The organism is Pseudomonas sp. MPB23 (assembly GCF_046605395.1).
In the GTDB taxonomy this organism is placed as follows: domain Bacteria; phylum Pseudomonadota; class Gammaproteobacteria; order Pseudomonadales; family Pseudomonadaceae; genus Aquipseudomonas.
This window is the reverse complement of record NZ_CP176771.1, coordinates 685,928-743,598: the sequence shown is the minus strand read 5'-3', so window position 1 is coordinate 743,598 and position 57,671 is coordinate 685,928. Positions and strand designations below refer to the sequence as shown.

Annotated in this window: 46 protein-coding genes, 2 tRNA genes and 4 rRNA genes (2 of these 52 running past the window's edge); 22 read left to right on the top strand and 30 right to left on the bottom strand. The window is 59.0% G+C overall.

The annotated features are described in order from the left end of the window. On the top strand, nt 1-1,621 hold the 3' portion of the coding sequence (polA, locus tag ACLH0J_RS03315; protein ID WP_411390859.1) for a DNA polymerase I. The gene continues 1,175 nt to the left of window position 1, outside the view; 1,621 of the gene's 2,796 nt are visible here — the last part of the coding sequence; the start codon falls outside the window, past its left edge; the stop codon is at nt 1,619-1,621. A 269-nt stretch (nt 1,622-1,890) separates the two neighbouring features. Here the strand turns inward: polA and yihA are convergent, their stop codons facing one another. Further along, nucleotides 1,891-2,532, bottom strand: coding sequence for a ribosome biogenesis GTP-binding protein YihA/YsxC (yihA, locus tag ACLH0J_RS03310; RefSeq protein WP_411390858.1), 642 nt, complete (start codon nt 2,530-2,532; stop codon nt 1,891-1,893). Nucleotides 2,533-2,724: 192 nt separating this feature from the next. Between yihA and ACLH0J_RS03305 the strand changes: the two genes are divergently transcribed. The 6 genes from ACLH0J_RS03305 to ACLH0J_RS03280 all read left to right on the top strand — a co-directional run bounded on the left by ACLH0J_RS03305 (nt 2,725) and on the right by ACLH0J_RS03280 (nt 8,297). Continuing rightward, nucleotides 2,725-3,024: a c-type cytochrome gene (locus tag ACLH0J_RS03305; protein ID WP_411390857.1), complete on the top strand. Its 300-nt coding sequence runs from the start codon at nt 2,725-2,727 to the stop codon at nt 3,022-3,024. A 36-nt stretch (nt 3,025-3,060) separates the two neighbouring features. After that, complete coding sequence (locus ACLH0J_RS03300) at nt 3,061-3,687, top strand: c-type cytochrome (RefSeq protein ID WP_411390856.1); 627 nt, start codon at nt 3,061-3,063, stop codon at nt 3,685-3,687. A gap of 169 nt (nt 3,688-3,856) precedes the next feature. Beyond that, entirely contained in the window at nt 3,857-4,492 is a 636-nt protein-coding gene (locus ACLH0J_RS03295; protein WP_411390855.1) for a thiol:disulfide interchange protein DsbA/DsbL, read from the top strand. A gap of 10 nt (nt 4,493-4,502) precedes the next feature. Further along, nucleotides 4,503-5,381: an endonuclease/exonuclease/phosphatase family protein gene (locus tag ACLH0J_RS03290; RefSeq protein WP_411390854.1), complete on the top strand. Its 879-nt coding sequence runs from the start codon at nt 4,503-4,505 to the stop codon at nt 5,379-5,381. Continuing rightward, on the top strand, nt 5,378-7,432 hold the full coding sequence (locus tag ACLH0J_RS03285) for a GGDEF domain-containing protein (protein ID WP_411390853.1): 2,055 nt from the start codon (nt 5,378-5,380) through the stop codon (nt 7,430-7,432). Before ACLH0J_RS03290 ends, ACLH0J_RS03285 begins: the two co-directional genes overlap by 4 nt. 88 nt (nt 7,433-7,520) lie before the next feature. After that, nucleotides 7,521-8,297: an N-acetylmuramoyl-L-alanine amidase gene (locus ACLH0J_RS03280; RefSeq protein ID WP_411390852.1), complete on the top strand. Its 777-nt coding sequence runs from the start codon at nt 7,521-7,523 to the stop codon at nt 8,295-8,297. A 37-nt stretch (nt 8,298-8,334) separates the two neighbouring features. Here the strand turns inward: ACLH0J_RS03280 and ACLH0J_RS03275 are convergent, their stop codons facing one another. Both ACLH0J_RS03275 and algB read right to left on the bottom strand, forming a co-directional pair. Further along, on the bottom strand, nt 8,335-10,122 hold the full coding sequence (locus tag ACLH0J_RS03275) for an ATP-binding protein (RefSeq protein WP_411390851.1): 1,788 nt from the start codon (nt 10,120-10,122) through the stop codon (nt 8,335-8,337). 10 nt (nt 10,123-10,132) lie between these two features. Beyond that, complete coding sequence (gene algB, locus ACLH0J_RS03270) at nt 10,133-11,479, bottom strand: sigma-54-dependent response regulator transcription factor AlgB (RefSeq protein ID WP_411390850.1); 1,347 nt, start codon at nt 11,477-11,479, stop codon at nt 10,133-10,135. A 378-nt stretch (nt 11,480-11,857) separates the two neighbouring features. Between algB and ACLH0J_RS03265 the strand changes: the two genes are divergently transcribed. The 5 genes from ACLH0J_RS03265 to ACLH0J_RS03245 all read left to right on the top strand — a co-directional run bounded on the left by ACLH0J_RS03265 (nt 11,858) and on the right by ACLH0J_RS03245 (nt 16,255). Next, nucleotides 11,858-12,157, top strand: a complete 300-nt coding sequence (locus ACLH0J_RS03265) for a hypothetical protein (protein WP_411390849.1) — start codon at nt 11,858-11,860, stop codon at nt 12,155-12,157. A gap of 81 nt (nt 12,158-12,238) precedes the next feature. Continuing rightward, a complete protein-coding gene (locus ACLH0J_RS03260; protein WP_003170804.1) occupies nt 12,239-12,403 on the top strand; it encodes a DUF1328 domain-containing protein in 165 nt (54 codons plus the stop codon). Nucleotides 12,404-12,405: 2 nt separating this feature from the next. Continuing rightward, entirely contained in the window at nt 12,406-12,870 is a 465-nt protein-coding gene (locus ACLH0J_RS03255) for an inhibitor of vertebrate lysozyme family protein (protein ID WP_411390848.1), read from the top strand. Nucleotides 12,871-13,598: 728 nt separating this feature from the next. Continuing rightward, nucleotides 13,599-14,930 carry a glutamate/aspartate:proton symporter GltP gene (gltP, locus tag ACLH0J_RS03250; RefSeq protein WP_411390847.1) on the top strand — a complete coding sequence of 444 codons (1,332 nt, stop codon included), beginning with the start codon at nt 13,599-13,601 and terminating at the stop codon, nt 14,928-14,930. Between the two features lie 95 nt (nt 14,931-15,025). Then, the gene (locus tag ACLH0J_RS03245) at nt 15,026-16,255 is read left to right on the top strand and encodes a nucleoside recognition domain-containing protein (protein ID WP_411390846.1); all 1,230 of its coding nucleotides are present in this window, start codon (nt 15,026-15,028) and stop codon (nt 16,253-16,255) included. 93 nt (nt 16,256-16,348) lie between these two features. Here ACLH0J_RS03245 and ACLH0J_RS03240 read toward each other — a convergent pair whose 3' ends face one another. The 19 genes from ACLH0J_RS03240 to ACLH0J_RS03150 form a co-directional block, all read right to left on the bottom strand. Next, nucleotides 16,349-16,960, bottom strand: coding sequence for an ABC-type transport auxiliary lipoprotein family protein (locus ACLH0J_RS03240; RefSeq protein WP_411390845.1), 612 nt, complete (start codon nt 16,958-16,960; stop codon nt 16,349-16,351). Beyond that, complete coding sequence (locus tag ACLH0J_RS03235; RefSeq protein ID WP_411390844.1) at nt 16,957-17,895, bottom strand: MlaD family protein; 939 nt, start codon at nt 17,893-17,895, stop codon at nt 16,957-16,959. Before ACLH0J_RS03235 ends, ACLH0J_RS03240 begins: the two co-directional genes overlap by 4 nt. Before the next feature lies 1 nt (nt 17,896). Continuing rightward, nucleotides 17,897-18,700, bottom strand: coding sequence for an ABC transporter ATP-binding protein (locus tag ACLH0J_RS03230; RefSeq protein ID WP_262051874.1), 804 nt, complete (start codon nt 18,698-18,700; stop codon nt 17,897-17,899). Continuing rightward, nucleotides 18,697-19,845: an MlaE family lipid ABC transporter permease subunit gene (locus ACLH0J_RS03225; protein WP_411390843.1), complete on the bottom strand. Its 1,149-nt coding sequence runs from the start codon at nt 19,843-19,845 to the stop codon at nt 18,697-18,699. Before ACLH0J_RS03225 ends, ACLH0J_RS03230 begins: the two co-directional genes overlap by 4 nt. Before the next feature lie 54 nt (nt 19,846-19,899). Then, a complete protein-coding gene (locus ACLH0J_RS03220) occupies nt 19,900-20,931 on the bottom strand; it encodes a DUF5924 family protein (RefSeq protein ID WP_411390842.1) in 1,032 nt (343 codons plus the stop codon). A 72-nt stretch (nt 20,932-21,003) separates the two neighbouring features. Continuing rightward, nucleotides 21,004-22,386, bottom strand: coding sequence for a M16 family metallopeptidase (locus ACLH0J_RS03215; protein ID WP_411390841.1), 1,383 nt, complete (start codon nt 22,384-22,386; stop codon nt 21,004-21,006). 57 nt (nt 22,387-22,443) lie between these two features. Beyond that, nucleotides 22,444-24,102, bottom strand: a complete 1,659-nt coding sequence (locus ACLH0J_RS03210) for a Na/Pi cotransporter family protein (RefSeq protein WP_411390840.1) — start codon at nt 24,100-24,102, stop codon at nt 22,444-22,446. 274 nt (nt 24,103-24,376) lie between these two features. Then, nucleotides 24,377-25,144, bottom strand: coding sequence for a TerC family protein (locus tag ACLH0J_RS03205; protein WP_411390839.1), 768 nt, complete (start codon nt 25,142-25,144; stop codon nt 24,377-24,379). Nucleotides 25,145-25,212: 68 nt separating this feature from the next. Continuing rightward, complete coding sequence (locus ACLH0J_RS03200) at nt 25,213-26,520, bottom strand: CitMHS family transporter (RefSeq protein ID WP_010566738.1); 1,308 nt, start codon at nt 26,518-26,520, stop codon at nt 25,213-25,215. A 241-nt stretch (nt 26,521-26,761) separates the two neighbouring features. Further along, nucleotides 26,762-28,723, bottom strand: coding sequence for a DUF4105 domain-containing protein (locus ACLH0J_RS03195; protein ID WP_411390838.1), 1,962 nt, complete (start codon nt 28,721-28,723; stop codon nt 26,762-26,764). Beyond that, on the bottom strand, nt 28,720-29,040 hold the full coding sequence (locus ACLH0J_RS03190) for a DUF2388 domain-containing protein (protein ID WP_411390837.1): 321 nt from the start codon (nt 29,038-29,040) through the stop codon (nt 28,720-28,722). The genes ACLH0J_RS03195 and ACLH0J_RS03190 overlap by 4 nt, the downstream gene beginning before the upstream one ends. A gap of 26 nt (nt 29,041-29,066) precedes the next feature. Continuing rightward, nucleotides 29,067-29,375 (bottom strand): DUF2388 domain-containing protein, encoded by a 309-nt coding sequence (locus ACLH0J_RS03185; protein ID WP_411390836.1) that lies wholly within the window; start codon nt 29,373-29,375, stop codon nt 29,067-29,069. A 103-nt stretch (nt 29,376-29,478) separates the two neighbouring features. Next, nucleotides 29,479-29,799 carry a DUF2388 domain-containing protein gene (locus tag ACLH0J_RS03180; protein ID WP_411390835.1) on the bottom strand — a complete coding sequence of 107 codons (321 nt, stop codon included), beginning with the start codon at nt 29,797-29,799 and terminating at the stop codon, nt 29,479-29,481. Nucleotides 29,800-30,157: 358 nt separating this feature from the next. Further along, nucleotides 30,158-30,370: a DUF1127 domain-containing protein gene (locus ACLH0J_RS03175; RefSeq protein WP_411390834.1), complete on the bottom strand. Its 213-nt coding sequence runs from the start codon at nt 30,368-30,370 to the stop codon at nt 30,158-30,160. A 318-nt stretch (nt 30,371-30,688) separates the two neighbouring features. Beyond that, complete coding sequence (locus tag ACLH0J_RS03170) at nt 30,689-32,182, bottom strand: acetyl-CoA hydrolase/transferase family protein (RefSeq protein ID WP_411390833.1); 1,494 nt, start codon at nt 32,180-32,182, stop codon at nt 30,689-30,691. Nucleotides 32,183-32,361: 179 nt separating this feature from the next. After that, on the bottom strand, nt 32,362-33,798 hold the full coding sequence (locus ACLH0J_RS03165; RefSeq protein WP_411390832.1) for an NAD(P)(+) transhydrogenase (Re/Si-specific) subunit beta: 1,437 nt from the start codon (nt 33,796-33,798) through the stop codon (nt 32,362-32,364). Then, nucleotides 33,798-34,118 carry an NAD(P) transhydrogenase subunit alpha gene (locus tag ACLH0J_RS03160; RefSeq protein WP_003187417.1) on the bottom strand — a complete coding sequence of 107 codons (321 nt, stop codon included), beginning with the start codon at nt 34,116-34,118 and terminating at the stop codon, nt 33,798-33,800. Before ACLH0J_RS03160 ends, ACLH0J_RS03165 begins: the two co-directional genes overlap by 1 nt. A gap of 15 nt (nt 34,119-34,133) precedes the next feature. Next, the gene (locus ACLH0J_RS03155) at nt 34,134-35,255 is read right to left on the bottom strand and encodes a Re/Si-specific NAD(P)(+) transhydrogenase subunit alpha (protein WP_411390831.1); all 1,122 of its coding nucleotides are present in this window, start codon (nt 35,253-35,255) and stop codon (nt 34,134-34,136) included. Between the two features lie 452 nt (nt 35,256-35,707). Next, nucleotides 35,708-36,607, bottom strand: coding sequence for a LysR family transcriptional regulator (locus ACLH0J_RS03150; RefSeq protein ID WP_411390830.1), 900 nt, complete (start codon nt 36,605-36,607; stop codon nt 35,708-35,710). Between the two features lie 157 nt (nt 36,608-36,764). Between ACLH0J_RS03150 and ACLH0J_RS03145 the strand changes: the two genes are divergently transcribed. The 8 genes from ACLH0J_RS03145 to rrf (ACLH0J_RS03110) all read left to right on the top strand — a co-directional run bounded on the left by ACLH0J_RS03145 (nt 36,765) and on the right by rrf (ACLH0J_RS03110) (nt 45,243). Further along, a complete protein-coding gene (locus ACLH0J_RS03145) occupies nt 36,765-37,946 on the top strand; it encodes an acyl-CoA dehydrogenase (protein ID WP_411390829.1) in 1,182 nt (393 codons plus the stop codon). A gap of 13 nt (nt 37,947-37,959) precedes the next feature. After that, nucleotides 37,960-39,180 carry a CaiB/BaiF CoA transferase family protein gene (locus ACLH0J_RS03140; protein ID WP_411390828.1) on the top strand — a complete coding sequence of 407 codons (1,221 nt, stop codon included), beginning with the start codon at nt 37,960-37,962 and terminating at the stop codon, nt 39,178-39,180. Nucleotides 39,181-39,809: 629 nt separating this feature from the next. Then, nucleotides 39,810-41,346: ribosomal RNA gene (locus tag ACLH0J_RS03135) — 16S ribosomal RNA — on the top strand. Between the two features lie 82 nt (nt 41,347-41,428). Further along, nucleotides 41,429-41,505 (top strand) — tRNA-Ile (locus ACLH0J_RS03130). Between the two features lie 30 nt (nt 41,506-41,535). Next, nucleotides 41,536-41,611, top strand: a tRNA-Ala gene (locus ACLH0J_RS03125). A 247-nt stretch (nt 41,612-41,858) separates the two neighbouring features. Next, nucleotides 41,859-44,750 (top strand): 23S ribosomal RNA (locus tag ACLH0J_RS03120). A 151-nt stretch (nt 44,751-44,901) separates the two neighbouring features. After that, nucleotides 44,902-45,017, top strand: a 5S ribosomal RNA gene (gene rrf, locus ACLH0J_RS03115). 110 nt (nt 45,018-45,127) lie between these two features. Continuing rightward, nucleotides 45,128-45,243: ribosomal RNA gene (rrf, locus tag ACLH0J_RS03110) — 5S ribosomal RNA — on the top strand. Together the 16S, 23S and 5S rRNA genes with 2 tRNA genes alongside form the textbook arrangement of a ribosomal RNA operon. Nucleotides 45,244-45,357: 114 nt before the next feature. Here rrf (ACLH0J_RS03110) and ACLH0J_RS03105 read toward each other — a convergent pair. The 3 genes from ACLH0J_RS03105 to tnpB are packed head-to-tail and all read right to left on the bottom strand — an operon-like array spanning nt 45,358 to nt 47,827. Next, on the bottom strand, nt 45,358-45,936 hold the full coding sequence (locus tag ACLH0J_RS03105; RefSeq protein WP_411390403.1) for a plasmid pRiA4b ORF-3 family protein: 579 nt from the start codon (nt 45,934-45,936) through the stop codon (nt 45,358-45,360). Nucleotides 45,937-45,939: 3 nt separating this feature from the next. Beyond that, on the bottom strand, nt 45,940-47,445 hold the full coding sequence (gene tnpC, locus ACLH0J_RS03100) for an IS66 family transposase (RefSeq protein WP_411390402.1): 1,506 nt from the start codon (nt 47,443-47,445) through the stop codon (nt 45,940-45,942). Nucleotides 47,446-47,482: 37 nt separating this feature from the next. Next, on the bottom strand, nt 47,483-47,827 hold the full coding sequence (tnpB, locus tag ACLH0J_RS03095; protein WP_411390401.1) for an IS66 family insertion sequence element accessory protein TnpB: 345 nt from the start codon (nt 47,825-47,827) through the stop codon (nt 47,483-47,485). Between the two features lie 808 nt (nt 47,828-48,635). On the opposite strand from tnpB, the gene ACLH0J_RS03090 reads away from it, so the two are divergent. Then, entirely contained in the window at nt 48,636-50,516 is a 1,881-nt protein-coding gene (locus ACLH0J_RS03090) for a methyl-accepting chemotaxis protein (protein WP_411390400.1), read from the top strand. A 45-nt stretch (nt 50,517-50,561) separates the two neighbouring features. Here the strand turns inward: ACLH0J_RS03090 and ACLH0J_RS03085 are convergent, their stop codons facing one another. From ACLH0J_RS03085 to ACLH0J_RS03065, 5 genes are all read right to left on the bottom strand, one after another. Continuing rightward, a complete protein-coding gene (locus ACLH0J_RS03085; RefSeq protein WP_411390399.1) occupies nt 50,562-51,020 on the bottom strand; it encodes an SRPBCC family protein in 459 nt (152 codons plus the stop codon). 17 nt (nt 51,021-51,037) lie between these two features. Next, a complete protein-coding gene (locus tag ACLH0J_RS03080; protein ID WP_411390398.1) occupies nt 51,038-54,415 on the bottom strand; it encodes an amino acid adenylation domain-containing protein in 3,378 nt (1,125 codons plus the stop codon). Next, a complete protein-coding gene (locus ACLH0J_RS03075) occupies nt 54,412-55,359 on the bottom strand; it encodes a diiron oxygenase (RefSeq protein WP_411390397.1) in 948 nt (315 codons plus the stop codon). Before ACLH0J_RS03075 ends, ACLH0J_RS03080 begins: the two co-directional genes overlap by 4 nt. Continuing rightward, nucleotides 55,356-56,114, bottom strand: a complete 759-nt coding sequence (locus ACLH0J_RS03070; RefSeq protein WP_411390396.1) for a DUF3050 domain-containing protein — start codon at nt 56,112-56,114, stop codon at nt 55,356-55,358. The genes ACLH0J_RS03075 and ACLH0J_RS03070 overlap by 4 nt, the downstream gene beginning before the upstream one ends. A gap of 332 nt (nt 56,115-56,446) precedes the next feature. Next, nucleotides 56,447-57,145 (bottom strand): GntR family transcriptional regulator, encoded by a 699-nt coding sequence (locus tag ACLH0J_RS03065; protein WP_411390395.1) that lies wholly within the window; start codon nt 57,143-57,145, stop codon nt 56,447-56,449. Nucleotides 57,146-57,421: 276 nt separating this feature from the next. Between ACLH0J_RS03065 and ACLH0J_RS03060 the strand changes: the two genes are divergently transcribed. Beyond that, on the top strand, nt 57,422-57,671 hold the beginning of the coding sequence (locus tag ACLH0J_RS03060) for a TauD/TfdA dioxygenase family protein (RefSeq protein WP_411390394.1). The gene runs 644 nt beyond the window's last position; only the first 250 of its 894 coding nucleotides appear in the window; the start codon lies at nt 57,422-57,424; its stop codon lies off the right edge, out of view.

Below are 57,671 nucleotides of genomic sequence, written 5' to 3'. Positions count from 1 at the left end.
CGATAGCGTGTTGCTGGCCTTGAAGCCGCTGCTGGAAGACCCGGCCAAGCTAAAGGTCGGCCAGCATGCCAAGTTCGACATGAATATTCTCGCGAACTGCGCCATCGGCGGCGACCCTACTCAGGGCATAATCGTACGCGGCATCGCCTTCGACACCATGCTTGAGTCCTATGTGTTGAATGCCACCGCGACCCGGCATGATATGGACAGCCTGGCCAAGAAGTACCTGGACTATGACACCGTCAGCTTCCAGGACATCGCCGGCAAGGGCGCCAAGCAACTGACGTTCGACCAGATCCCGCTGGAACAGGCCGGCCCCTACGCCGCCGAAGACGCCGACGTGACCCTGCGTCTGCATCAGGCCCTGTTCGCGCAATTGGCAGCCATTCCGAGCCTGGCCAGTGTGCTGACGGATATCGAGATGCCGTTGGTGCCGGTGCTGGCGCGCATCGAGCGCCAGGGCGCCCTGGTGGATGCGCAGTTGCTCGGCGTTCAGAGCATTGAGCTGGGCAACAAGATGGTTGAGCTCGAGCGCCAGGCCTTCGAGATCGCCGGTGAGGCGTTCAACCTGGGTTCGCCTAAGCAGCTCGGCGCGATCCTCTACGAAAAGCTCGGCCTGCCGGTACTGAAAAAGACCGGCAAGGGACAAGCTTCGACGGCCGAAGAAGTGCTGGCCAAGCTGGCCGAAGATGACTATCCGCTGCCCAAGGTGCTGATGCAGTACCGCAGCATGAGCAAGCTGAAAAGCACCTACACCGACCGTTTGCCGGAACAGATCAACCCGCGTACCCAGCGCATCCATACGTCCTATCACCAGGCGGTGGCGGCCACCGGGCGCCTGTCTTCCAGTGACCCGAACCTGCAGAACATTCCAGTGCGCACCGCTGAAGGGCGGCGCATCCGCCAGGCATTTATCGCGCCCAAGGGTTACAAACTGCTGGCGGCGGATTATTCGCAGATCGAGCTGCGAATCATGGCGCACCTGTCGAAGGACGAGGGGCTGATGAATGCCTTCCGCCATAACCTGGACGTGCACACGGCCACGGCAGCCGAAGTGTTCAAGGTCGAGCTGGATAAGGTCACCTCTGATCAGCGCCGCAGCGCCAAGGCCATCAACTTTGGCCTGATCTACGGCATGGGTGCGCAGAAGCTGGGCAAGGACATCGGCGTCGATACCAAGACGGCCAAGGCGTATATCGATGTCTACTTCGCCCGCTATCCCGGGGTTCGTGAGTATATGGAGCGCACCCGTGCCCAGGCTGCCGATCAAGGCTATGTCGAAACCCTCTTCGGGCGCCGGCTGTACTTGCCGGATATCCATTCCAACAAACCTCAGGAGCGCGCGGCCGCAGAACGCACGGCGATCAACGCACCGATGCAGGGCACGGCGGCAGATATCATCAAGAAAGCCATGGTGCGCGTGGACAACTGGCTGACCGATTCGGGCCTGGACGCCAAGGTTATCCTGCAGGTACACGACGAACTGGTGCTTGAGGTGCGTGAGGATCTGGTCGCAGAAGTCAGCGAGAAGATTCGCGAGCACATGAGCGCTGCCGCGCAACTGGATGTGCCGCTGCTGGTGGACGTGGGCGTGGGGGATAACTGGGACGAAGCTCACTGATTCCGGGGTTTTGCCACCACCTGGCGTGGTGGCAGAGTGCTTTAGTTCGGAAATCGACGTCGGTTATTCCCAATAGTTTTTTTAGCCTGCTGGAACTTAACCCGTGAATTGCTACTCAGAGTTACTGAATGGGTGGTGAAGCCCTTCAATGCTCCTATGTTGTGTTAAGTGTTGGCAGATATCTGGACCCCGCCCTAGCGGTCCGGAACTTGAACCCCGAACTTCCCCTCCCCATAAGAAGTCCGGGGTTTTTTTTGCCCGCAGAAAAGTTATTCCGCGATTTGCGCGCCCTTGTCCGCCAACTCCATCCAGTCGGCCAGCACGGTGTAAGCCTCTTCCAGGCCCAGGCGCTTGGGGGCCGAGAACAGCTGGATGGTGATCGTGTCACCCCAACCTTTACGGATTTCCGACTGCACCTTGAGCAGCGTGTTCTTCGCGGCGCCGTAGGTCAGCTTGTCGGCTTTGGTCAGCAGAATGTGCATCGGCATGCCGCTGGCGACGGCCCAGTCGAGCATCAGCAGGTCGAAGTCGGTCATTGGATGACGGATGTCCATCATCAGGATCAGCCCCTTCAAACTCTCCCGACCACCCAGGTAAGCCTCCAAGTGACGCTGCCAGTGCAGCTTCAGCGGGATAGGAACTTTTGCATAACCGTAGCCCGGCAGGTCGACCAGACGTCGATCATCGTCTAGCTTGAAGAAGTTGAGCAACTGCGTGCGGCCCGGGGTTTTCGAGGTGCGCGCCAGGCTGGCGTGGGTCAGGGTGTTCAGCGCACTGGATTTACCGGCGTTGGAGCGACCGGCAAAGGCGACTTCAAAGCCTTCGTCATCCGGGCATTGGTCCACTTTGGCGGCGCTGAGCATGAAGGTGGACTGTTGGCACAGGCCGAGGATGGGGTTCTTGAGTTGCATGAGATTTCCGATGTGGGCGGTGCCGAGAAAGGGTGCGGCAAGCGGTGTCGTTTCCGTTTCAGTAGCGCCAGTATATAATGCCGCAGATTTTGTGTGTGCTTTGTCCCAGTGAAGGACGGAGTTCACGGGAGCGATAGACCTTTATTGCGCATTAGAACGCAAAACGCTCTCAAACCCTGAAAAGGTCGATGTATGACCAGATGGTTGCTCGCTATCGGTGTCCTGATTCCGTTTTTCGGCGCTCAGGCTACACAGGATCCGGAAGTGGTGTACAACCGAGTTTGCGTGGCTTGCCATGCCGGCCAACTGCCGAACGCCTCCAAACGGGGTGACCAGGCAGCCTGGGCGCCAAGACTGGCGCAGGGCATGGAGACGCTGGTGCGATACGTGACTCAGGGTTTCAAGGCAATGCCGCCGCGTGGTTTGTGCATGGACTGCAGGACCGAGGGTTACCAGGCCATCATTGAAATGATGGTGAGTAAACCCGGTTGATAACTCTTAAACCCTTAGCCGTAGTTGGATTAGCTGATGAACAAACTGATCGTGAGTCTGCTGTTGACCTTAGGCATCACCGGTGTTGCCCATGCTGCAGGCAACGCTACTGCGGGTCAGGCGAAAGCCGCCGTGTGTGGTGCTTGCCATGGACCGGATGGTAATAGCCCGGCGCCGAACTTCCCTAAACTGGCCGGCCAGGGTGAGAATTACCTGACCAAGCAGATGCACGACATCAAAAGTGGCAAGCGTGTGGTGCTGGAAATGACCGGCCTGCTGACCAACCTCAGCGACCAGGATCTGGCGGATATCGCTGCGTACTTCTCCAGCCAGAAAGGCAGTGTGGGAGCTGCTGATCCGAAGTTGGTCGAGAAAGGTCGAGAATTGTTTCAGGGCGGTAAGCTCGCTGAAAGCCAGCCTATCGGCGGTATGTCCGCCTGCAAGGCTTGCCACATCGCAGACGGCAGTGGTCTCGCAGAGGCAGGCTACCCTCACCTGAGTGGTCAGCACGCTCAATACGTCGCCAAACAATTGAAGGACTTCCGCGAGAAGGCTCGCTACATCGATGGCGATGCCAACAACAGAATGATGACAGACGTTGCTGCCAAACTATCGGACAAAGATATCGAAGCGCTGTCCAGCTACATCCAGGGTCTGCATTGATTGGCCCAGTAACGTTAACACTCGATTAATCCCGCGATGCAAGCATAAAAAGGGTGGCCCAGGCTGCCCTTTTTTGTGGCCGGTGCCGTTACACTAACGAACTCATGCCCGCGTAGACCTGTCACAGCAAAGGTCGCGTGAGGCGACTTTATTTGTCCAGGAGTAAAGCATGCGTAATCTGATCCTCAGCGCCGCTCTCGTCACTGCCAGCCTCTTCGGCATCACCGCACAAGCCGCCGATGTGCCGCTTGAAGCCGGTAAAACCTACGTTGAATTGGCCAACCCTGTTGCCGTATCGGTACCGGGCAAGATCGAAGTGGTGGAGCTGTTCTGGTACGGTTGCCCGCATTGCTACGCTTTTGAACCGACCATCAATCCATGGGTTGAGAAACTGCCTTCCGACGTGAACTTCAAGCGTATCCCGGCCATGTTCGGCGGGCCATGGGATGCCCACGGTCAGCTATTCCTGACCCTGGAAGCCATGGGGGTGGAGCACAAGGTCCATAACGCGGTATTCGACGCCATCCAGAAACAAGGCAAGCGCCTGACCAAGCCTGAGGAAATGGCTGACTTCGTCGCTACTCAAGGTGTCGACAAGGACAAGTTCCTGGCCACCTTCAATTCCTTCGCCATCAAGGGCCAGATCGAAGCGGCCAAGAAACTGGCCGTGGCTTATGGCGTGCAAGGCGTACCGACCATGATCGTCAACGGCAAATACCGTTTCGACCTGGGCAGCACCGGTGGTCCTGAGCAGACCCTCAACGTCGCCGACCAGTTGATCGCCAAAGAGCGGGCAGCCAAGTAAGGGGCTCGTCATGCGCCGCTGGGGTACCGAACGCGTTGTCGGCCTGCATGATCCGCAGGTCAACGAACATCACTTGGCGTCCACGGGCCTGCCGCCGGACAGCCGTCTGCGGCTGCTCAGCTTCAACATTCAGGTGGGCATCAGTACCGAGAAATACCGGCACTACCTCACCCGTGGCTGGCAGCACGTGCTGCCCCACCAGGGGCGTGCCGACAACCTGCAGAAGATCGGCACCCTGTTGAATGACTTCGACCTGGTCGCTCTGCAGGAAGCCGACGGCGGCAGCATGCGCTCGGGCTATATCAACCAGGTGGAACACCTGGCCCAGCTCGGTGCCTTCCCCTATTGGTACCAGCAACTCAATCGCAACCTCGGGCGCCTGGCGCAGCACAGTAATGGCGTGCTCAGTCGCTTGAAGCCATCAGTCATCGAAGATCACCCATTGCCAGGCCCCAAGGGCCGGGGGGCGATCCTCGTGCGCTTTGGCGAAGGTCCTGAAGCCTTGGTGGTGGTGATGATGCACCTGGCGTTGGGGGCGCGAGCCCGCACCCTGCAACTGGCCTACATTCGCGAGCTGATTGGCAATTACAAGCACCAGGTGTTGATGGGGGACATGAACACCCATGCCAACGACCTGTTGCTGAACTCCCCATTGCGCGACCTTGGGCTCCTGGCGCCGCAAGTCGAAGCCACGTTCCCTAGCTGGCGTCCGCAACGCTGTCTTGACCATATCCTGCTCAGCCCAAGCCTGACGCTCGAAAGCGTGCAGGTTTTGGCGCAGCCCATCTCCGATCACCTGCCGGTCGCGGTAGAGATTCGTCTGCCGGGTTCGCTCACGGCCGATGCATTGCCCGCGTTGAGCCCCGGCCCTCGCGGACCCCTTGCATGAGCGACGACGCCCAGCGCTGGAAAGAAAAATACCTGCACAGTATCGAGCAACAAGAGAAGCTCGAACGCCGTTGGGCTGCCCGGCTCGACCTGCTGCGCCGGGGGCTGGTACGCAGCACGCTGGCGGCTGAAGGTACCGACCGCGCGGTCGATCAATGCATGAAGGAAATGCGTGACGTTGTCCGTACGGACGATATGGATGCGGCCCTTTCCGCCTTGCTGCCGCGCCTGGAAAAAGCCGTGCTGGATTCTGAGCAGCGTCGCGAAACCCGGGTGGAGCAGATCAACACCGCGCTGACCTCCCTGGTCACCCAATTGCAAAAACTGCCGCTGCCGCGTGAGGTCGCGCGTCCGCTGAAAACCTTTGCCAAGCAATTGGACGGGCGAGTCAGCCAGGCCCGCGAGATCCCTTTGCTGCTCAGCGAGTTGAGCGGCCTGCAAGGGCAGGCGCTGAATAACCTCGAACCGGACGGAGAAACCACACGCCCCGGGCCAGGGCTGTTGCAGCGCCTGTTTGGGGCCAAGGACGTGGCGACTGAGCCCGCTGCAAGCCCGTCGGCCGCCAGCCCGGCGCCCCAACCTGTCGAGGTCAAGCCGGTCACCGAGCCTCAGGTGCCCGAACAATCCGAGGAACTGACACTCGCCTTGCGCGCCTTTGCGCCACAGTCTCAAGCGCCGGTTGCCCCGCAGCCAGAGCCCGCGGCGCCGGCCAATGTCGAGGCTGCCAGCGAAACGTTTGTCTACGAGGCTCCGGCTCCGGCGGCGCCTGTTGAGGTTCCCGTCGCACGTGTCGAGCCCGAGAAGCACGCGCCTCAGGCAGAGCAAGCCGCGCCGCAGAGCGCCCTCGCGGCCTTTATCGAAACGCCTGTGGTTCAGCTTGATACGCCGCCCGATGAGACGGTTATCGGCAGCCTGTCACTGCCTCCCGTGCTCGAGGCGCAGGAGCCTGACCCCGATGAGCTGCTGTCCGACGGGCTGTATTCCTTACCGGATTCGCCGGAGCCCTCCTACAGCTCCGTGGCCAAACACATCGAAGGTACCCTGCTCGGCCTGCTGGACGACCTGTCTTTGCCTGAGCGCCATCGGCCCCAGGCCGAAGCCATGCGTGAGCGTCTGACCCATGGTTTGAACTGGTACGAACTGTTGCCGATCCTCGATGACCTTGCGGTGTTGATGCTGGCTGTCACCGACAGTGGCCAGCACGAGTTCGAGGCGTATCTCAAGCAACTCAACGAGCGCCTCGAAGCGTTCCAGGGGCATTTGCAGATCGCCAGTGACGGCCATGCCGACAGTCGTTCCGCCGCCAGGGAGCTGGATACGCAGATCCGCGAACAGGTCGACGGCTTGCAAAGCAGCGTGCAGGAGGCCGCCGACCTGGACAGCCTCAAGCATGTATTGGAAAGCCATCTGGAAGGTTTGCTCGGCACCATGGACGAGCACCAGCAGCAACGAGACCAGCGCGAGCAGGAGGTGGCGGCGCGTCTGAAGGGGCTGGCCGAACGAGTCTCCAACATGGAGCAGGAGGCCCAGGGCTATCGGGAGCACCTGGAGGTGCAACGCCAGAAAGCACTGCTCGATCCGCTCACCGGCCTGCCAAACCGCGCAGCCTGGAGCGAGCGGCTCGATCAGGAGGTCAACCTTTGGCACCAGCGTGGCAACAGCCTATCGCTGGCCATGCTCGACCTGGACCACTTCAAGCGCATCAACGACGGCTATGGCCACCTGGCCGGCGACAAGGTGCTGAAGATTATCGCCAGCGTGCTGCGCAAGCGTCTGCGCGCAAGCGACTTCATTGCGCGCTTTGGCGGTGAAGAGTTTGTAATGCTGATGCCCAACTCGTCGCTGACGGATGCGCTGGCCGCGGGCGAGGTGTTGCGCGCGGCGATTGAAGCGTGTCCGTTTCACTTCAAGGGTGAGCCGGTGACAATCACCGTGTCCATGGGGGTGGCGCAGTTCCAGCCGGGAGAACGCAGCGATGTGGCACTCAAGCGTGCCGACGCGGCGTTGTATCGGGCCAAGGCTGCAGGGCGCAACCAGGTGCAGGCGGCGTAAAAGATGTTCCGTTTTGTAATTTGACCGCCGCGCCATAAACGGTACGTTACACTGTTGCATTACTTTCTTCTGCGTATTGCCTTCCGCCATGAAATCCTTGTACTTCGCCTTTGTTTTTCTCCTGCTCTCGGGCTGCGCCAGCGGCCCTCGATTCGATACCCGTCACCCCTCGGTGAACTACGACAACCGCGTGCAGTTCGTGGTCGTCCACTACACTTCGGCCAGCCTTGAGCGCTCCCTGGCGCTGCTCACCCATGGTCAGGTCAGCAGCCATTACCTGATCGGCGACGACGCCTCCGCCACCATTTACAAGCTGGTCGATGAAAGCCAGCGCGCCTGGCATGCCGGGGAAAGCGAGTGGATGGGCCGCACCTGGCTCAACTCCAGTTCCATCGGTATCGAGATTGTGAACCCTGGCTACAAGGACACCCCGACCGGTCGCTTGTGGTACCCGTATTCTGAAGCGCAGGTGAAATCATTGGTGGTGCTGCTCAAGGACATCAGCAAGCGGAATGGCATCGACCCCAAGAACATCATTGGTCACAGCGACATCGCGCCACTGCGCAAGCTGGACCCCGGCCCGTTGTTCCCCTGGAAACGCCTGGCGGCCGAAGGGTTGGGCGTGTGGCCGGAGGCCCAGGCCGTTGCGCGCTTCCAGGCGCAATACGCCACGGAGCTGCCGAGCATCACCTGGTTCCAGGAAGAGTTGGCCCATCTGGGCTACCAGACGCCCCAGACCGGTGAGCTGGATGTTGCCACGCGTCATGTGATCGCCGCGTTCCAGATGCATTTCCGCCCGTCGCTGTTTGATGGCACGCCGGATGCTGAAAGTGCCGCAATCTTGCGGGTCTTGAACGGGCGTTGATTGCAGGAGCAAGCGCCCTCGCCGCAACAGGCGGTTCCTACAAGGGAAGCGCCATATAGAACTGGGTGCCCTGCCCCGGCCGCGAATACACGCCCATGCGGCCGCCGTGCAATTGCACGATCTCCTTGCACAGCGCCAGCCCTAGGCCGGCGCCGCCTTTCTTGCGGCCGACCTGGACGAAGGGTTCGAAGATCCGTCCCTGCTGTCCGTAGGCAATACCCTCGCCGTTGTCCTCGACGCTGATAATCACCCGTTCACCATGGCGACGCGCCTGCAGGCGAATCTGTCCGCCTTCGGCGGTATGGCGCAGGGCGTTGCCCAGCAGGTTGTCGAGTACCCGTTCCAGTTGTGCCTGATCGGCATAGAGTCGCGGCAGGTCGGACTGGGCTTCTACCAGCAGTTCGATATGTTGCGTATGGGCTTGCTCCACGAAGCGCGCGCGGGCGTGTTCAAGCAGGTCGATGACGTCGCAGGGCCCCAAGGTCAGTTTCTGCAGGCCATTCTGGTAGCGCGAGAAGTTGAGCAAGTCGTTGATCAACTGCATCAGGCGCTGCATTTCTTCATTGACCGTATCCAGCAAGTCCGCTTCACGGGAGTCGGCGGGAAACTTTGCGCGCTCGCGGAACAAGCCGAACGCCATATGCATACCGGTCACCGGCGTACGCAGCTCATGGGAGGCGCGCAACACGAACTCGCTGCGCACCCGTTCGAAGGCGCGTTGTTCGGTGACGTCATGCAGCACCATCACCGCGCCGAGAATATGCCCCTGGGTATGACTGACGGGCGTCAGGCTGTAGGTCAGCAGGCGCAGTTCGCCCTCGACTTCCACTTCCAGGTCCTCCGGGGCCCGTTCCAGGTTGCCGCCACGCAGCACCAGTTGCAGTTGTTCGTCCAGTTCCGGGCGTACCAGTGCTTCGCCCAGGCCCTGGCCGAGACGCTCTTCATCCCAACCCAATTGGCGCTGTGCGACAGGGTTGAGGTGCTCCAGGCGGCCTTCGCGGTCGATCATCAGCAGGCCGTCATCGATGCTGTCGAGCACGGCTTGCAGGCGCTGCTGGCCGGCCAGCAGTTCGTCGATGTTGGTCGCCTGATGCTGGCGCAGGGCCTCGGCCATGATGCCGAAGCGCCGGGTCAACTGGTTCATTTCGGCCGCCGAAGAGATCGGCAGCGTCACTTCAAAGTCACCCTGCCCGATCTTGTCCGCCGCTTTGGCCAACGCTTCGATCGGCCCGCCAAACCGTCGGGCGATGCCATGGGCGGTGACAAATCCGATGATCAGCACCGCGAGCCCCACCAACCCCAGCAGGCCGGCGATCAGCAAGGCGCGTTCGCGGGACTTGTGTTCGCTGTTGCTGATGTTTTCCAACGCCTGCTTGTGTTCGTCGATCAGGCCGTTGCGCAGCACATTGAAGGTTTCGGTGAGTTTTTCCTTACTGCCCGGTGGCGGCGACGGTTGCTGGGATTGGTCAAACGCTTCCAGCAGAGCCTGATACTGGCCTCTGGCCTGGCTGAAACCGGTGCCTTGGCCGTTGCGCTGTTCATGGGTGATGCCTTGGTCCAGCAGGTCGAAGTATTGCTGCTTGGCGATGTTCAGCGCCTCGGGATCGGGGCGCTGCTCCAGCATCATGATCAACTGGTCGCCCAGGCTCTGGCGCAGCTTGAGCCCCAGGTCCAGGGTGATGAAGTTGCTGCGAATCAAGGACTCCTGGGTCTTGGCCATCTGCATGACGCTCACCAGACCGAGGATCAATCCGAGCAGGGCGACGGTAATCAGCGCTGAGATACTCAGAAACAATCGAGTGCGCAGTGTCATCGCGAGCTTCATAGGGTACCGCTCACAGGTTGTACTGTTTGCGTTTGCGATACAGGGTCGACGCGTCGATACCGAGGGTGCGAGCGGCCTGGTCCAGGGTGTCGCTGGTGGCGAGTACCGCACCGATGTGGGCTTTCTCCAGTTCGTCCAGGCTCAGCGCCGCACCGATGCGCGGGGCGTTGTTGGTCGGCTGCTCGGCCATGCCGAGGTGGCTGATTTCGACTTTTTCCTGAGGACAGATAATGCTGGCGCGTTCCACCACGTTGCGCAGCTCGCGGATATTGCCCGGCCAGCGATAGTTCAGCAGCGCTTCGCGTGCGTCATCGCTGAAGCCGCGTGCCGGCCGCGCGTATTCCTTGACGAAGCGCGCCAGGAAGCGGTCGGCGAGGGTCAGGATGTCTTCGCTGCGTTCGCGCAGCGGCGGCAGGTGCAAGGTGATGACGTTGAGGCGATAGAGCAGGTCTTCGCGGAAGCGGCCGTCGCGCACCATGTCTTCCAGGTTCAGGTTGGTGGCGGCGAGGATGCGCACATCGGCACGACGGGTGACCGGGTCGCCCACGCGCTCGTATTCCTTGTCCTGGATAAAACGCAGCAACTTGGGTTGCAACGTAAGGGGAAAGTCGCCGATCTCGTCGAGAAACAACGTACCGCCGTCCGCCTGGTTGACGCGGCCCAAGGTGCTCTCGCTGGCGCCGGTAAAGGCACCGCGGCTGTGACCGAACAGCTCGCTTTCCATCAATTCTGCTGTCAGCGACGGACAGTTGATGGTCACGCAGGATTTCTTCGCGCGCTTGCTCCAACCGTGGATGGCGCGGGCCAGTTCGCCTTTACCGGTACCGGACTCGCCCAGGATCAGGATGTTGGCATCGGTGCCGGCCACCTGGCGCGCGGTTTCCAGCACCGCCATCATCGACGGGCTGTGGGAATCGAGGCCGTCTTTCGGCTGACGCACTTCGCCTTCGAGGGCTTCCAGGCGCGCGGAGAGTTGGCGCACCTCCAACTGCTTGGCGGTGGCCAGGCGCAGTTGGTCGGGGCTGCAGGGTTTGACCAGGTAGTCGGCGGCGCCGGCCTGTATCGCGTCCACGGCGGTATCGACCGCCGAATGGGCCGTCACGATCACCACGCGCATCCAGGGTGCCTGGATACGCATCTGGGCCAGCACCACCAGGCCATCGTCTTCACCCAGGCGCAGGTCGAGGAAGCACAGATCGAACACTTGGCGCTGCATCAGCGCATCGGCTTGGGCGGCGCTGTTGGCGGTGGCCACGGTGTAGCCTTCATCTTCCAGGCAATAACGGAAGGTGCGGAGGATTGCGGATTCGTCATCCACTAAAAGAATGCGGCCTTGAAGTTCCTTGGCTGATTCCATCTGTCCCGCGCTCCTTAACTATGAATGATGGTGTTTAGTCCCGGAATAATCGGGCAAGTTGCATGGTTCATTCTGATCTAAAAAAAGAAGCGTCGTGCACGTATGTGTCTCGCTTCCTACAAAGCCCGTGCGACTGGCGTTTTCATACCTTCTTGCCACTTCGGCAACTCGATATCCGCTTTATGTCCCTTGATCCGACCACTGGCCATCGTGCAATTCGCACGGCGCGCAGGGGGGGCATCGTGCAGGATGCTAGGTGAATGGCAAACCGCTTATATTTAACTCATTGATTTTATTAATATTTATTTTGCAAAAAAGCTGGCATGCGCTCTGCAATAGCTTCCCCAACGAATAATCAGAACGCGGGAGAACATCAGCATGACTCGCCACAGCCCCAGCCAACTGCGTCTATCGCCACTGCGCTTGCAGCAAGGCCTGTTTGCCAGCCTGGCGCTGATGGTCACGCTGATTGCCGGCCAGCAACTGCAGCATTGGCAGTCGAGTCAGCAGCACGCCCCGTCGTTCGAACGCCCGGTGACGACCCAGACTCACTTCAGCTCCATTGAGCGCCGTTCCGTTGGTGGCGTTTCTGCCCGCGTGACTGCCAAGCAACTACGAGTGGCCGACCAGGATTCGACCCTGGGCGAGCTGCCCACCCAAGAACGTTGGGTTTTCTAGGCAACAAAATCGGACGCTTGTATTGAGCGTCCGTACGGCACTACCGCTGTTACCTCTTATAGAAGCGTAAGGAGAATCACCATGTTGAGTTGGGCAATCACATTTCTGATCATCGCCATTGTGGCTGCAGTCCTGGGCTTCGGTGGTATCGCGGGCACCGCCACGGGTATCGCCAAGATTCTCTTTGTCGTCTTCCTGGTGATGTTCATCGCATCGTTCTTCTTTGGTCGTCGCGGCCGAGGCTGAACATGACCCCTTCCTTTAAAGCCATGGTTGCCGCCCTGCTCCTGGGCGGCAGCGGCCTGGCGATGGCCGCCAACGACGGCCAATCCCGGGCCAACGAACTGCTTAGCGCGGACCCGCAATACCGCGAGACCTGGCAAAGCGTGGTGAAGAAAGAAGAGCGCCTGCCGGAATGGGTGATGAACCTGTCGGGTACGGCCGAGCAAATGAATGCGGTGGAAGAAGATGACGACACGTATTTGGTCGGGCCGCTCTGCGAGACTGCCGACACGTGCCTGAACAAGCGCCTGATCGTCGCCTTTAGCTTCGACAAGGAAGATGCCTACGCCATGTTGGTGGAAGTTCCGGCGGGATTGCCGGCGGACAAGTCGCCTACACGGCACGCCGATTACCGTTTTATCGGTAAGCCGGACGCAGGCATGCAGAAGTTGCTGATGGAGCAACTGAAGAAAGATCCGAATTGGTACTAGGTGCCGTCTGATGCGTCTGTCATCAACGGGACCAGCATCTATAGAAAGAAGCCCCTCGCTTCTTTCTGTCTGCGTCGCTCGCCAAGAGTGATGCATGACCAGGGGGCCGGGTTGCTCTGATCAACTGGATCGGCGTGACCTACGGGTACAGGGAGTGCCTGCGCAAGGGCCGGGTCAGGCAAAAAAGCTGCGACGCAAGTTCACAAGCCCTCACGCTTGCTGAACTTGCGGCGAGCTTATGACCCCGCTCTCCTACCTCTATGCCGTTCTTAGTCGAGAATTGGCTTTTCACACGTTCCCAACCATTACCTGGTGTGTCCGAGCGACCATCTATCGAGAAAGTTTTGTCTGCGCCATAGGACATTTCTGACGCCAGCACTCTGAATTGCCAGACATTTCTACCAATGGCCCGAAGTCGCGCAAAATCTCTGCGAAAGCCTGAAATGGCCGGTTAACGGCATTTCTGCCAGGCAAAATGTCGCATTTGAACTGACCGTTCGGACAGTTATTATCAAAAAAAGTCATGCCGATTCGGCATAGGGTAGGCGTTTACGGCATTAGACGTCGCTCCCTTGCATGGGAATAGTTGCGCCTTTTTTCGCCTGCCAGTAAGCCATTTCGGCCACGCTGCGGTGACCTTCCATGGAGGCAGATGCACACACTTTTTCGCTTCCGAGCGTTGCAGCGGGCGCATTTGCCTTAGGTCCACTTGAAGTAAGGGTAATGACATGAAGAAGGCAAAGCTAAGCCTCGCCTGGCAGATCCTCATCGGTCTGGTGTTGGGGATCGCAATCGGTGCAGTGCTCAACCATTTCAGTGCTGAAAAGGCCTGGTGGATCAGCAATGTGCTGCAGCCCGCGGGCGATATCTTTATCCGCCTGATCAAGATGATCGTGATCCCGATTGTGATCTCCTCGCTGATCGTCGGTATTGCCGGGGTCGGCGACGCGAAAAAGCTCGGTCGCATCGGCGTCAAAACCATTCTTTACTTCGAGATCGTCACCACCATCGCGATCGTGGTCGGCCTGTTGCTGGCCAACTTCTTCCATCCGGGTACCGGTATCGACATGAGTACCCTGGGTACCGTGGATATTTCCAAGTACCAGGCGACCGCGGCCGAAGTGCAGCATGAGCATGCGTTCGTCCAGACCATCCTCAACCTGATCCCGTCGAACATCTTCGCCGCCGTCGCCCGTGGCGAGATGCTGCCGATCATTTTCTTCTCTGTGCTGTTCGGCCTCGGCCTGTCGAGCCTCAAGCCCGAGCTGCGCGAACCGCTGGTGACGATGTTCCAGGGCGTGTCCGAAAGCATGTTCAAAGTCACCCACATGATTATGAAGTACGCGCCTATCGGTGTGTTCGCGCTGATCGCGGTGACCGTCGCCAACTTCGGCTTCGCCTCCTTGCTGCCGTTGGCCAAGCTGGTGATCCTGGTTTATGTCGCCATCCTGTTCTTCGCCTTTGTGGTCCTGGGCCTGATCGCCCGTCTGTTCGGTTTCTCGGTGATCAAGCTGATGCGCATCTTCAAGGATGAGCTGGTGCTGGCCTATTCCACCGCCAGTTCCGAAACCGTGTTGCCACGTGTGATCGAGAAGATGGAAGCCTACGGTGCGCCGAAGGCCATCTGCAGCTTCGTGGTGCCGACCGGCTACTCGTTCAACCTCGACGGTTCGACCCTGTACCAGAGCATTGCGGCGATCTTTATCGCGCAGTTGTATGGCATCGACCTGTCGATCGGTCAGCAACTGATGCTGGTGCTGACCCTGATGGTCACCTCCAAAGGCATCGCCGGTGTGCCGGGCGTGTCCTTCGTGGTGCTGCTGGCCACCCTGGGCAGTGTCGGCATTCCGCTGGAAGGCCTGGCGTTCATCGCCGGTGTCGACCGCATCATGGACATGGCGCGTACCGCGCTCAACGTGATCGGCAATGCCCTGGCGGTGTTGGTCATCTCCCGTTGGGAAGGCATGTACGACGACGCCAAGGGCGAGCGCTACTGGAACTCCCTGCCGCACTGGCGCAGCAAAGAAGCGCTGCCGGTCGGTGAGACCAGCCGCGGCTGATGTCGGCGTGATGCGAACAAACCCCGGGAAATCCGGGGTTTGTCGTTTCTGCCGACCCCGCTATCATTCGGCCCATCTTTCGGGGGATTCAACTGATGCTCAATGGCCTGTGGCTTGGCTTCTTTGTCGTGGCAATGGTGTCAGCACTGGCGCAATGGCTGATCGGCGGTAACGCCGGGATTTTTGCGGCGATGGTGGAGAGCATTTTCGCCATGGCCAAATTGTCGGTGGAAGTGATGGTGCTGCTGTTCGGCACCCTGACGTTATGGCTGGGCTTTTTGCGCATCGCTGAAAAGGCCGGGATCGTCGACTGGCTGGCCAAGGCCCTCGGCCCGCTGTTCCGCCGCCTGATGCCGGAAGTGCCCGCCGGCCACCCCGCCATCGGCCTGATTACCCTCAATTTCGCCGCCAACGGCCTGGGCCTGGACAACGCCGCCACGCCCATCGGCCTGAAGGCCATGAAGGCGCTGCAGGAACTCAACCCGATCCCCAATACCGCGAGTAACGCGCAGATTCTGTTCCTGGTGCTCAACGCGTCCTCGCTGACGCTGTTGCCGGTGACCATCTTCATGTACCGCGCCCAACAAGGCGCGGCCGACCCGACGCTGGTGTTCCTGCCGATCCTGCTGGCCACCAGCGCGTCGACCCTGACGGGCTTGCTCTCGGTGGCGGTGATGCAGCGCCTGCGGCTGTGGGATCCGGTGGTGCTGGCGTACCTGATTCCGGGTGCGCTGGTGTTGGGCGGGTTCATGGCGCTGCTGGCGACCTTGTCGGCGACCGCGCTGGCCGGGCTGTCGTCGATCCTCGGCAACCTGACGTTGTTCGGGCTGATCATGGTGTTCCTGCTGATCGGCGCGTTGCGCAAGGTCAAGGTGTACGAGGCGTTTGTCGAAGGCGCCAAAGAGGGCTTCGACGTTGCCAAGAACCTGCTGCCGTATCTGGTGGCGATGCTCTGCGCGGTGGGCGTGTTGCGTGCATCCGGGGCGCTGGATTTTGGCCTCGAAGGCATTCGCCATGTGGTGGCCTGGACCGGCATGGACACGCGCTTTGTCGACGCGCTGCCGACCGCGATGGTCAAGCCGTTCTCCGGCAGTGCCGCGCGGGCGATGTTGATCGAAACCATGCAGACCCAGGGCGTCGACAGCTTCCCGGCGCTGGTGGCCGCGACGGTTCAGGGCAGTACCGAGACCACCTTCTATGTGTTGGCGGTGTATTTCGGCTCGGTGGGCATCCAGCGGGCGCGGCATGCGGTGGGGTGCGCGTTGCTGGCTGAGTTTGCCGGTGTGGTGGCGGCGATTTCGGTGTGCTACTGGTTCTTTGGTTAAAGGCTTGGAAGGCTATCGGGAGCAAGCCCCCTCCCACACTTGAGCGCATTCCGTCAGGATGAGTACGGTCAACTGTGGGGGCTTGCTCCCGCCCTAGCCCTTCGACGCACTGTTGCCCTGCGCCACCACCCAATCCACCACCTGCTTGTTCAATTGATCCCCTGCCTGCCCAAACCCGGCCACGACCGCCGGGACTTTGGTATCGCTCACCGGTTGGCGGATTTCAAAGCGTTGGCTGGCGACGATCCGCTGATCGCGCCCACGTACCAGGCGTGCATCCAGGCGAATCACCACCTCCAGCGCATTGCCCCGGTATTCACTCTGAAACGCCTGCAATTGCCCGCCCAACTCATAGTCGGCCTGCAGATTGGTGTCGTCGGTACTCAGCAGCGTCACCCGGCCATCGCGTTGGAAGCCATCCATAAAGCGGTTGCGCAGCAGCACCGGCGTCGGATCGCTCCAGCGTGAGTTGGCGTAGCTGCTGATCAGGTCACCGTTGGGCACCACGGCGATACGCGGGCTGTCGAGAAACTCGCTGGTCTGCGGCTTGTTCACGCGCAGCGACCAGGTCACCGGCGTGGCTCGGTTGGTCGTCTGGGCGGACGCCAGGCGGTATACGTCCGAGGGCTCGGTTTTGGGGAAGATCGAGCAGGCGCTGACCAGGGCCAGCGCTACAGGGGCGATCAGTCGGTAAGCACGCTTCATGGCGTGAACTCCTTGTTCTTGTCGCTGCCCAGCAGGTAACCGCTGGGGTTGGCTTCCAGGCGGCGGGAGATGGCGCGCAGCGAGCCGAGGGTTTCGCGCAGTTCGCGCACGGCCGGCGCCAGTTCGTTGAGGCCTTGCATGCCGCTGTTCACCGAGTCCTTGTTGTTGGTCAGCAAGGTGTTGATGGTCGCGGTGCTTTGTTCGAGGGATTTCATCGCTTGCTCGGCGCTGCCGAACACTTGCTTGCCTTGATCGCTGAGCAGGCCATTGGCATTGCGCATCAGCGCGGTGGTCTGTTCCAGGGCGGCACCGGCCTGTTTGCTCACCTGCACCAGTTGTTGCATCACCACCTTGATATCGCCGCGCTGGTCGGCGATGGCGCCAGTGGTCTGCTCCAGGTGGTCCAGAGTGTTGCTCAGGCGCTCGACATTCTGCGGGGAGAACATCTCGTTGGCGTTATGCAGCAGCAGGTTGACGCTGGTCATCAGGTCATTGCTGTTATTCAGCAGGCGCGCGATGGGCGATGGCGAGGCGATGATTTGCGGCAGTTCGCCGTCCTTGCCCTTGAGTTTCGGGCTTTGCGGCGTACCTCCGCTGAGCTGGATGATCGACGTACCGGTGATGCCGGTCAGGGCCAGCTTGGCCTGGGTGTCTTCCTTGATCGGGGTCTGGCCGGAGAGGCGGATGCGTGCGAGCACGCGGCGCGGGTCCTTGGGGTCCAGGCTCAGGCTGATGACATCGCCGACCTTGATCCCGCTGTATTGCACGGAGCTGCCCTGGGACAGGCCGCTGACCGCTTCGTTGAAGATCACTTCGTAATCCTGGAAGGCCGTGTCGACGCTGGACTTGGCCAGCCACAGGCCAAACAGCATCGCGCCGACCACCACGATCACGCTGAATAGACCGATCATCACATGATGGGCTCGGGTTTCCATGTCATACCTCGTTGAGCGATTGAGCGGCATCCAATGCCGCGCGGCCACGGGGGCCGTGGAAGTATTCGTGAATCCAGGCGTCGTCGGTTTCCGAGACGACATCGATGGCGTCGGCCACCAGCACTTTCTTCTGCGACAGCACCGCCACGCGGTCGGTGATGGTGTACAGCGTGTCCAGGTCGTGGGTGACCAGGAACACGCTCAAGCCCAGCGCGTCGCGCAGGGTCAGGATCAGTTGGTCGAATTGCGCCGCGCCGATCGGGTCGAGGCCGGCGGTGGGCTCATCCAGAAACAGGATGTCCGGGTCCAGCGCCAACGCGCGAGCCAGGGCTGCGCGCTTGATCATGCCGCCGGACAGCGACGCCGGGTATTTATCGGCCGCCGACAGCGGCAACCCGGCCAGGGCCAGCTTGACCGCCGCCAGGTGCTCGGCGTCGGCGCGGCTCAGGCCGGCGTGTTCGATCAGCGGCAGGGCGACGTTCTCGGTCACGGTCAGCGAGGAAAACAGCGCGCCCTTCTGGAACAACACGCCAAAGCGTCGCTCCACCAGGGAACGCTCCTGCTCGGGCAGACTCGACAGGTTCTTGCCGAACACCCGCACCTCGCCCGCGCTGGGCCGGCGCAGGCCGACGATGCTGCGTAACAGCACCGACTTGCCGCTGCCGGAGCCCCCGACCACCGCGAGGATCTCACCCTTGTACAAATCCAGGTCGAGGTTCTCGTGCACGCTCTGGCTGCCAAAACGGTTGCACAGTCCACGCACTTCAATCACCGCCTCGCTGGGCGCTCGGGGCAGGCGACTCACCAGCTCATCTCCATGAAGAACAGCGCGGCGACCGCGTCGAGCACGATCACCACAAAGATTGATTGCACCACGGCGGAGGTGGTGTGGGCGCCGACCGACTCGGCGCTGCCGCTGACCTTGAAGCCTTCCAGGCAACCGATGGCGGCGATCAGGAAGGCAAAGAACGGCGCTTTCACCATGCCCACGAGGAAATGCTTCACGCCAATGTCCGATTGCAGCAGCGAGAGGAACATCGCCGGCGAAATATCCAGGGTCAGCGCACACACCACCCCGCCGCCGACAATCCCCGAGAGCATCGCTAGGAACGTCAGCATTGGCAGCGACACCAGCAGCGCCAGCACGCGGGGCAAGACCAGCAGCTCCATCGGGTCCAGGCCCAGGGTGCGGATGGCGTCGATTTCTTCGTTGGCCTTCATCGAGCCGATCTGTGCGGTAAAGGCACTGGCAGTGCGGCCGGCGATCAGGATGGCCGTCAGCAAGACGCCGAATTCCCGTAGGAAGGAAAACGCTACCAGGTCCACGGTAAAAATCGTCGCGCCAAAGTTCTTGAGCACTGTGGCGCCGAGGAACGCCACCACGGCGCCCACCAGAAAGGTCAGCAAAGCGACGATGGGCGCGGCGTCGAGGCCGGTCTGCTCGATATGCGCAACCATCGGCGTCACGCGCCAGCGCTTGGGCCGGAAAAGGCTGCGGGCGAAGGTCTCGAAGATGAGGCCGATAAAGCCCAGCAGTTGTTTGCTGTCCTGCCAGACGGCATCCACGGCGCGGCCGATACGCGCGAGCAACTGGATGCCGGCGGCTTCTTCCGGCGCTTTTTCCGGTACGCAGAAATCATTGAGTGAGCGATAGACGGTTTTGAGCAGTGCGCGGTCGGCGGTGGACAAGCTGCAATCGGTCTGCTCGGCGGATTGCTCGATACGGGTCGGCCCCAGCAGTTCCACCAGCAGCGAGGCGCCAGCGGTGTCCAGGGCGCCGAGGCCGTTGAGGTCGATGCGCGCGCCGGCGTCGTATTTTCCGTCGAGCTTGTCCGACAGCTTCTTCAGGCTGGCGTAGTGGGCAAGCGTCCAGTCCCCCGTAATCCTGAGTAACGGAGGAGCGGTGGACGTATCGAGATGGGCAGCGCCGGCCGTCGTACTACTGGTCATAAGCTCCAAGCTTGTCTGGCTATCCACAATTCCTACGTAATAGCACGATCCGGCCTACTTTGGGTTGTCCGTCTGTGCTGTGTCAGTCACTTTGAAGCGCAGCACGCCGATCACCTGCCCGTCTTCCGTCAACACCTGAACCTGCCAGCGCCCTAGCGGATCGCCCGGGAAATTCTGTTTGTGGGTCCAGGCGCGGTAGCCCTCTTTGCGCCCGCCGTGGATATCCAGGGCGATGCGGTCGACCTCTTTGCCGTTGAATTTCCACACGTGGTAGATCCGCTCATCCAGCCCACGGGGGGCGTTGATCGCGGTGTAGGCGTACAGCCCGCCACTGCGCAACTGGTTGGCGTTGACTTCCTTGAGGTCATCGCCGGGGGTGCGGTCTTGCAGTTGGGTGCTGATGGCCACTTCGGTCATCCACAAGGTGGCCGGTGGTACCCAACTGCGCAGGAACCAGCCGGCGCAGCCAATGGCGGCCGTGACCCCCAGCAGCATGGCCCAGCCCTTGATGCTGCGCAGCGGCAAGCTCACCGCCAGGCTCGGAATCGACAACGCCATGGCGACGCCGAGGGCGAGTTTGTAACTTTCGGCGGTGGTCAGGTGCAGGATGATCGGCAGCGCGGTGAGCAGCGCGGCGAACAAGGTCAGGGTATGCAGCGCCAGAAACAGCGAGCGTTTGGGTGCCAGCCACTTGTAGTAGAGCGGGTCGATGATCGACACCAGTGCGGCCGCGCCGAGCAAGCCGGTGAAAATCGACTGGCCGCTGTTCCAGGCGGTGGTGATGAAAAAGAACGGCAATACAAAAAACAGACTTTCCTGGTGGATCATCTGGGTCGCGTAACGCAGCAGCGGTTCGGGGATTTCGCGCTTGAAGACCTTGGTGAACAACTGGGTGAAGCTGTTTTCCAGCATCAGCCACAACCAGCTCACCAACATGATCACCGCGATCCAACTGGCCATGCCCTGCTGGCGGTCCACCAGAATGAAGCTGCACACACCGGAGATAAAACCGCCGAGTGCAATCACCCCTGGATAGCGCTTCATCAGTTCGAGGACGCGCTGGATGTAGTGGGTCAGGTTCGGCATTCGGCGGTTCACAGTCTTGGTAGGAAAAAATCCTACACAGAATAACGTCTTAGCCCTGGGTTCGGTGCCTGATTACGCGATCCGTTTGCGATAAATCCGCACGCCGATCAACACAATGGCAATCAGCCCGAGTACGCCGGCGCCGATCCAACTGAGCATGTCGTCACTCAGCAGCGGTTTCTCGATGCGCCAGTAGCCGGGTTGCTTGAACAGCTCGCGCATGGCCTGGTTGGTTTGCGCCAGGCTGACGGCCTTGATGCGTTTGACCGGGTCGCTGAAGTGGCCGTTGTCATAGTCGCCCGAGGCGCTCCAGTAATAGTCGGCCAGCGCGCTGTTGCCCTGCACGGCCCAGGCCTGGCGGGCGATGGCGGCTTGTTGCAGGCGGGCGAAGACGGCGGGGTCAAGACCGTTGTCGAGCAGTTGGGTCTTGAGGTCTTGCAGCGCCTGTTCGGCTTCGGGAAGGTTTTCCCGCTCAAGGTCGGCATTCAGGCTGAGGAAACCAACTCCGCCGAGCACTTCGCGTTCGCTCCTTGGCCCGTAGGACAAACCATGCTTGAGGCGTAGTTCACGGTACAGCGCCCAATCCAGGTAATCCTTGAGCAGGTCGTAGGTCTCATCGTGCTGGTCGTCGAGCACCGGCTCGGGGAACAGCCAGTGCAGTTTGGCGTTGTCGCCCAGCCAGCCGCGGATCAGGTCGCGGCGGCCGGCGGCGGCGTGCTGGATTTCCGGCAGGGCCAAGTGCTCGGTGGGCTCTACCGGTTTGAGCTGGCCGTAGGTGCGTTCCAGGTAGGCCGGCAGCAGTTTGTCGAGGTCACCGACGATGATCAGGGTCATGTTGTTGGGGGCGTACCAGTGTGTGCGCAGGCTCTTCAATTGGTCGAGGGTCAGGTGATCGACCTCGGCGCGTTCGACGCATTGAAGCCCCAGTTCGACGGCCAGTTGATGGCTGGCGGTGTGGCCCAGATCCTGGCGGTCGAGCAGGCGTTGCAGGTGGGAGTAATGGCCGCCGTCTTCGCGCTCGACCACCTGTTTGGCCGCGCTGACAGTGGCGTCGGTCAGCTCGGTGCGCGTGAGGATTGCCAGCAGCAGGTCGAGCACCTTGCGCTGGTTCTGCGCGGGCGCCTCGATCACGAAGGTGGTGTCGGCATTGCTGGTGTAGGCGTTCCACTCGCCGCCCAGGGCTTGCATGCGGTCTTCCAGGTCGGCTTCGCCGCCGCCGTCGAGGCCGCTGAACAGCAGGTGTTCGAGCAGGTGCGGCAGTTCTTTGTCTTCGCAGGGGAAGTCATCCAGGCCGACGCCCACCACCAGGCGGATCGCCACGTGCCCACGCTCGGTGCCCGGCTTGAGCAGCAATTGCAGGCCGTTGGGCAAGGTGTAGCCCTCGACTTGCAGGCGGTCAAAGGCAAAGGCATGGGCACAGCCCATGAGCAGGCAGGCGAATAACAGGCGACGCATAACTGGCTTCCTGGCGAGTGAGGTCAGCTTTAACTGACTTCACGGGCCATCTTACGTTCAGGGCGAATGTGTGATGTCGGCAATATCTTCGGTGGAGAGCGCGCCGGTGTCGGACGTTTCTAACACTACATAAGCACTGCTGCAAAACAACGAGTTCAAGCGTTTCATGTCGGCCATCAGTTCCAGATGCAGGGAACTGGTCTCCAGGCTTTGTACGATCTTGCGTTGCAAACGGCTGACGTGGGCGTGAGCCAGGCGGCGTTCCTGGGCGCGAAAGCGACGCTTCTCGCGCAGCAACTGCCGGGCACTTTCCGGGTCGCCACTGAGAAATACCGACAGGCCCAGGCGCAGGTTGGCGATCAATTGGCTGTGCAGACCGGTGAGTTCTTCCAGGCCCACTTCCGAGAATTGACGGCGCTGGGAGGTTTTCTGCTGCTGGACTTTGCGCAGCATGCGTTCGATCAGGTCGCCCGCCAGTTTCAGGTTGATCGCCAGCTCGATGATTTCGGCCCAGCGGCGGTTGTCCTGTTCGCTGAGGTCTTCGCGGGGCATTTGCGCCAGGTAGAGTTTGATCGCGCTGTAGAGCGCCTCGACGTCGTCGCTGAGGCTGCGCATTTCCTGGGTGATGGCGGTCTGTTTGCCGCGCAACACTTCCTGCATGGCGGTGAGCATGTTGTCGATCAGGTCGCCCAGGCGCAGGGTTTCCCGCGCGGCGTTGGCCAGTGCCAGGCTGGGTGTGGCGAGGGCGGTCAGGTCCAGGTGACGAGGCTTGGTTGTGCCAGTGGTCTCTTCGCGTTCCGGCAGCAGCCACGCACAGATGCGGGCCATCGGACCAATGGTGGGCAGCAGGATCAGGCAGCGGCTGACGTTGTAGAGCAAGTGGAAGGTGATGACCATGCCTTGGGCGCTGTAGTCCAGGCCGTCCATCCACAGTACCAGTGGGTCGAGCACGGGGATGATCAGCAACAGGCCGATCAGCTTGTACAACAGGCTGCCCAGGGCCACCTGGCGACCGGCCGCGTTCTGCATGCTGGTGCTGAGAAAGGCCAGCACGCCGCTGCCGATGTTGGCGCCGATCACCAGGCCGATGGCCACGTGCAAGCCGATCACGCCGGCACCGGCCAGAGTGGCGGTGAGCAATACGGCGGCGAGGCTGGAGTAGGAAATCATCGCGAACAAGGCGCCGACCAGCGCGTCGAGCAAAATGTCGCCGGTCAATGAGGCGAACAGCACCTTCACGCCCTGGGCATGGGTGATCGGCCCGGCGGCTTCGACGATCAATTGCAGCGCCAGGATGATCAGCCCGAGACCGATCCCGACCCGGCCCAACTGCCCTGCCCGCGTCTGTTTGCGCGACAGGAAGAAGATCACCCCGAGAAAGATCAGCAGCGGCGATAGCCACGACAGGTCAAAGGTCAGCACCCGCGCCATCAGCGCTGTACCGACATCGGCCCCGAGCATGGTCGCCAGGGCGGGCATCAGCCCCATCAGGCCCTGGCCGACGAAGGAAGTCACCAGCATCGCGGTGGCGTTGCTGCTCTGCACCATGGCCGTCACCAGGATACCGGCGACGAACGCCAACCAGCGCTTGGACATGTTCTGCCCGATGACTTGACGCAAGTTGGAACCGTAGACCCGCAGGATGCCGGTACGGACGATGTGCGTGCCCCAGATCAGCAGGGTCACGGCGGAAAGCAGATTGAGCAAGGTCAGCATGCTCGGCCCCCCGTGTGGGTGGGCTCCCATCGGAGCCAATGAGAATTGCCGCGTGCCGTTCTACGTCTTGTACTTAAGCTGTAGTTGGCGAATGGGCTGTGCGCCAGCATCGCATAGCTAAAGTGGGGATTGAAACAAAACTGTCATATGTGGGGCGGGCTTGGCTCGCGAAAAACGTCAGTGATACCGCGTATTGCCTGGGTTGATGCGGTGTCTTTGGGTTCTTCGCGAGCGAGCTCGCTCCTACAGGGGGTGTGAGGGTGCGGGGACGGGGTTATTGGCCCGGGATGTCCTTGCGCAGTTTCACAGGGTCCTGCTGTTTTTTCTTTTTCGCGATGGCGGTACGCATCTTGATGTTCACCGCTTCCACTGCCAGCGAGAACGCCATGGCGAAGTAGACGTAGCCTTTAGGCACATGCACATCGAAAGATTCAGCGATCAACACGGTACCCACCACCACCAGGAACGACAGCGCCAGCATCTTCAGCGACGGGTGCTTGTCGATGAACTCGCTGATGGTGCCCGCAGCCAGCATCATCACCAGTACTGCGACCACGATCGCCGCGATCATCACCGGTACGTGGGACACCATACCGACAGCGGTGATCACCGAGTCGAGGGAGAACACGATGTCGATGATCGCGATCTGGATGATGGTGTAGATGAATTTGCCACCGGTGCCCTTCGGCTCCTCGTGGGTTTCGTCTTCACCTTCCAGGGCGTGGTACATCTCCTGGGAGCTTTTCCACAGCAGGAACAAACCACCGAAGAACAGGATCAGGTCGCGACCGGAAATGCCTTGGCCGAAAACCACGAACAGGTCGTCGGTCAGGCGCATGACCCACGTGATCGACAGCAGCAACAGGATGCGTGTGACCATGGCCAGGGCCAGGCCGAAGATCCGGGTGCGCGCCTGCATGTGCTTGGGCATGCGGCTGACCAGGATCGAAATCATGATGATGTTATCGATGCCCAGAACGATCTCGAGGGCCGTCAGGGTGAAGAAGGCAATCCAGATTTCCGGATTGGTCAGCCATTCCATGTGTATTCCTTTGAGCAAATGTTAAACCGCGCAAGCTGCAGCGCCGCGCGGTGAGTGAGTCGGTACGATTATAGAGTGCTGAACAGCGGAAAAATCCCCATCAGCAACGCGGCGAACATTATGCACAGGCACACCAGTACTGCCCACTTCAGGGTGAAGCGTTGGTGATCGCCAAACTCGATACCGGCCAGGGCGACCAACAGGTAAGTCGACGGCACCAGCGGGCTGAGCAAGTGTACCGGTTGGCCGACGATGGATGCGCGGGCCATTTCCACGGCGGTGATGCCGTAGTGGCTGGCGGCCTCGGCGAGTACCGGCAGTACGCCGTAGTAGAACGCATCGTTGGACATGAAGAAGGTGAACGGCATGCTCACCAGTGCGGTGATCACGGCCAGGTACGGGCCCATGGCTTCAGGAATGACCGCCAGCAGGCTCTTGGACATGGCATCGACCATGCCGGTGCCCGACAGAATGCCGGTGAAGATCCCCGCGGCGAAGATCAGCCCGACCACCGCCAATACGCTGCCGGCATGCGCGGCGACGCGGTCTTTCTGCTGTTGCAGGCATGGGTAGTTGACGATCATCGCGATACTGAACGCCACCATGAACAACACGGGCAGCGGCAGCAGGCCGGCGATCAGTGTGCACATCAGCGCCAGGGTCAGGGCGCCGTTGAACCAGATCAGCTTGGGACGGCGAGCGTCCGGGAATTGCGAGACGCTGATCTCGCTGTGGTCGATCTCGTCGCCTTGCAGATGCAGTTCGCCCAGGCGTGCACGTTCGCGCTTGCCGTACAGGTAAGCGATGACCAGGATCGCCAGCACACCGGCAGCCATGGCCGGGATCATCGGGACGAAAATATCCGAAGGGTCCACATGCAGTGCACTGGCGGCACGGGCGGTCGGGCCACCCCAAGGGGTCATGTTCATCACGCCGCCGGCGAGGATGATCAGGCCGGCCATGATCCGCGGGCTCATGCCGATGCGCTGGTACAGCGGCAGCATGGCGGCCACGCAGATCATGTAGGTGGTGGCGCCGTCACCGTCGAGTGACACCACCAGGGCCAGCACCGCGGTGCCGACCGAGACTTTGAGCGGGTCGCCCTTGACCATCTTGAGGATCTTGCGCACGGCCGGGTCGAACAGGCCGGAGTCGATCATCAGGGCGAAATAGAGAATGGCGAACATCAGCATCACGCCGGTCGGCGCGAGCTTGGTGATGCCTTCGAGCATCATTGGGCCGATCTTCGGCGCAAAACCGCCGAACAGCGCGAACAGGATCGGCACGATGATCAGGGCGATCAGCGCGGACAGGCGCTTGGTCATGATCAGGAACATGAACGTGATGACCATGGCAAAGCCAAGGAAAGTCAGCATAGGAATACTCCAGGCGTAGCGCGGCTAGGGAATGGCGAACCGGGTGGGGTCAGCGCAGAACGAAAGGCACCAGGCGTACGGGTGGAGTGGGGGCGAACAGGCGGGTACGGGCGGACATCGGGAATCACCATTGTTGTTGTTAACAGCCGGTCTGTTGCCGGCAGTGGGGGCGATCCTAGACGCGTAAGCTTTCAGCCAGCTTTCGCTGGGCAAACAGGCGATAGGAGGTGCTCGGCGGCGGCTACGGCAGTTCGAGGCCGCCGGCGGCTTTATGCAGTGACCGAAGATGCTCGCCCACCTGCTTGAGGTTGGCTTCGCAGGCGGCGATTTCGGCGGCGCGGGAAGGGTCCAGCAGCGCCCTCACCTCTTTATCCAACTCGCCAGTGAGCGACTGCAGTTGTTTCTGGCGTTCGGCGCTTTCCGATTCCAGGCGCTTGGACTCCGACGGTTGCGGCAGGCCATAGCCGCCGCTGCCCAGCAGTTCCGCCGGACGGCTGAGGAAGCCACTGTTGGCGAGGATTTGTTGCAGCGTGGCGTTGGCTTTCTCCATGCCGCCGTTTTTCAGTTCGCGGGCACCGAGGTAGCGTTGTTTGACTTCGTCCTGGGCCAGCATCAACTGCTTGCGAAAGCTCGCCTGTTCCAGCAGCAACAGGGCGGCGCTGGTGCGCAGGTCGGCCTGGTCGAACCACTGACGGCGCTCCGCGGCGCTGAGGGACAACCAGTCTTCGACCTGGGTCTGTTTGATCGGCAGGTGCTTGCGCAGCACGTCGAACATCGCTTGATAGCGCTCTCGGAACGAGTCGAAGTGATAGCCCAGGCGCATCGCCTCGCGCTTGTCATTCAGTACGCTGGTATCGGCCAGGCCACGGGCCTGCAGCACTTCCAGCAGGCCATTGGGCGTGATGTTGTCCAGCCCGGTCAATTGCGGGTTGGCGCTACCGCTGCGCAACAGCTTCAGGCTTTCGACCGCGCAATTATTGGACAGGAAGTAATAGTTGCCGTCATAGCTCCAGTGCATTTCGGCGGCGTGCTCGACGGTGTCGTTGATTTCCTGGCGCGTGAGTTTCAGCGGCACGGACGCGAGGCCGCGCAGCTCGGTCTTGGTGTATTCGTCGATCACTTGCGCCAATGGCAACACGAACAGCCGTGACGGGTACTTGCCCACCAGGCCGTCCCAGCTCGATAGCTGTACGTCACCGACGAAGGCGCGGTAGGACAACACCAGGTGTTGATCCAGGTCCAGCCGGCAATCCGGACCGCGTGGGCGACCGGGCGCGCAGATCACCAGGCGCAACATGCTGTGGCCCCAGCGACTGACCAGGTTCTGGTTGGCTTCGGCCAGCAGGTAGTCGATTTCATAGACGCGCTCCGGGTCGACGTGGCCCAGCGGTGTCTTGGCGAAATCGTTACCGGCGTTGAGGAATGCGTAGGTCTTGGCGCAGGTGTCCTGCTTGGGCGGCGCCCAACCGAAGTGATCCTTGTAGTAGCGGAACAGCGCAGGGCGACGACAGGCGTAGCTCGGGTCGAGGAGGAAGTACTCCATGTTGACCGCGACGAACTCCAGCGGGCTGGTGGTTTCGTAGATGTCGGGGCTGCGTGCGACCTGGCGGTTGTGCTGTTCGCGTTCACCGCGACGGCCGACATATTGCGGCCAGCCGGCCAGGTCCAGTAGGCGCGGATCATCGCTGAAGGTGAAGCGTCGATCATTCTGGCCACGGCATTGATCCGGCAGGCCGATCAACCCGGTGATGCTGTTCTGACGGCTGCAACGCCGTATCAGCGCGCGCTCATCGTTGGGCCACAAACGTGCACGGTCATAGATGTGGGTCAGTTCATGTAGCACGGTGGCGAGCATTTCCCGGCGCACGGTGCCATGGGGACGATTGGTTTTACGGGTGGCGGCGCTGCCGTCGGTCAGGCTGGCGAGGAGGTTGCTATTGAGGTCCAGCTCGGACACCAGGGACGCCTGGCCGTAAGCGTTGTCGGGCATCTTGTCGGTCCAGCCGACATCGATGCGCCGGTCAAGCTGCTCGATAAAGCGCGGCGGCAAGGCGCGCATCGCCTCATCGAGCAATGCCTGGCTGGCCTGCTGCTCGGCCGGGCTCAAGCCTTCTGTCTTGAGCCGCAGTTGCAGGCCGGCCTGGGCTGCGCTGGCACACAGCAGCACAATCCCGGCCAGGAGCCAGGCGACAAGGCGCCTCACAGAGCGAGAATGGCTTCGGCGAGGGTCTGGTCACTGGCGTCGCGGGCTTCCGGCAAGCGAGTCCGCAGGGTGTCGAGCGCGGCTTCGAGTTGTGCGCCACGGATCTCGCCGTGGGTGGCGACGAAACTGGCGGCGTCATCGTGGGCTTCGCGCACGACTTTGGAGTCGCGGATGGAGGTGGTGGTGTCCGAGGTGAAATCAATGGTACGGCCTGAGGCGCGGACAATGATGTTACTGGTGGCCACCAGGGTATGCGCCTGGGCAACGTCGGCCAACAACAGCAGGCCAAGGGTGGCGGCGATCAGCGGGCTACGCATGGAATGACTCCGAAATACAAAGGTGATTATTGGACGAGAATTGCTTGCGCCAGTTCAAGGTCGCTGGCGTTAAGTTTTGGTTGGGTGCGACGCAGATAATCCAACGCTGATTCCAGTCGTGCGCCGCGCCATTGGCCGTCAGTGGCGATAAAAGCGGCAGCGTCGTCCCGGGCGGCCAATACAACTTTTTTGTCGAAGGGTGCGGAGGTCACTTTACTGGTGGCGTACGCACTCGAGACGGTGCTCTGGATAGTCACGTCAAAAGCCGAAGCCAATGGCGACCAGCAGGCAGTAAGCAGCATTGGAACGATTAACAGGCGGTATGAAAAAACCATGGGATTCGACAACTGGAAGCGAGCGCCAAGGCTAGCGCAATGCCTGGGCGAGAGCCAGTGGCGGCGTCGCGGGAGCGTGGCGACGCTCCCGCGACGTTGCGATTCAGATAGCCAGGATGGCCTGGGCCAGTTGTGTGTCGGTCGCGGCGCTCAGTTGCGGGGCTTGGTGGCGGATCTGGGCCAGTGCGCTTTCCAGTTTCACGCCACGGATGGCGCCTTCGCTGGCGACAAAACTGGCCGCGTCGTCACGGGCGGCACGTACGATCTTGTTGTCACGCAGGGACGAAGTGGCGTCGGAGCTGGCGTCGGAAGTGGCCTTCAGTGCGCCGACGATGGAGTCAGTGGTCACAAGGAAGCTGCTGGCATTGGCATTGGCAGCCAGGACCAACAGAGCAGCAGCACTCAGCAGGCGAAGACGGGACATGGGATGACTCCTGTAGATGAACAAATAAGGTGGCGCAAGGCAGCCTTTGGGATCAGACGCGCCTCCAACACGGCTCGCCACGTAATGGCGGGATATTAAGCCGCCGTTTATCCGTTCGGAAAGTCTCTTGACTGCCTGGTCACTTCAGAACGACCGAAACCGATTTGTCGACATAAAATTGTACTGCTCTATTTTTATGATTCGTAAACTGTATCTGTTCGTATGTTCCGCCTCTGTTTCCTCTGCTGAATGCTCAATCCCAGAAACGACAAAGCCCGCCTCCGGTTTCCCGGGGCGGGCTTTGTTTAACAAATCAGTGCTGGCTGTGGACCCGTGGGTCAGTGCCAGCGAGCGCCAATCAGCGCCAGAAAGGCTTGCTCAGCTCTTCGTAACGTTGAGCTTCGCTGATACCTGCGTCAGCCAGCAGACGCGAATCCAGGCGAGCCAGTTGGTGGCGGCTGGAGATGCGGCGCTGCCACAACATCAGGTTGGCAAGAACGCGGAAAGGCAGGGCAGCGTGGTTGTTTACAGCTTTGTCAGAGAACAGTTCGGAACTGAGTGTACGTTCCATGATGACATCCTTCCGCTTGTGGCGGGATTAGGTAGTGGTTTAACTGGTGCCCATGATCCTCCTCCCGCACAAGACTCTCTAGATACAGTTCACCTGTATTGTGAGGGACCAGTTAACTGTTTATAGAGGCTGTACTGTACGGAAACGGGGCAACTGTACCTGTCCGCACTGAGTCGGTGCAAAAAAGGCTGTTTGGCAGGAGTTTGTAGGATAGTACGGTAGGAAAAGACCGGTACAGCAGTACAGTTTTTTAAAAAAGGAGGGGTGATTCAACCGAGCTGATGAAACTGTGTGGGCATCAGCTCGGTTGTGTAACGATCAATCCTTGAGCATGTGCCCGGTTTCTTCCAGGTTGATGTGCCAGCTCAGGGCTTCACGCAGGATGTGCGGGGTGTGACCACCGATCGCACAAGCGGCGGTGAAGTATTTGTTCAGCGCGTCGCGGTAGTCTGGATGCACACAGTTGTCGATGATTACCCGTGCGCGCTCACGTGGCGCCAGGCCACGCAGGTCAGCGAGGCCGACCTCGGTCACTAGGATGTCGACGTCATGCTCGGTGTGGTCGACGTGGCTGACCATCGGCACCACGCTGGAAATCGCCCCACCCTTGGCAATCGACTTGGTGACGAAGATCGCCAGGTGAGCGTTACGAGCGAAGTCGCCCGAGCCGCCAATCCCGTTCATCATGCGGGTCCCGCACACGTGCGTGGAGTTGACGTTGCCGTAGATGTCGAATTCCAGCGCGGTGTTGATCGCGATGATGCCCAGGCGACGAACCACTTCCGGGTGGTTGGAAATTTCCTGTGGACGCAGCACCAGTTTGTCCTTGTAGTGCTCCAGGTTGCCGAACACATTGCTGTTGCGCCGCTCCGACAAGGTGATCGAACTGCCGGAGGCGAAGGTCAGCTTGCCGGCGTCAATCAGGTCGAACGTCGAGTCCTGCAGCACTTCCGAATACATGGTCAGGTCTTCGAACGGCGAATCGATCAAGCCACACATCACGGCGTTGGCGATGTTGCCGATCCCGGCCTGCAGCGGGCCGAGCTTATTGGTCATGCGGCCGGCGTCCACTTCCTGCTTGAGGAAGTTGATCAGGTGGCTGGCGATGCCTTGGGTTTCGGCGTCCGGCGACGACACTGTGGAAGGCGAGTCGGGCTTGTTGGTGATGACGATGGCGACGATCTTCTCCGGCGGAATCGGGATCGCGGTGCTGCCAATGCGGTCGTCGACTTTTACCAGCGGGATCGGCGTGCGCGTCGGCCGATAGGTCGGAATGTAGATGTCGTGCAGACCTTCCAGGTTCGAGTGGTGCGCCATGTTGATCTCGACGATCACTTGCTTGGCGAAAATCGCGAAACTGGCCGAGTTGCCCACGGAAGTGGTCGGCACGATATGACCTTGCTCAGTGATCGCAACGGCTTCGATCACGGCGATGTCAGGCAGCTTGAGCTGGTTGTTGCGCAGTTGCTCGACGGTTTCCGACAAATGCTGGTCGATGAACATCACCTCGCCGGCATTGATCGCCTTGCGCAGGGTGCTGTCGACCTGGAACGGCATGCGTCGCGATAGCACGCCGGCTTCGGTCAGTTGCTTGTCGAGGTCGTTGCCCAGACTGGCGCCGGTCATCAGGGTGATTTTCAGCGGCGATATCTTGGCGCGCTCGGCCAGTGCTTGGGGGACGGCCTTGGCTTCACCGGCACGGGTGAAGCCGCTCATGCCGACGGTCATGCCGTCCTCGATCAGTGCGGCGGCATCAGCCGCGCTCATGACCTTGTTCAACAGCGAAGGCAAGCGGATACGATCACGGTACATGGATTGTTATCTCGAGATACGGAGGCAAGGTGCGCAGTTTAGTGATTTCAAAAGTTTTCGGCCCGCTACCATGGTCGAATGCCGGGCAGTGATTTAGGGCCTTTGGTCGGTTTTCATGCGGCAATAAAAAACCCTAGCCTACTGGAGGCCAGGGTTTCGGGTATTGCGCTGGCGCAGTGTTACTCGACGGCCTTGACCATGTCTTCGATAACCTTCTTGGCGTCGCCGAAAACCATCATGGTTTTGTCCAGGTAGAACAGCTCGTTGTCCAGGCCGGCATAGCCGCTGGCCATCGAGCGCTTGTTGACGATGATGGTCTTGGCCTTGAACGCTTCCAGGATCGGCATGCCGGCAATCGGCGAGTTTGGATCGTTCTTCGCCGCCGGGTTGACCACGTCGTTGGCCCCCAACACCAGCACCACATCGGCCTGGCCGAATTCGGAGTTGATGTCTTCCATCTCGAACACCTGGTCGTATGGCACTTCCGCTTCGGCCAGCAATACGTTCATGTGTCCGGGCATACGGCCGGCCACCGGGTGGATCGCATACTTCACGGTGACGCCGCGATGGGTCAGTTTTTCGGTCAACTCTTTAAGCGCATGCTGCGCTCGGGCGACCGCCAGGCCGTAACCCGGCACGATGATCACGGTATCGGCGTTGGTCAGCAGGAACGTGGCGTCGTCGGCCGAGCCGGATTTCACCGGGCGCGCTTCTTTCGAGCCGGCCGCGGCACCGGCATCCGGCGCATTGCCGAAACCGCCGAGCAGTACATTAAAGAAGGAGCGGTTCATCGCCTTGCACATGATGTAGGACAGGATCGCGCCGCTGGAGCCCACCAGGGAACCGGCGATGATCAGCATCGAGTTATTCAGCGAGAAGCCGATCCCTGCCGCTGCCCAGCCCGAATAGCTGTTGAGCATCGACACCACCACCGGCATATCGGCACCGCCGATCGGGATGATGATCAGCACACCCAGCACGAAGGCCAGGGCCAGCATCAGCGCGAAGGCGGTAAGGTTGCCGGTGAGCATGAAGGTCAGGCCCAGGCCCAGCGTGGCCAGGCCAAACACCAGGTTCAATTTGTGCTGACCACCGAACTGTACCGGTGCGCCTTGGAACAGGCGGAACTTGTACTTGCCCGACAGCTTGCCGAAGGCGATCACCGAGCCGGAGAAGGTGATGGCACCGATGGCGGCACCGAGGAACAGCTCCAGGCGGTTACCGGCAGGGATCGCATCGCCCAGGTGTTTGACGATGCCCAGGGATTGCGGTTCGACCACGGCGGCAATGGCGATAAACACCGCGGCCAGGCCGATCATGCTGTGCATGAAGGCGACCAGTTCCGGCATCTTGGTCATTTCCACGCGCTTGGCCATGATCGAACCGGCGGTGCCGCCGATCAGCAGGCCAACGATGACGTAGCCGATGCCGGCGGTGGCAAGCTCCGCGCCCAACTTATAGATGAGGCCGACGGTGGTGAGTACCGCCAGCGCCATACCGAGCATGCCGAACAGGTTGCCGCGCCGCGAAGTGGTCGGGTGCGACAGGCCTTTGAGGGCCTGGATGAAACAGATCGACGCGATCAGATAAAGCGTCGTGACAAGATTCATGCTCATTACTTCGGCGCCTCTTCTTTTACTTTCGGGGCTTTCTTCTTGAACATCTCAAGCATCCTGCGGGTCACCAGGAAGCCGCCGAACACGTTGACTGCCGCCAGGGCCACGGCCAGGGTGCCCATGGTCTTGCCCAGTGGTGTCACGGTCAGCGCAGCGGCCAGCATGGCGCCGACGATCACGATCGCCGAGATTGCGTTGGTCACCGCCATCAGTGGCGTGTGCAGTGCGGGGGTAACGTTCCAGACCACGTGGTAACCGACATAAATCGCCAGCACGAAGATGATCAGGTTGTAGATACCGGGGGAGATAAGCTCTTCCATCGTCTGAATCCCTGCTTAGGCGTTTTTGCGGATGACTTGGCCGTCGCGGCACATCAGGCACGCGGCGACGATGTCGTCTTCGAGGTTGATTTCAAACTGCCCGTCCTTGGTGAACACCAGCTTCAGGAAGTCCAGCAGGTTGCGCGCATACAGGGCCGAGGCGTCGGCGGCGACCGCGCCGGCGAGGTTGGTCGGGCCACAGATGGTCACACCGTTCTCCACCACCACTTGGTCGGCGACAGTGAGCGGGCAGTTGCCGCCTTGGGCTGCGGCAAGGTCGATGACCACCGAGCCGGGCTTCATTTGCGCGACGGTCTCGGCGCTGAGCAAGGTCGGTGCCTTGCGGCCCGGGATCAGGGCGGTGGTGATGACGATGTCCGCCTGCGTGGCGCGTTCGTGCACGGCCAGGGCCTGGCGTTGCATCCAACTGCTCGGCATCGGTCGCGCGTAACCGCCGACGCCGACGGCGCATTCACGCTCTTCATCGGTTTCGTAGGGCACGTCGACGAACTTGGCGCCGAGGGATTCGATCTGCTCCTTCACGGCCGGGCGCACGTCAGACGCTTCGATCACTGCCCCCAGACGTTTCGCCGTGGCGATGGCCTGCAGGCCCGCGACGCCAGCGCCGAGGATCAGCACGCGTGCGGCTTTTACCGTACCGGCGGCGGTCATCAGCATTGGCATGAAGCGTGGGTAGTGATGAGCGGCGAGCAACACGGCCTTGTAACCGGCGATGTTGGCCTGGGACGACAACACATCAAGGCTCTGGGCCCGTGAAGTTCGCGGCGCGGCTTCGAGCGCGAAGGCTGTGATGCCCTGCTCGGCCAGTTTGGCGATGGTTTCGTTGCTGAACGGATTGAGCATGCCCACCAACACGGTGCCGCTTTTGATCAGCGTCAGTTCGCTGTCGCTGGGGGCCACCACTTTGAGGATCAGCTCCGCGCCAAATGCATCGCTGGCGCTGCCAATGGTTGCACCTGCCGTTTCATAGGCACTGTCGACGATGCTGGCTTTAATACCCGCTCCGCTTTGTACAGTGACCTTATGGCCCTGGCCGATCAGCTTCTTGATGGTTTCCGGGGTGGCAGCCACCCGCGTTTCACCGGTCTGGGTTTCGAGAGGAACACCAATGTGCACGTCAAATCTCCTGCATGATCTTTTTGCTTTTGATCTTATTGTAAAAAGGCCAGCGCACCGTGAGTGGCGCATCTGGGGCGGCCGATCAGCACGATCCCGCTGAAATGACAGCGGGGCGCGGCATTTTGCAGGCGAACTTTACGGCCTTCAAGGAATTATGACGGGTGACGAAAAATTAACTACAAGTCATCCTGTGACTGATTGTCGCAACATAAAGATATAACTTGTTTAAATACAATGGATTAAATGGTTTCGTGCGTTTTTGTAGTTCATTGCCATGGTTGGTGTGAATGCTCGGATATTGGGCAGCAATAGTCGCTGGACGCCATGAGGATCATGGCTTTGAGCCTTATTGTTGTGCGATCGGTACAGTTTGCTTAAAAGCGACATATACATATATCTGTAGGGCTATCATCTAGCTGACTACAAAGTCAGTATTGGCTCTTTAGCCTTTAAGCGTTGGGGCTGTAACGTTCTGACTGGTCGATCAGCCAATCCCTGAATGCACGCAACGATGCGGATTCGACTTTCCGCTCTGGAATCATCAAGTAATAAGCCTTCGAGCTACTCAGTGCCTCAAGGCTTGCGACCACCAAGGCTTTGTCTGCCAGCTCTCGTTGGATAAGGAACGGTGGGATCAGCGCAATGCCCATGTCATGCATGGCAGCCTGGGACAACATCGAGAATAGCTCGTAACGAGGGCCTGTCATGTCGCGGGGGACATTCAACTGCTGGGCGTTGAACCATTGACGCCAGGCATAGGGTCGAGTGGTCTGCTGAAGCAGCGGCAACTCTGCGATTTCCTGGGGGCTGAAGTGGGACCGCGCGCCCAGCAGCCTGGGGCTGCAGACGGGGACGGGGTTTTCTCCCATCAGCCTGTGAGATTCGGTCCCTGACCAGTCGGCATCACCGAAGTAGATGGCGGCATCGAATTCGGTATCGGCAAACAAAAAGGGGCGTGTGCGGTTAGTGAGGTTCACCGTGACTTCCGGGTGCTGGCATTGAAAGTCTCTAAGGCGGGGAATCAGCCACTGCGTACCAAAGGTGGGTACCACGGCCAGCTCAATGACGTTGGTGCCCTGCTGCCCCATCACGGACAAGGTATCGCGCTCCACGGCATCCAATTGCGTCGCGACTCGACGGCTGTAAGACAATCCTGCTTCGGTCAGCTTCACTCCGCGTCGTGAGCGTCGAAACAGCTCGACACTTAAAAAATCCTCAAGGCTGGCGATCTGTCGGCAAATAGCGCCTTGGGTGATGGAAAGCTCCTGCGCCGCCTTGGTAAAGCTCTCGTGACGGGCTGCGGCTTCAAAGCTGACAAGGGCGGTGGTGCTGGGGATTTTTCTGCGCATGTACCTTGTGCTCACTTATAAAGCGCTTCTGCGCCTTTTGCGATGGTTACGAAGTGATAAATTAGCACAAGCCTATGCAGAAACCTCGTTTGCTCTGCGGGTATGTACGGCCTAGGCTCAGTGCACGACTTCTGATTTTCTTCACGAGGACTTATTCATGGCTGGCAAGGCAAGCTTCAATTGGATCGATCCACTTCTGCTGGATCAACAGCTCACCGAAGAAGAGCGCATGGTGCGCGACAGTGCTGAGCAATTCGCTCAGGACAAGTTGGCGCCTCGTGTGCTTGAAGCTTTCCGCCATGAAAAGACCGACCCGGCCATTTTTCGTGAGATGGGCGAAACCGGCTTGCTCGGCGCGATGATTCCCGAGCAGTACGGCGGCAGTGGTTTGAACTACGTCAGCTACGGGCTGATTGCTCGCGAAGTGGAGCGAATCGACTCCGGATATCGCTCGATGATGAGTGTGCAGTCCTCCCTGGTGATGGTGCCGATCAACGAGTTTGGTACTGAGGCGCAAAAGCAGAAATATTTGCCGAAATTGGCGTCGGGTGAGTGGATTGGTTGCTTTGGTCTGACAGAGCCTGACCACGGTTCCGATCCAGGCGCGATGATTACGCGTGCGCGCAAGGTGGATGGCGGCTACAGCCTGACCGGCGCCAAGATGTGGATCACCAATAGCCCGATTGCTGACGTATTTGTGGTGTGGGCCAAAGACGATGCCGGCGATATACGTGGGTTTGTCCTGGAGAAAGGCTGGAAAGGGCTGAGTGCTCCGGCGATTCACGGCAAGGTCGGTCTGCGCGCCTCCATCACCGGCGAAATCGTCATGGACAATGTATTTGTGCCGGAAGAGAACATCTTCCCGGACGTGCGTGGTTTGAAGGGGCCGTTTACCTGTCTTAACTCAGCGCGTTATGGCATCTCCTGGGGCGCATTGGGCGCTGCCGAGGCCTGCTGGCACACCGCTCGCCAGTACACCCTTGATCGTCAGCAGTTCGGTCGTCCATTGGCGGCTACCCAGTTGATCCAGAAGAAGCTCGCCGACATGCAGACCGAGATCACCCTCGCCCTGCAAGGTTGCCTGCGTTTGGGGCGGATGAAGGATGAGGGCACGGCGGCGGTCGAGATTACATCGATCATGAAGCGCAACTCCTGCGGCAAGTCCCTGGACATCGCTCGTATGGCGCGGGACATGCTGGGTGGAAACGGTATCTCCGATGAGTTCGGGGTGGCGCGACACTTGGTCAACCTGGAGGTGGTGAATACCTATGAAGGTACTCATGACGTGCATGCCTTGATTCTGGGGCGTGCGCAAACCGGTCTTCAGGCGTTCTATTAATAGGAGCATGGGCATGGGCGCGCTTTCCCACCTGCGGGTACTGGATTTATCGCGAGTGCTCGCGGGCCCCTGGGCCGGGCAGATCCTTGCTGACCTAGGGGCTGAGGTCATCAAGGTCGAACGGCCCGGTAACGGTGACGATACGCGCGCCTGGGGGCCGCCCTTCCTTAAAGATGCCAATGGTGAAAATACCAGCGAGGCGGCGTACTACCTGTCGGCCAATCGCAATAAAGAGTCGGTGACTATCGACTTCACGCGGCCTGAAGGGCAGAAGCTGGTGCGCGATCTGGCGGCCAAGTCCGATATCCTGATCGAGAACTTCAAAGTGGGTGGTCTCGCGGCGTATGGGCTGGACTACGAGTCGCTCAAGGAGGCCAATCCAGAGTTGATCTATTGCTCGATCACGGGCTTCGGCCAGACGGGGCCATACGCGACGCGTGCGGGTTATGACTTCATGATCCAGGGGTTGGGTGGGCTGATGAGTCTGACCGGTCGAGCCGAGGGGGATGATGGCGCAGGGCCGGTGAAAGTTGGCGTGGCGTTGACTGATATTCTCACGGGGCTTTATTCGACTGTGGCGATCCTGGCAGCGCTGGCTCATCGGGATCATGAGGACGGTGGGCAGCATATCGATATGGCGTTGCTCGATGTTCAGGTGGCGTGTCTGGCTAACCAGGCCATGAATTACCTGACGACAGGATTGGCGCCCAAGCGGCTTGGTAATGCTCATCCTAATATCGTGCCTTATCAGGACTTTCCTACTGCCGATGGTGATTTCATCCTGACCGTGGGCAATGACGGACAGTTCCGCAAGTTTGCAGAGGTGGCCGGGCAGCCGCAGTGGGCAGATGATCCGCGTTTCTCTACTAACAAGCTGCGGGTGGCTAATCGTGCGGAGCTGATCCCATTGATTCGCCAGGCTACGGTCTTCAAGACGACGACTGAGTGGGTCTCGCTGCTGGAGCAGGTTGGCGTACCTTGTGGGCCTATCAATGATCTGGCGCAGGTGTTTGCCGACCCGCAGGTCAAGGCGCGGGGGTTGGCCATCGCGTTGCCTCATGCATTGGCGGGGGCGGTGCCTCAGGTTGCTAGTCCGATCCGGTTGTCCAAGACGCCTGTGGAGTACCGTAGTGCGCCTCCTCTATTGGGAGAGCACACCGAACGGGTGTTGCAGGACGTATTGGGGTTGGGGGCGGCGAATGTGGCCTCATTGAGGGCGTTGGGTGTTATCTAAGTAGTCTCTTCTATATAGACGCGTAAAAGGCGTCAGGTTTGATGGTTTTTTAATCAGCTCTAACTAATTGATAGAAAGGCAAAATTAAAGGTTGACGGCAGATTCTGGAAGTCTATAATTCGCCCCACTTCCGGCGCAGTCGAAACGGAAAACTCCTTGGTAAACAAAGAGTTATGCAAGATTCGACAGCGACCTGCTTCAGTTCATCGAAGCCCAGAAGGAGTTGGTAGGGCAGCGTAGTTTGGCTCTATTAACGTTTCGATCCTCTCGGTCGAAAGCGGAGAAAAAGAGGTGTTGACAGCAGCGTGTAACGCTGTAGAATTCGCCTCCCGCTAACGAGAGATCGGAAGCGCAAGTGGTTGAAGTTGTTGAGGAAATCCTCGAAAACTTCTGAAAATAATCACTTGACAGCAAATGAGGCTGCTGTAGAATGCGCGCCTCGGTTGAGACGAAAGATCTTAACCAACCGCTCTTTAACAACTGAATCAAGCAATTCGTGTGGGTGCTTGTGGAGTCAGACTGATAGTCAACAAGATTATCAGCATCACAAGTTACTCCGCGAGAAATCAAAGATGTAACCAACGATTGCTGAGCCAAGTTTAGGGTTTCTTAAAAACCCAAAGATGTTTGAACTGAAGAGTTTGATCATGGCTCAGATTGAACGCTGGCGGCAGGCCTAACACATGCAAGTCGAGCGGTAGAGAGAAGCTTGCTTCTCTTGAGAGCGGCGGACGGGTGAGTAATGCCTAGGAATCTGCCTGGTAGTGGGGGATAACGTTCGGAAACGGACGCTAATACCGCATACGTCCTACGGGAGAAAGCAGGGGACCTTCGGGCCTTGCGCTATCAGATGAGCCTAGGTCGGATTAGCTAGTTGGTGAGGTAATGGCTCACCAAGGCGACGATCCGTAACTGGTCTGAGAGGATGATCAGTCACACTGGAACTGAGACACGGTCCAGACTCCTACGGGAGGCAGCAGTGGGGAATATTGGACAATGGGCGAAAGCCTGATCCAGCCATGCCGCGTGTGTGAAGAAGGTCTTCGGATTGTAAAGCACTTTAAGTTGGGAGGAAGGGCAGTTACCTAATACGTGATTGTTTTGACGTTACCGACAGAATAAGCACCGGCTAACTCTGTGCCAGCAGCCGCGGTAATACAGAGGGTGCAAGCGTTAATCGGAATTACTGGGCGTAAAGCGCGCGTAGGTGGTTTGTTAAGTTGGATGTGAAATCCCCGGGCTCAACCTGGGAACTGCATTCAAAACTGACTGACTAGAGTATGGTAGAGGGTGGTGGAATTTCCTGTGTAGCGGTGAAATGCGTAGATATAGGAAGGAACACCAGTGGCGAAGGCGACCACCTGGACTAATACTGACACTGAGGTGCGAAAGCGTGGGGAGCAAACAGGATTAGATACCCTGGTAGTCCACGCCGTAAACGATGTCAACTAGCCGTTGGGAGCCTTGAGCTCTTAGTGGCGCAGCTAACGCATTAAGTTGACCGCCTGGGGAGTACGGCCGCAAGGTTAAAACTCAAATGAATTGACGGGGGCCCGCACAAGCGGTGGAGCATGTGGTTTAATTCGAAGCAACGCGAAGAACCTTACCAGGCCTTGACATCCAATGAACTTTCTAGAGATAGATTGGTGCCTTCGGGAACATTGAGACAGGTGCTGCATGGCTGTCGTCAGCTCGTGTCGTGAGATGTTGGGTTAAGTCCCGTAACGAGCGCAACCCTTGTCCTTAGTTACCAGCACGTTATGGTGGGCACTCTAAGGAGACTGCCGGTGACAAACCGGAGGAAGGTGGGGATGACGTCAAGTCATCATGGCCCTTACGGCCTGGGCTACACACGTGCTACAATGGTCGGTACAGAGGGTTGCCAAGCCGCGAGGTGGAGCTAATCCCAGAAAACCGATCGTAGTCCGGATCGCAGTCTGCAACTCGACTGCGTGAAGTCGGAATCGCTAGTAATCGCGAATCAGAATGTCGCGGTGAATACGTTCCCGGGCCTTGTACACACCGCCCGTCACACCATGGGAGTGGGTTGCACCAGAAGTAGCTAGTCTAACCCTCGGGAGGACGGTTACCACGGTGTGATTCATGACTGGGGTGAAGTCGTAACAAGGTAGCCGTAGGGGAACCTGCGGCTGGATCACCTCCTTAATCGACGACATCAGCTGCTCCATAAGTTCCCACACGAATTGCTTGATTCATTGAAGAAGACGATAAGAAGCAGCCCGAAATTGGGTCTGTAGCTCAGTTGGTTAGAGCGCACCCCTGATAAGGGTGAGGTCGGCAGTTCGAATCTGCCCAGACCCACCAATTTTGTGTGGGAAACGCCTGTAGAAATACGGGGCCATAGCTCAGCTGGGAGAGCGCCTGCCTTGCACGCAGGAGGTCAACGGTTCGATCCCGTTTGGCTCCACCACTACTGCTTCTGGAAGTTGAAAGCTTAGAAATGAGCATTCCATCGTGATGATGGTGAATGTTGATTTCTAGTCTTTGATTAGATCGTTCTTTAAAAATTTGGGTATGTGATAGAAAGATAGACTGAACGTTACTTTCACTGGTAACGGATCAGGCTAAGGTAAAATTTGTGAGTTCTCTTAATTGAGAGTATCGAATTTTCGGCGAATGTCGTCTTCACAGTATAACCAGATTGCTTGGGGTTATATGGTCAAGTGAAGAAGCGCATACGGTGGATGCCTTGGCAGTCAGAGGCGATGAAAGACGTGGTAGCCTGCGAAAAGCTTCGGGGAGTCGGCAAACAGACTTTGATCCGGAGATGTCTGAATGGGGGAACCCAGCCATCATAAGATGGTTACCTTACACTGAATACATAGGTGTAAGGGGCGAACCAGGGGAACTGAAACATCTAAGTACCCTGAGGAAAAGAAATCAACCGAGATTCCCTTAGTAGTGGCGAGCGAACGGGGACTAGCCCTTAAGTGGCTTTGAGATTAGCGGAACGCTCTGGAAAGTGCGGCCATAGTGGGTGATAGCCCTGTACGCGAAAATCTCTTAGTCATGAAATCGAGTAGGACGGAGCACGAGAAACTTTGTCTGAATATGGGGGGACCATCCTCCAAGGCTAAATACTACTGACTGACCGATAGTGAACTAGTACCGTGAGGGAAAGGCGAAAAGAACCCCGGAGAGGGGAGTGAAATAGATCCTGAAACCGTATGCGTACAAGCAGTGGGAGCAGACTTTGTTCTGTGACTGCGTACCTTTTGTATAATGGGTCAGCGACTTATTTTCAGTGGCGAGCTTAACCGAATAGGGGAGGCGTAGCGAAAGCGAGTCTTAATAGGGCGTCTAGTCGCTGGGAATAGACCCGAAACCGGGCGATCTATCCATGGGCAGGTTGAAGGTTGGGTAACACTAACTGGAGGACCGAACCGACTACCGTTGAAAAGTTAGCGGATGACCTGTGGATCGGAGTGAAAGGCTAATCAAGCTCGGAGATAGCTGGTTCTCCTCGAAAGCTATTTAGGTAGCGCCTCATGTATCACTGTAGGGGGTAGAGCACTGTTTCGGCTAGGGGGTCATCCCGACTTACCAAACCGATGCAAACTCCGAATACCTACAAGTGCCGAGCATGGGAGACACACGGCGGGTGCTAACGTCCGTCGTGAAAAGGGAAACAACCCAGACCGTCAGCTAAGGTCCCAAAGTTATGGTTAAGTGGGAAACGATGTGGGAAGGCTTAGACAGCTAGGAGGTTGGCTTAGAAGCAGCCACCCTTTAAAGAAAGCGTAATAGCTCACTAGTCGAGTCGGCCTGCGCGGAAGATGTAACGGGGCTCAAACCATACACCGAAGCTACGGGTATCACTTAGGTGATGCGGTAGAGGAGCGTTCTGTAAGCCTGTGAAGGTGAGTTGAGAAGCTTGCTGGAGGTATCAGAAGTGCGAATGCTGACATGAGTAACGATAATGGGTGTGAAAAACACCCACGCCGAAAGACCAAGGTTTCCTGCGCAACGTTAATCGACGCAGGGTTAGTCGGTCCCTAAGGCGAGGCTGAAAAGCGTAGTCGATGGAAAACAGGTTAATATTCCTGTACTTCTGGTTATTGCGATGGAGGGACGGAGAAGGCTAGGCCAGCTTGGCGTTGGTTGTCCAAGTTTAAGGTGGTAGGCTGAGATCTTAGGTAAATCCGGGATCTTAAGGCCGAGAGCTGATGACGAGTTATCTTTTAGATGACGAAGTGGTTGATGCCATGCTTCCAAGAAAAGCTTCTAAGCTTCAGGTAACCAGGAACCGTACCCCAAACCGACACAGGTGGTTGGGTAGAGAATACCAAGGCGCTTGAGAGAACTCGGGTGAAGGAACTAGGCAAAATGGCACCGTAACTTCGGGAGAAGGTGCGCCGGTGAGGGTGAAGGACTTGCTCCGTAAGCCCATGCCGGTCGAAGATACCAGGCCGCTGCGACTGTTTATTAAAAACACAGCACTCTGCAAACACGAAAGTGGACGTATAGGGTGTGACGCCTGCCCGGTGCCGGAAGGTTAATTGATGGGGTTAGCTAACGCGAAGCTCTTGATCGAAGCCCCGGTAAACGGCGGCCGTAACTATAACGGTCCTAAGGTAGCGAAATTCCTTGTCGGGTAAGTTCCGACCTGCACGAATGGCGTAACGATGGCGGCGCTGTCTCCACCCGAGACTCAGTGAAATTGAAATCGCTGTGAAGATGCAGTGTATCCGCGGCTAGACGGAAAGACCCCGTGAACCTTTACTATAGCTTTGCACTGGACTTTGAATTTGCTTGTGTAGGATAGGTGGGAGGCTTTGAAGCGTGGACGCCAGTTCGCGTGGAGCCAACCTTGAAATACCACCCTGGCAACTTTGAGGTTCTAACTCAGGTCCGTTATCCGGATCGAGGACAGTGTATGGTGGGTAGTTTGACTGGGGCGGTCTCCTCCTAAAGAGTAACGGAGGAGTACGAAGGTGCGCTCAGACCGGTCGGAAATCGGTCGTAGAGTATAAAGGCAAAAGCGCGCTTGACTGCGAGACAGACACGTCGAGCAGGTACGAAAGTAGGTCTTAGTGATCCGGTGGTTCTGTATGGAAGGGCCATCGCTCAACGGATAAAAGGTACTCCGGGGATAACAGGCTGATACCGCCCAAGAGTTCATATCGACGGCGGTGTTTGGCACCTCGATGTCGGCTCATCACATCCTGGGGCTGAAGCCGGTCCCAAGGGTATGGCTGTTCGCCATTTAAAGTGGTACGCGAGCTGGGTTTAGAACGTCGTGAGACAGTTCGGTCCCTATCTGCCGTGGACGTTTGAGATTTGAGAGGGGCTGCTCCTAGTACGAGAGGACCGGAGTGGACGAACCTCTGGTGTTCCGGTTGTCACGCCAGTGGCATTGCCGGGTAGCTATGTTCGGAATAGATAACCGCTGAAAGCATCTAAGCGGGAAACTAGCCTCAAGATGAGATCTCACTGGGACCTTGAGTCCCCTGAAGGGCCGTCGAAGACTACGACGTTGATAGGTTGGGTGTGTAAGCGCTGTGAGGCGTTGAGCTAACCAATACTAATTGCCCGTGAGGCTTGACCATATAACACCCAAGCAATTTGCGTCGAAAGGCCAGATTGCGGTGTGTGAAGACGAAACGAACCGAAAGTTCGAATCTCACAAAACACCGATTGCTATCACATACTCAATTTGCTGAAGCGAGGCCATCAGGTCACGAGTCAGTACCCGAATTTCTTGACGACCATAGAGCATTGGAACCACCTGATCCCATCCCGAACTCAGTAGTGAAACGATGCATCGCCGATGGTAGTGTGGGGTTTCCCCATGTGAGAGTAGGTCATCGTCAAGATTAAATTCCGAAACCCCTGTTTGCTTACGCAGACAGGGGTTTTGTTTATAGTAGAAGTCCATGAATTCAGCTGGGACGTTGCTCACGCTACGATCCGGCATACAGAATTTCTTGACGACCATAGAGCATTGGAACCACCTGATCCCATCCCGAACTCAGTAGTGAAACGATGCATCGCCGATGGTAGTGTGGGGTTTCCCCATGTGAGAGTAGGTCATCGTCAAGATCAAATTCCAAAACCCCTGTCTGCTAGCGCAGACAGGGGTTTTGTCGTTTAGGGGGGACAGATCTTTGCTGCTTCCGATGAGCAGTAAGCGTCCGAGCTACACCGCCTTGCAACTCAAACCTTAATCCGTTTAAACCGCTGGTTCACGCGCTCGCACTCAAATGTCACCGGATCAAAAACATCGCCATGCCATTCAACCATGGCGTCATGCTCTGGATGATCGGGGTTGCCCATCGCCTCCAGAAACTCCTCGTAACCAGGCCCGCCACCCACGTCTTCCGGTGGGCAAGCATTGGCGCCGTCGATGCAGTACGGCACCTGAAGACAGGCAACAGCGGGTAGCGTTTTTTCGACCTTGATACTGTGATGCCAGCTGTCACCAAAGTCGTAGAGATAATTGAATGTCCGCTTTCCGTTCAGCGCCTTGATCAGCGTTTTACGGGCTTCCGGGTTCACCGTCGGCCCCCAACCATCAGGGTCGGGCATGCCGTAATTCTCACCAGCAATTTCAAACTCATGCAGATGGCTATCACTCCAGCCCATCACGACCTGGATGACATGGTGCAGCTTGCCCAAGGTGATGTTTTCAGGCACTGCGAACCGACGCCAAATCTTCGGAGTGATCCACTTCAGCTCGATGTGCAGCAGTAACAGGTCGGGGGCGGGTTTGGGTAAACGGACAGTTTTAACCATGGATCAGGCGGCCTCGCAGTGTTCAGTGTGATTCAAAGAAATGTTCCAAGGCAGCAACTCGCTCACCCGATTGATCGGGTGTTCGGCAATGTGCTCAAGTACGTAGGCCAGATAGGCCTGTGGGTTTAACCCGTTTAGCTTGGCAGTACCCACCAGGCTGTAAATCGCAGCGGCTCGTTCTCCGCCGGCATCGGAACCGGCAAACAGGTAGTTTTTGCGGCCCAGCGCGACGGCGCGTAGCGCCCGTTCGGCGGCGTTGTTGTCGATTTCGATTCGGCCATCATTGCAGTAGCGCGTTAAGGCCTGCCACCGGTTGAGGGCATAGAGGATTGCACCGCCCAATGCCGACTTTTTCGACAGTTGAGTCAGCGTCTGATTAAGCCATGCGTGCAGGTGCTCCAGCAGCGGACTGGCCCGACTTTGCCGAACCGTTTTTCGCAGGTTGGGCGGCTGCCCTCGGATCTCGCTTTCGATGGCATACAGGGCTGCAATCCGTTGCAGCGCCTCGGCGGCAAGGGGTGAAGCCAAGTCTTTGTAGACATCGTAAAACTTGCGCCGGGCGTGAGCCCAGCATGCAGCTTCCTCAATAGTGCTCGTCGCATACAGCTGAGCAAAACCGGCGTAGCCGTCAGCCTGCAAGATCCCGCTAAAGCCCTTGAGATGAGCGCGCGGATGTTGCCCCTTGCGATCCGGCGAGTAGGCAAACCAGACCGCCGCCGGTGTCGAGTCACCCGCAGGTCGGTCGTCCCGCACGTGTGTCCACAGGCGAGCCGTTTTGGTCTTGCCGTTGCCCGGCGCGAGCACGCCAATCGGCGTGTCGTCTGCATGGACTTTGTGACCGCTCATGACGTGGTGCTCAAGGGCGTTGATCAGCGGCCTGAGCAACTGACTGCTCTGGCCCACCCAGTCGGCCAGGGTTGAGCGCTCCAGTTCCACGCCCTCACGGGCGTAGATCTCGGACTGCCGATACAACGGCAAATGATCAACAAACTTGGAGACCAGCACATGGGCCAACAACCCCGGGCCTGCAAGGCCTCGGGCTATTGGTCGACTCGGCGCCGGCACCTGGGCGATGTGCTCGCAGCAGCGGCAGACCCACTTGGGGCGAACATGGCGGATCACTTTGAAACGTGCCGGAACATACTCCAGCACTTCGGACACATCCTCACCCAAATAGCGAAGCTTCCCACCGCAGCCCGTGCATTGCGACTCGGGCTGATGCACCTGAGTTTCGCGAGGCAGGTGTTCGGGCAATGGTTTGCGGCGCGAAACTGCGCGAGGTGCCGGTTCGACTGGCGGTGTCATTTCGGCTTGGCTGACTTGCAGCTCTTCAAGGCTCAACTGGAGTTGATCGATCATCGCGTCCAGTTGCTCGGAGCTGCGACCGAACTGCGTACGACGCAGCTTGGCGATCATCATTTTCAAGCGCTCAATCTCTGCCCGCTGGGCAGAGACCAGAGTCTTCAAGGCTTGAAGATCGTTCGGCAGGGAGTCGGTCACGAGAGTCATGACCGCATGTTACTGGGGATTTTTTCAGCGCGGCAAGTCAGACCGCGAGAACAGGCGCTGTACGAATTGGCCTGCGCCAATCAATGCCTTCCAACAGCATCGATAACTGCGCAGGCGTCAGCGACACGCTGCCGCTGGTTGCTTGCGGCAAGACGAAGCGCCCTTGTTCCAACCGTTTGCAAAACAGACACAAGCCGTCGCCATCCCACCACAACAGCTTGATCCGGTCACCGCGCCGTCCGCGAAAGGCAAATATCTGACCGGAAAACGGGTCGGCTTCCAACTGTGTCTGCACCAGTGCCGCTAAACCATCGAAGCCACGGCGCATATCCGTGACGCCGGCGGCGATCCAGATACGGGTTCCAGCGGGCGGGGCAATCATCGCAGCAACTGCTGCAAGACGAATTGCAGCGTCTGCGGATCGGGTGCGTATTCCACGCGCATTTGGACACCCATTCCACGAACACTTGGACAGCGATTCCACGCTGACTTGGACACTCATTCCACGGCCACTTGGACAGTGATTTCTCACTAATCCGACCCACGCTCAAATGGTATCCACTATCTTGGCTAATTTTGAGGGCTGTCAGGAGAGGGTGCTGGCCGGACGGTTACGATGAGCAACCTTCAAGCCTAGGCGAGCGGCAAAAATAAAAAGTCAGTGTCTGATCTCACACGCTTGCTGATGTTTGAGCGCTATCAAATCAAAAGAAAACACACCATCACGGTCAATAACTGTAGAGACCGATGAAGGCAGATCAAAGGTTTGCTGACTAACCCGGGCTCGCGGAAAAAGCCTCTCATTCTCGCTGCCAATCATTGGGGGGGGGGCGCACGTCTGCGTGACTAGGCACCTCCATGGGTTGAAGTCCAGGTCTACCGCGCTGTCGGAATTGAGTTCAGATGTATGCCCTCCAGCAATTGGATACTGCGGCGTTCGCGAGGACGGTGGCCCAGTGTTGTTTGCAGCTCAGCGCTGTGCCTACCAGCCGTGCGATCTGCTTGGACGATAACCGCCGGTCAGTTTCTTATATAAAACAGGGATGGATCTTACAGATTTGTCTCGGTTTGGCCGAAAGCCTGACAAGCCATGCACTGAAATGGAGCGATTCGAGAGTCCGCATATGCGGTTACATGGAATGTTCCGCCCAGCACGCTCACTTCCCCTTTGGCAAAAAGAAGACGATGAAATGAATTTCAAGTTCAGTCATAAAATTTTGTTGGCTGCGTCAGGCGTCGTAGTTCTAGCCTTTGCGTTATTTACCCTCTACAACGACTATCTGCAGCGCAGCACGATCAAGCAGAACCTGGAGTCGTCCATCCAGCAATCCGGTGAACTCACCGCCAGTAGCGTGCAGAACTGGCTCAGTGGTCGAATCCTCGTGCTCGAAAGCCTTACGCAAAACATTGCCCATCAGGGCAGCGGTGCGGATCTCCGAGGATTGGTCGATCAACCGGCGCTGACCTCGAACTTCCAGTTCACCTACGTTGGGCAAACCAACGGTGTGTTCACCCAACGCCCAGACGCGAAAATGCCTGACGGCTACGACCCTCGGCAGCGCCCCTGGTACAAGCAAGCGGTGGCCGCAGACAAACCCATGCTCACACCGCCCTACATGGCCGCAGTGGGCGGGCAGATCGTGACCATTGCTATGCCGGTGAAAAAGAACGGTGAGTTACTCGGTGTGGTGGGTGGAGACCTGAGCCTGCAGACCCTGGTGAAGATCATCAACTCAGTGGACTTTGGCGGCATCGGCCATGCGTTTCTGGTCAGCGGCGACGGCCAGGTCATCGTCAGTCCAGATCAGGACCATGTGATGAAAAACCTCAAGGACATCTACCCAGGCACCAGTGTCCGTATCGAGAAGGTCAACCAGGATGTGGTCCTCAATGGTCAGGCGCGCATTCTGTCGTTCACCCCTATCAGCGGTTTGCCAGGTGCGGATTGGTATATAGGGCTGTCGATCGACAAAGACAAAGCTTACGCCCCATTGGGTAAATTCCGGACTTCTGCGTTGATTGCCATGCTGATCGCGGTGGTTGCGATTGCCGTGCTTTTGAGTTTGCTGATTCAAGTGTTGTTGCGCCCCCTGACCGCCATGGGCGTTGCCATGCAGGATATCGCCCAAGGCGAAGGCGACCTTACCCGTCGCCTGGCTGTCACCAGCAAGGATGAGTTCGGCGAAGTCGGCAGTGCATTCAATCAGTTCGTAGAGCGCATCCACGCGTCGATTTGCGAAGTGTCTTCGGCAACGCGCCAGGTGCACGACCTTTCCCAACGAGTGATGGTCTCCTCGAACGCCTCGATCATCGGTTCCGACGAGCAAAGCGCGCGAACCAATAGCGTAGCCGCAGCGATCAATGAACTGGGGGCCGCTACCCAGGAAATTGCGCGTAACGCCGCCGATGCTTCACAGCATGCCAGTGGCGCCAGCGAACAGGCCGACGATGGACGCAAAGTGGTGGAGCAGACCATCCTGGCAATGTCGGCACTGTCGCAGAAGATCAGCCTGTCCTGCGCGCAAATCGAGACGCTGAACGCCAGCACCGACAACATTGGCCATATCCTTGATGTGATCAAAGGCATCTCTCAGCAAACCAACTTGCTTGCGCTCAATGCCGCGATCGAGGCGGCGCGTGCAGGAGAGGCTGGCCGAGGTTTTGCCGTGGTCGCCGATGAGGTGCGCAACTTGGCTCACCGCACGCAGGAGTCGGCTGAAGAGATCCACAAAATGATCACTTCGCTGCAGGTGGGTTCCCGCGAAGCGGTGACGACCATGAATGCCAGCCAGGTCTCCAGCGAAGAAAGCGTAGAGGTAGCCAATCAGGCCGGTGAGCGGTTGGTCAGTGTGACGCAGCGGATCGTTGAGATCGATGGCATGAATCAGTCCGTCGCCGCTGCTACCGAGGAGCAGACCGCCGTGGTGGAAACCCTCAACGTGGACATCAACCAGATCAACCTGCTGAACCAGCAGGGCGTGGCCAACCTCAATGAAACCCTACAGGACTGTGATGCACTGTCGCAGCAGGCCAATCGGTTGAAGCAACTGGTCGACAGCTTCAAGATCTGACCCGCTGATTGGCCGGGTAGAAGCGAAACGCTTCGGCCCGGTGGCTTAGCCAAGCAATCGGCGCACGTTGTCCAGGGCGCTGTTGGCGAAGCCTTGCACAAATTGTTCAAACCCCACCTGTGCCGTGTCTACGGGCTCGGCAATAATGGTCCAGGTTACCCTGGAACATTCATCGCCCAATGCGTCCACACTGATTGCCGCCCATAACCTGGCCACACCCAGGGTGTTGTAGATCGTGGTCCAAGTCATGTGCATGGCATGCTCGTCTCGACTGTTGAGTTGCTCCACCACATGGTTGCCGTCGCGGAAGACTTTCGTGCGCAAAGCGCCTACACCGTTGCCGATCGTTTCGATATGGGACAAGGCCGGAATGAACACATCGAAGCCTGCAAACTGCCCCACCATGTTCCACAGGCGGCGGGCATGACAGTTGACCAGGACAGAGGCCACTATCGGCACGCCGTTCGGGTTGCGGATTAACGTATCGGGTTGCAGCGGTTTCATGAGGTTGTCCTGAGGGGTCAAAGGAAGCCGATGGCCTTGAGGTATTTGTAGCCTTTGCTTAACAGCGCCGCGTCTTTTTCTGGGTATTGTTCCCCCATTTGTCGAACACCTTGTCGCGCGTGGTCATGGCGAATCATTGAGGTATCGCCGATGTCTTCATCCAAACGATCGAGGTAAAAACCCAGTACACCAAAGAGTGCGTTGTCTTCATTCACTGTTCGCAGCGCCTGTTGCCATTGGGTAACGCTCACGCGCTCGAATGCGTGACCTGCCTCGCTGAAGGCATCCAAGTAGCGCTCCCAACTCAGGGGCTGTGGGTTATGCAGGTTGAATACGTTTCTATCGGCGTGAAAGCGGTGGCAGTGGAACGCGATGAAGCGAGCCAGGAAGTCCACCGGCATCAGGTCAAAGTTCAGATCCAGGCGAGGAAGCAGGCCCAACTGCAGCGAACCTTTGAGCATCAGCATCAGGCGATTTTTCTGCGGCCGGCAGACCCCATTGCGGCTGTTGAAGCTGATGTTCCCGGGACGATGGATATTCACCCAGGCACCTTGGCTCACGGCACGTCCCAATTGCCGCTCGGCGACCCATTTGGACAGGTTGTAGCCATTCTTGATATACAGCGGCAACGTGGCCGCGGCGGGTGCTTCCAGCACATTTCCCTGCGCGTCGATACTGCTGGAAGCCGACAGTGTCGAGATAAAATTCAGCACTTTCTTGCGGCGCGCCTCACACAAGCGCAGGCATTCGAATATCGGGTCGACGTTGTCCTTGGTCAGCGAGGCGTAGTCCATGACATGGTTGACTCGCGCCGCGTTGTGCACCAGCACACCGAAACCCTCCGCGAGGGCGTCATACACGTCGGCGGTTAAACCTAATCGTGGCAGGCTGATGTCCGCCGCAAAGACCCGTATCCGGCTCAGGTCCAGGTGTTCCAGGTGGTATTCGCGTAACGCCTGAGCAAACCGCTCGGTTGCCGAGTGCTCCGGCTCCTCTCGCACCAGGCAGGCTATCTCGGTTGCACCACCGGCCAGTAACGCTTCGACGATATGGACACCGACGAAGCTGTTGGCGCCCGTCACGATGACTTTATGCGGATCGCCCGTGAGCTCCTCTGGCAGGGTGTCGATCGCCCACTGCCGTTGCGCATCCCGAACCGCGTGGCCAGAGGACGCGTCGGGTCGCTCACCTTCTTCCACCAGCATCGCGAGTGTGCGAATCGTCGGTACTTCAATGAAGTGGCTCAATGTGAAGCTACGTCCAAATTGCTCGCGGACGCGCAGTAACAGCGTCGACAGCAAAATCGAGTGACCACCGAGGTCGAAGAAGCCGTCGTCGATAGAGAGTTCACCCGCAGGCAACCCCAACAGCTCGCCCCACAGGCTGGCCAGTTGAACTTGAAGTGGGGTATGTGCGGCGCTGCGGGAGGACTGCAATAGGGGGAGGGCCGGTAATTCCAGCAAGGTCTCGCGGTCGACCTTGCCGTTGCTGGAGTGCGGCATGCGTGGCAATTCGTTCAGGAAGTCGGGCTGCATATGACCCGGCAACCACTGCCGGGCATGCTGCTGCAGTGCCGCCAGCGTGGCGCCCGGTTCGGGCTGGGCGACGAAGCCTCGGATGCTGCTGTCATGGTCGATAACCACCGCTACCTGGCGATAGAGCCGGCTGTCGCGCAGGCATTGTTCAATTTCCTGGGGTTCGACCCGAAAGCCGCGAATCTTCACTTGGTCGTCCAGTCGCCCGCCCAGCACGATGCCTTCAGCCGTCCACTTGGCCAGGTCACCGCTGCGGTAGGCGCGCAGGGTCTGGCCGCCAGGCACGACCAGATCCACGAACGCGCTGATGGCCTGTTGCGATGGGTTCACATACCCCAGACTCACTCCTGGGCCGATGATGTACACCTCGCCGATGACCTGTTCATCCACCGGTTGCAGGTCGTCATCGAGGATCAACACCTGGCTGTTGGCAATGGGCTGGCCAAGGTTGCGGTTACTGTCACCTGGCTGCAACCTCCGGTGGGTGACCAGCACCGTGGCCTCCGTTGGGCCATAGAGATTGTGAAACTGACATTGCCCCGCCAGCCGTTCGATCACATGGGGCTCGCAGACTTCGCCCCCCGTCAGCAGATGCGTCAGCCCCAGCGGTTGATCGGGTGGCAGGGTGCTCAGCAACGCGGGGGGCAGAAAGGCGTGGGTGACACGTTGCCGGCGCAGCAGCTCCAGCAACTGGTAAGGATCACGTCGCTGCTCTTCACTGGGGACGATCAGTTCGGCGCCTGCTATCAGGGCGGGGAAGATATCGATCAGCGACGAGTCGAAGCTCAGCGACGAAAACTGCAGCACGCGGCTCTGCTCTTCCAGGCTCAGGCAGGCGCGGCACCAGGCGGTGAAATGCGCCAGGTTGGCCTGGCTGAGCAATACGCCTTTGGGTTGGCCGGTGGTGCCCGATGTAAAGAGCGTCATGCAGGGCGCATCGGCGCGGGGACGATATGGCATCAATGGGCGTGTGAGGTCGGCGCCATCAGGGTCGACTGTGCTGACATCCAGTGCGATGAAATGCCCTCGCAGTGGATGCTGACCGGCGTCCAGCAATACGCGGGCACCTGCGCTGTCGAGCATGAGCCGATGGCGTTGAGGCGGATGATCGGACCCTAGCGGCAGGTACACCGCCCCACAGGCCAGCACCGCCAGCATGCAGGCGTATAGCTCGATGGATTTTTCCAGGTACACACCAACCACTGTGGGTGCCTCGAAAGCCACCAGCAAGGGGTGCAATCGTTGTTGGATGGCCAGTGCCTGGACATGCAACTGCCGGTAGGTCACGGGCTTGCCTGCGATGTTCAACGCGGGTCGTTCGGCGAAGGTGTGAAGGCTGGCCTGTAACCGCTCGATCACCGGCACCTGGGCTTGCTGCAGCGCTGCGGGATCTGCGGTGCGATTGAACCGATGCAGATACGCCAGCGCCTCAAGCCCTTGCAAACCTTGCTCGGGCCAGTCATTGCCTACCGCGCTTGACGAGAAATACCCAGGGTCCCGCGAGAAAGCGCTGACGTGCAGCACAACCCACTCGACCAGCGCACGGGCCACCTGCTGGCGCAGCCGCTGGCCGTTGCCGCTGGGCTCATCGGCGATATCCAGTACGGCCAATAATCGCCTGTCGCGGGCGTAGGCACGCAGTTGCAGTGTTGGTAGCCCGTGCTGGGCGCACGGTCCGAAACCCACGCGCAGGCTTAGCCATGGGACGTGGTCAGCGTGGGCCGGCAGCGCCTCACTCCCGTCCTCAACCAGCAGGTCGAGGGCCGCGTCACCCGAGAGATGCCCGTATTGTTCCAGCATCTGCCTGATGTCTGCCAGGACGTTGCTGGTGCCGCTCCATCCGATCTTCAGGCACCTCATGCCGGCCTCCCGGACACGGGCAAGTAGTTGTCCAGCGCCTGTGTCACGCTGGGCGTTTGCAGTAAGCCACTATGTTGCAGGAACCCCATGATGTTGCCCATCAACGGATGCTGGCGGGTGATGGGGAACGCCAGCGCCACGACTTCATCACGCAATGCGGCGCGCACGCTGGCGGTGACGTCGAGGTGTTCGATCAAATGCAGATCGAAGTTTTTCTGCAGGTCGTTGGTCAGGTAATGCGCCAGGAAAGTGGGTAGCACTTGAGCGATGCTGTCGCGGTCATCGGCGCTCGCCGCCTGCCAATACAGGCGTACCAGTCGCGTCCAGAATTGGGCGTGGCGACCTTCATCGAACAGGTGGTCGGCCATCAAGCCCCGGATGGAGGCTTTGACACTGGTGTCCTTGGCAAACGCGGCCACGTCGTGGGTCAGGGTGTTTTCGGCAATGGCGACGCCAATCAGCGCCACCGCATCGCGCAGGTGAGCAGGTGCCTGAGCCTGTGCGGCCGGCAGTGCGCGGTTCAGTTCGATTTGCTCGGGCAGGTCCAGTGGCTGGATGCCGGTCATGGCCACGGTTTGTTGCAGGAAGTCCAGCGCGACCAGGGCGTGGTAGTCCTCGTCCACCACGACGGTCATCGCGTCATAGCGGCAGACCAGGGGAAAGGGCACCGAGAAGCGATCCTTGGCAATGCTGCGCGCCGTCTTGTCGACGATGTCGGTTTCGAAAATCACCACGTCGTTGATGAATTTGTAGAAGCTTTGCAGCAGCACGAAGTCGCGCCATTGCGGGCACTGTTCAACAAAGGTCGCACTCAGCACCAGGGGCTGGCGGCACAGCGGGTAGATCAATTTGTCATCGTTTTCCAGCACGCGGCGAGGGCGTGTACGGATGGTGGCGCGGCGTTCCCATTCGTCGGCGATGGAGAGGTAGTCGGCAATGTTCATGGGTGCACCTCTTGCAGCGAGACCTGCACCTCGTCCCAGAACGTGATACGGCTCTGCACGGCGGCGAGGGCGGTGTCCCCGGCCTGTTGCGGATAAGCCGGATCGGCGCTGACCAGGCGCTCGAGCAACTGCTGCGCCGCCGGTCCATGATCCTGGGCGTCCAGTTCGATGTGGCGTTTGAGGTAGTCGTACAGGGTCGGGGCCTGGCGTTGGATGAAATCATCCGCTTGCAGCAAGCGCTCGAACAGGGCGGGGATGACATGCTCGCGGCCATGAAGAAAGGCTGCCGCTACACAGTGAGTGGGCGCGTTCGACGCCATGCGCAATGTGGCGCTGACGAAGCGGGCCACGCCAGGCGGTGGGTCAACCTCGCGCAAGGCCGTGTTCGCCTCCAGCCCCTGGCGTAGCAGCGCAACGAAACGGTTGATCGCCGAAGTGCTGGCGCCGACTTCGGTCATGGCTTCCAGGTACAGCTCGAAGTGGCTGCAATGACCCTGTCGGGGGTGAATGTCGGATTCTTCGCCCAGCACGATCTCGTTGATCAGGCGGGCGGCGTGTGCGTCGGCAGGTGGCAGCCAGGGCAGGTGAATACAGGTCAGGTCCCGTTGCAGTCGCTTGGTGAGGGTCATGAAGTCCCAAACAGCGAATACATGGCTTTCCATAAAAAGTTGTAACTTATGAAGTGAAGTTATTTCGGAAAATAACGGATGGCTGCATAACTGCAGTTTTTTTTGTTCAAGTAACGGTTGATGCATAGTTGATGCCTATAAGTTGTTGCGTCTGCTGTAAACAGCGATGGGCTTTTGTGGTCGGCAAAAAGATAAGCAGGCGTAAACCGGACAGGATGCGCAAGGCCCGATGTGAGCGGGCTGCGGCTGAGTGAGGAGTCTGGTTTAGTAATAAAAGATGATAGTCGGGTTAAACAAGTTGGCGAGCATATAAATGTGTTAGATGTTTTTCCAAATAATAGTGCTGTCAGTAAGTTGTTCTATCAGAAGTGGGAAGTTTCTTCGGCGCGGGTCCCTGCCATAGAGGGAGGGACCCGCAGCGCTTGAGGGACAAGGGCGGGTGAAAATGCCTTGCGGAGTTACTGGCCGTCGACGTCCAGACGATTGAGGTAAGTCGTGATCACCTCCATCCCGCGCATCAAGTGATTTCGCAGTGTGAGGATGCTTTCACCGACTTTCTTCTGCGCCACCAATTGCAGCAATTCACGGTGGTCTTCCTGGGACGTTTCGCCGAGCCCCATGGCCTCAAGGTTGAATCGCAAGAATCGTTCTTCCTCATTCAACCCGTGCTCCACCAACTTGAGCAGTCGCTGGTTGGGGGCCTTGCCATAGAGGGTCATGTGAAACAGGCGATTGAGTCGACCAATCTCGGTGTAGTCCTTTTCTTGCTCCAATGCGCAGATAAGCGCGTCTGCCTCGGCGATATCGGCTTGGGTGAGCAAGGGTATCGACATGCGCAGGGCTTCAGACTCCAGCAACATACGCAGCTCATAGGTTTCGGCCGAGTTATCCTCGATCAATGGGGCAACCACAGCGCCTTTGTGCGTCACCACATGCAGCAGTGACTGGGCTTCCAGCTGGCGCAGGGCTTCACGCACGGGCATGCGACTGACCCCGAACAGGCTGGCCAGCTCCTGTTGGCGCATGGCTGTGCCGCAGGGCAATCGTCCATCGAGGATGGCGTTTCGCAAGGTTTCTTCAATTACGGAGCGAGCGAGATGGGCCGGAATAGGGCCGCTGATCTTGATGCTGTTCAAAGGGTTCGGCTTCTGCGTCACGGTTACGCTTTCCTCCTTTTTAGAATGTTGGCTAATTGGATCCAAAGCACACTAGAGACTGCTCATAAGCTTGTCAAACGGGCACGGTTTCGGCTTGTAAGCGCTTCAACACCGTGCTCCGAGCGCCCACAGCCAGGCTTTAGGGCGTCTTACATGCAGGTTCAACAGGTTTTCCCCCGGACGGTACATTCCCGCATATAGATATTCTCTAACGGTATTTAAAATGCTGTTCTTATATCTATAAAGTCACTCTCCTGTCTGACCGGGAGTGACCTCATGTCCGCCACCTCTACTGTTCCAACAGCGAATCCTACTGCCCAAGCATTCGAGATCCGCCCACTGCCCGGCAGCGTGGGCGCCGAGATCATTGGTCTGGATTTATCGCGTGGGGTCAACGACCAGGATTTCGTACGCATTCACCGTGCGCACCTGGACCATCACGTTGTCGTGTTCCGCGATCAGCGCATCACGCCCGAACAACAGATCGCCTTCAGCCGTCGCTTCGGTGTGCTGCAGATCCACGTGC

Bases quoted from the DNA above. Each gene is read 5' to 3' on its own strand.
- ACLH0J_RS03305 (WP_411390857.1), top strand. From the start codon at position 2,725: ATGACCAGATGGTTGCTCGCTATCGGTGTCCTGATTCCGTTTTTCGGC.
- ACLH0J_RS03070 (WP_411390396.1), bottom strand. From the start codon at position 56,114: ATGCATCAACCGTTACTTGAACAAAAAAAACTGCAGTTATGCAGCCAT.
- ACLH0J_RS03215 (WP_411390841.1), bottom strand. From the start codon at position 22,386: ATGCGTCGCCTGTTATTCGCCTGCCTGCTCATGGGCTGTGCCCATGCC.
- ACLH0J_RS03190 (WP_411390837.1), bottom strand. From the start codon at position 29,040: ATGCGTAGCCCGCTGATCGCCGCCACCCTTGGCCTGCTGTTGTTGGCC.
- algB (WP_411390850.1), bottom strand. From the start codon at position 11,479: ATGGAATCAGCCAAGGAACTTCAAGGCCGCATTCTTTTAGTGGATGAC.
- ACLH0J_RS03245 (WP_411390846.1), top strand. From the start codon at position 15,026: ATGCTCAATGGCCTGTGGCTTGGCTTCTTTGTCGTGGCAATGGTGTCA.
- ACLH0J_RS03080 (WP_411390398.1), bottom strand. From the start codon at position 54,415: ATGAGGTGCCTGAAGATCGGATGGAGCGGCACCAGCAACGTCCTGGCA.
- ACLH0J_RS03105 (WP_411390403.1), bottom strand. From the start codon at position 45,936: ATGGTTAAAACTGTCCGTTTACCCAAACCCGCCCCCGACCTGTTACTG.
- ACLH0J_RS03210 (WP_411390840.1), bottom strand. From the start codon at position 24,102: ATGCTGACCTTGCTCAATCTGCTTTCCGCCGTGACCCTGCTGATCTGG.
- ACLH0J_RS03145 (WP_411390829.1), top strand. From the start codon at position 36,765: ATGGCTGGCAAGGCAAGCTTCAATTGGATCGATCCACTTCTGCTGGAT.
- ACLH0J_RS03255 (WP_411390848.1), top strand. From the start codon at position 12,406: ATGACCCCTTCCTTTAAAGCCATGGTTGCCGCCCTGCTCCTGGGCGGC.
- ACLH0J_RS03290 (WP_411390854.1), top strand. From the start codon at position 4,503: ATGCGCCGCTGGGGTACCGAACGCGTTGTCGGCCTGCATGATCCGCAG.
- ACLH0J_RS03295 (WP_411390855.1), top strand. From the start codon at position 3,857: ATGCGTAATCTGATCCTCAGCGCCGCTCTCGTCACTGCCAGCCTCTTC.
- ACLH0J_RS03150 (WP_411390830.1), bottom strand. From the start codon at position 36,607: ATGCGCAGAAAAATCCCCAGCACCACCGCCCTTGTCAGCTTTGAAGCC.
- ACLH0J_RS03200 (WP_010566738.1), bottom strand. From the start codon at position 26,520: ATGCTGACTTTCCTTGGCTTTGCCATGGTCATCACGTTCATGTTCCTG.
- ACLH0J_RS03265 (WP_411390849.1), top strand. From the start codon at position 11,858: ATGACTCGCCACAGCCCCAGCCAACTGCGTCTATCGCCACTGCGCTTG.
- ACLH0J_RS03205 (WP_411390839.1), bottom strand. From the start codon at position 25,144: ATGGAATGGCTGACCAATCCGGAAATCTGGATTGCCTTCTTCACCCTG.
- ACLH0J_RS03185 (WP_411390836.1), bottom strand. From the start codon at position 29,375: ATGGTTTTTTCATACCGCCTGTTAATCGTTCCAATGCTGCTTACTGCC.
- yihA (WP_411390858.1), bottom strand. From the start codon at position 2,532: ATGCAACTCAAGAACCCCATCCTCGGCCTGTGCCAACAGTCCACCTTC.
- ACLH0J_RS03075 (WP_411390397.1), bottom strand. From the start codon at position 55,359: ATGAACATTGCCGACTACCTCTCCATCGCCGACGAATGGGAACGCCGC.
- ACLH0J_RS03275 (WP_411390851.1), bottom strand. From the start codon at position 10,122: ATGAAGCTCGCGATGACACTGCGCACTCGATTGTTTCTGAGTATCTCA.
- ACLH0J_RS03165 (WP_411390832.1), bottom strand. From the start codon at position 33,798: ATGAGCATGAATCTTGTCACGACGCTTTATCTGATCGCGTCGATCTGT.
- ACLH0J_RS03090 (WP_411390400.1), top strand. From the start codon at position 48,636: ATGAATTTCAAGTTCAGTCATAAAATTTTGTTGGCTGCGTCAGGCGTC.
- ACLH0J_RS03260 (WP_003170804.1), top strand. From the start codon at position 12,239: ATGTTGAGTTGGGCAATCACATTTCTGATCATCGCCATTGTGGCTGCA.
- ACLH0J_RS03225 (WP_411390843.1), bottom strand. From the start codon at position 19,845: ATGACCAGTAGTACGACGGCCGGCGCTGCCCATCTCGATACGTCCACC.
- tnpC (WP_411390402.1), bottom strand. From the start codon at position 47,445: ATGACTCTCGTGACCGACTCCCTGCCGAACGATCTTCAAGCCTTGAAG.
- ACLH0J_RS03160 (WP_003187417.1), bottom strand. From the start codon at position 34,118: ATGGAAGAGCTTATCTCCCCCGGTATCTACAACCTGATCATCTTCGTG.
- ACLH0J_RS03220 (WP_411390842.1), bottom strand. From the start codon at position 20,931: ATGCCGAACCTGACCCACTACATCCAGCGCGTCCTCGAACTGATGAAG.
- ACLH0J_RS03175 (WP_411390834.1), bottom strand. From the start codon at position 30,370: ATGGAACGTACACTCAGTTCCGAACTGTTCTCTGACAAAGCTGTAAAC.
- ACLH0J_RS03085 (WP_411390399.1), bottom strand. From the start codon at position 51,020: ATGAAACCGCTGCAACCCGATACGTTAATCCGCAACCCGAACGGCGTG.
- ACLH0J_RS03140 (WP_411390828.1), top strand. From the start codon at position 37,960: ATGGGCGCGCTTTCCCACCTGCGGGTACTGGATTTATCGCGAGTGCTC.
- ACLH0J_RS03170 (WP_411390833.1), bottom strand. From the start codon at position 32,182: ATGTACCGTGATCGTATCCGCTTGCCTTCGCTGTTGAACAAGGTCATG.
- ACLH0J_RS03300 (WP_411390856.1), top strand. From the start codon at position 3,061: ATGAACAAACTGATCGTGAGTCTGCTGTTGACCTTAGGCATCACCGGT.
- ACLH0J_RS03180 (WP_411390835.1), bottom strand. From the start codon at position 29,799: ATGTCCCGTCTTCGCCTGCTGAGTGCTGCTGCTCTGTTGGTCCTGGCT.
- gltP (WP_411390847.1), top strand. From the start codon at position 13,599: ATGAAGAAGGCAAAGCTAAGCCTCGCCTGGCAGATCCTCATCGGTCTG.
- ACLH0J_RS03240 (WP_411390845.1), bottom strand. From the start codon at position 16,960: ATGAAGCGTGCTTACCGACTGATCGCCCCTGTAGCGCTGGCCCTGGTC.
- ACLH0J_RS03235 (WP_411390844.1), bottom strand. From the start codon at position 17,895: ATGGAAACCCGAGCCCATCATGTGATGATCGGTCTATTCAGCGTGATC.
- ACLH0J_RS03280 (WP_411390852.1), top strand. From the start codon at position 7,521: ATGAAATCCTTGTACTTCGCCTTTGTTTTTCTCCTGCTCTCGGGCTGC.
- tnpB (WP_411390401.1), bottom strand. From the start codon at position 47,827: ATGATTGCCCCGCCCGCTGGAACCCGTATCTGGATCGCCGCCGGCGTC.
- ACLH0J_RS03285 (WP_411390853.1), top strand. From the start codon at position 5,378: ATGAGCGACGACGCCCAGCGCTGGAAAGAAAAATACCTGCACAGTATC.